The 57,671-nt window shown below is 38.5% G+C and carries 66 protein-coding genes, 1 tRNA gene and 1 riboswitch (2 of these 68 cut by a window edge); of the genes, 7 read left to right on the top strand and 60 right to left on the bottom strand.

The window, feature by feature from the left end; genetic code table 11:
- On the top strand, positions 1–154 hold the final stretch of the coding sequence (locus AC6UD0_RS03615) for a flavodoxin (RefSeq protein ID WP_500693587.1). Its footprint begins 296 nt before the window's first position; only the last 154 of its 450 coding nucleotides appear in the window; its start codon lies off the left edge, out of view; it ends in the stop codon at positions 152–154.
- A 21-nt stretch (positions 155–175) separates the two neighbouring features.
- Here AC6UD0_RS03615 and AC6UD0_RS03610 read toward each other — a convergent pair whose 3' ends face one another.
- On the bottom strand, positions 176–1,099 hold the full coding sequence (locus AC6UD0_RS03610) for a YihY/virulence factor BrkB family protein (RefSeq protein WP_500696552.1): 924 nt from the start codon (positions 1,097–1,099) through the stop codon (positions 176–178).
- A gap of 3 nt (positions 1,100–1,102) precedes the next feature.
- A complete protein-coding gene (gene wecB, locus AC6UD0_RS03605; protein ID WP_500699332.1) occupies positions 1,103–2,206 on the bottom strand; it encodes a non-hydrolyzing UDP-N-acetylglucosamine 2-epimerase in 1,104 nt (367 codons plus the stop codon).
- 192 nt (positions 2,207–2,398) lie between these two features.
- Between wecB and AC6UD0_RS03600 the strand changes: the two genes are divergently transcribed.
- The gene (locus tag AC6UD0_RS03600) at positions 2,399–3,337 is read left to right on the top strand and encodes a glycosyltransferase family 2 protein (protein ID WP_500695212.1); all 939 of its coding nucleotides are present in this window, start codon (positions 2,399–2,401) and stop codon (positions 3,335–3,337) included.
- Between the two features lie 96 nt (positions 3,338–3,433).
- Here AC6UD0_RS03600 and AC6UD0_RS03595 read toward each other — a convergent pair whose 3' ends face one another.
- The 7 genes from AC6UD0_RS03595 to AC6UD0_RS03565 form a co-directional block, all read right to left on the bottom strand.
- Positions 3,434–4,795, bottom strand: a complete 1,362-nt coding sequence (locus AC6UD0_RS03595) for a gluconate:H+ symporter (RefSeq protein ID WP_500693612.1) — start codon at positions 4,793–4,795, stop codon at positions 3,434–3,436.
- A 134-nt stretch (positions 4,796–4,929) separates the two neighbouring features.
- Positions 4,930–5,817 (bottom strand): GRP family sugar transporter, encoded by an 888-nt coding sequence (locus AC6UD0_RS03590; protein WP_500696550.1) that lies wholly within the window; start codon positions 5,815–5,817, stop codon positions 4,930–4,932.
- Between the two features lie 131 nt (positions 5,818–5,948).
- Complete coding sequence (locus AC6UD0_RS03585; protein ID WP_500693583.1) at positions 5,949–6,836, bottom strand: GRP family sugar transporter; 888 nt, start codon at positions 6,834–6,836, stop codon at positions 5,949–5,951.
- A gap of 144 nt (positions 6,837–6,980) precedes the next feature.
- Positions 6,981–7,053: transfer RNA gene (locus AC6UD0_RS03580), tRNA-Arg, on the bottom strand.
- A gap of 50 nt (positions 7,054–7,103) precedes the next feature.
- Positions 7,104–8,372 carry a DEAD/DEAH box helicase gene (locus tag AC6UD0_RS03575; protein WP_500708154.1) on the bottom strand — a complete coding sequence of 423 codons (1,269 nt, stop codon included), beginning with the start codon at positions 8,370–8,372 and terminating at the stop codon, positions 7,104–7,106.
- 1 nt (position 8,373) lies between these two features.
- Entirely contained in the window at positions 8,374–9,369 is a 996-nt protein-coding gene (locus AC6UD0_RS03570; protein WP_500693581.1) for a Gfo/Idh/MocA family protein, read from the bottom strand.
- Positions 9,362–10,174 (bottom strand): GH25 family lysozyme, encoded by an 813-nt coding sequence (locus AC6UD0_RS03565; RefSeq protein ID WP_500693580.1) that lies wholly within the window; start codon positions 10,172–10,174, stop codon positions 9,362–9,364. Before AC6UD0_RS03565 ends, AC6UD0_RS03570 begins: the two co-directional genes overlap by 8 nt.
- Positions 10,175–10,379: 205 nt before the next feature.
- Between AC6UD0_RS03565 and gntK the strand changes: the two genes are divergently transcribed.
- Both gntK and AC6UD0_RS03555 read left to right on the top strand, forming a co-directional pair.
- Positions 10,380–11,945, top strand: a complete 1,566-nt coding sequence (gene gntK, locus AC6UD0_RS03560) for a gluconokinase (protein ID WP_500696546.1) — start codon at positions 10,380–10,382, stop codon at positions 11,943–11,945.
- 107 nt (positions 11,946–12,052) lie between these two features.
- Positions 12,053–13,393, top strand: a complete 1,341-nt coding sequence (locus tag AC6UD0_RS03555) for an APC family permease (protein WP_500708152.1) — start codon at positions 12,053–12,055, stop codon at positions 13,391–13,393.
- Positions 13,394–13,419: 26 nt separating this feature from the next.
- On the opposite strand, the gene rlmD is transcribed toward AC6UD0_RS03555, so the two are convergent.
- From rlmD to AC6UD0_RS03505, 10 genes are all read right to left on the bottom strand, one after another.
- Positions 13,420–14,796, bottom strand: coding sequence for a 23S rRNA (uracil(1939)-C(5))-methyltransferase RlmD (gene rlmD, locus AC6UD0_RS03550; protein WP_500708151.1), 1,377 nt, complete (start codon positions 14,794–14,796; stop codon positions 13,420–13,422).
- Positions 14,797–14,838: 42 nt separating this feature from the next.
- On the bottom strand, positions 14,839–15,858 hold the full coding sequence (locus AC6UD0_RS03545; protein WP_500693576.1) for a diacylglycerol kinase: 1,020 nt from the start codon (positions 15,856–15,858) through the stop codon (positions 14,839–14,841).
- A gap of 12 nt (positions 15,859–15,870) precedes the next feature.
- Positions 15,871–17,292, bottom strand: a complete 1,422-nt coding sequence (gene gatB / locus AC6UD0_RS03540) for an Asp-tRNA(Asn)/Glu-tRNA(Gln) amidotransferase subunit GatB (protein ID WP_500693575.1) — start codon at positions 17,290–17,292, stop codon at positions 15,871–15,873.
- A 2-nt stretch (positions 17,293–17,294) separates the two neighbouring features.
- Positions 17,295–18,749: an Asp-tRNA(Asn)/Glu-tRNA(Gln) amidotransferase subunit GatA gene (gatA, locus tag AC6UD0_RS03535; RefSeq protein WP_500708150.1), complete on the bottom strand. Its 1,455-nt coding sequence runs from the start codon at positions 18,747–18,749 to the stop codon at positions 17,295–17,297.
- Between the two features lie 2 nt (positions 18,750–18,751).
- Positions 18,752–19,060, bottom strand: coding sequence for an Asp-tRNA(Asn)/Glu-tRNA(Gln) amidotransferase subunit GatC (gene gatC, locus AC6UD0_RS03530; protein ID WP_500693573.1), 309 nt, complete (start codon positions 19,058–19,060; stop codon positions 18,752–18,754).
- Positions 19,061–19,091: 31 nt separating this feature from the next.
- Positions 19,092–20,249 (bottom strand): CamS family sex pheromone protein, encoded by a 1,158-nt coding sequence (locus AC6UD0_RS03525; RefSeq protein WP_500699295.1) that lies wholly within the window; start codon positions 20,247–20,249, stop codon positions 19,092–19,094.
- Positions 20,230–22,248: an NAD-dependent DNA ligase LigA gene (ligA, locus tag AC6UD0_RS03520; protein ID WP_500708167.1), complete on the bottom strand. Its 2,019-nt coding sequence runs from the start codon at positions 22,246–22,248 to the stop codon at positions 20,230–20,232. The genes AC6UD0_RS03525 and ligA overlap by 20 nt, the downstream gene beginning before the upstream one ends.
- Before the next feature lie 22 nt (positions 22,249–22,270).
- Positions 22,271–24,535 (bottom strand): DNA helicase PcrA, encoded by a 2,265-nt coding sequence (gene pcrA / locus AC6UD0_RS03515; protein ID WP_500708148.1) that lies wholly within the window; start codon positions 24,533–24,535, stop codon positions 22,271–22,273.
- An 88-nt stretch (positions 24,536–24,623) separates the two neighbouring features.
- Complete coding sequence (locus tag AC6UD0_RS03510; RefSeq protein WP_500693570.1) at positions 24,624–25,757, bottom strand: ATP-grasp domain-containing protein; 1,134 nt, start codon at positions 25,755–25,757, stop codon at positions 24,624–24,626.
- Positions 25,758–25,787: 30 nt separating this feature from the next.
- Positions 25,788–26,399 carry a glycoside hydrolase family 73 protein gene (locus AC6UD0_RS03505; RefSeq protein WP_500693569.1) on the bottom strand — a complete coding sequence of 204 codons (612 nt, stop codon included), beginning with the start codon at positions 26,397–26,399 and terminating at the stop codon, positions 25,788–25,790.
- A gap of 119 nt (positions 26,400–26,518) precedes the next feature.
- Between AC6UD0_RS03505 and AC6UD0_RS03500 the strand changes: the two genes are divergently transcribed.
- Positions 26,519–26,830, top strand: a complete 312-nt coding sequence (locus tag AC6UD0_RS03500) for a DUF2187 family protein (RefSeq protein ID WP_500693568.1) — start codon at positions 26,519–26,521, stop codon at positions 26,828–26,830.
- Positions 26,831–26,858: 28 nt separating this feature from the next.
- On the opposite strand, the gene AC6UD0_RS03495 is transcribed toward AC6UD0_RS03500, so the two are convergent.
- The 39 genes from AC6UD0_RS03495 to rpsL form a co-directional block, all read right to left on the bottom strand.
- Complete coding sequence (locus tag AC6UD0_RS03495; RefSeq protein WP_500699288.1) at positions 26,859–27,440, bottom strand: ECF transporter S component; 582 nt, start codon at positions 27,438–27,440, stop codon at positions 26,859–26,861.
- A 66-nt stretch (positions 27,441–27,506) separates the two neighbouring features.
- Positions 27,507–27,899: a 30S ribosomal protein S9 gene (gene rpsI, locus AC6UD0_RS03490; RefSeq protein WP_010022758.1), complete on the bottom strand. Its 393-nt coding sequence runs from the start codon at positions 27,897–27,899 to the stop codon at positions 27,507–27,509.
- Positions 27,900–27,912: 13 nt separating this feature from the next.
- Positions 27,913–28,356: a 50S ribosomal protein L13 gene (rplM, locus tag AC6UD0_RS03485; RefSeq protein WP_500693566.1), complete on the bottom strand. Its 444-nt coding sequence runs from the start codon at positions 28,354–28,356 to the stop codon at positions 27,913–27,915.
- A 119-nt stretch (positions 28,357–28,475) separates the two neighbouring features.
- Positions 28,476–29,276 carry a tRNA pseudouridine(38-40) synthase TruA gene (gene truA / locus AC6UD0_RS03480; RefSeq protein WP_500699286.1) on the bottom strand — a complete coding sequence of 267 codons (801 nt, stop codon included), beginning with the start codon at positions 29,274–29,276 and terminating at the stop codon, positions 28,476–28,478.
- On the bottom strand, positions 29,277–30,059 hold the full coding sequence (locus AC6UD0_RS03475; protein ID WP_500708147.1) for an energy-coupling factor transporter transmembrane component T family protein: 783 nt from the start codon (positions 30,057–30,059) through the stop codon (positions 29,277–29,279).
- A gap of 13 nt (positions 30,060–30,072) precedes the next feature.
- The gene (locus AC6UD0_RS03470; protein WP_500708146.1) at positions 30,073–30,936 is read right to left on the bottom strand and encodes an energy-coupling factor transporter ATPase; all 864 of its coding nucleotides are present in this window, start codon (positions 30,934–30,936) and stop codon (positions 30,073–30,075) included.
- Complete coding sequence (locus AC6UD0_RS03465) at positions 30,915–31,748, bottom strand: energy-coupling factor transporter ATPase (protein WP_500695228.1); 834 nt, start codon at positions 31,746–31,748, stop codon at positions 30,915–30,917. The genes AC6UD0_RS03470 and AC6UD0_RS03465 overlap by 22 nt, the downstream gene beginning before the upstream one ends.
- Before the next feature lie 175 nt (positions 31,749–31,923).
- Positions 31,924–32,307 (bottom strand): 50S ribosomal protein L17, encoded by a 384-nt coding sequence (gene rplQ / locus AC6UD0_RS03460; protein ID WP_500693561.1) that lies wholly within the window; start codon positions 32,305–32,307, stop codon positions 31,924–31,926.
- An 18-nt stretch (positions 32,308–32,325) separates the two neighbouring features.
- A complete protein-coding gene (locus tag AC6UD0_RS03455; RefSeq protein WP_500693560.1) occupies positions 32,326–33,276 on the bottom strand; it encodes a DNA-directed RNA polymerase subunit alpha in 951 nt (316 codons plus the stop codon).
- Positions 33,277–33,337: 61 nt separating this feature from the next.
- The gene (gene rpsK, locus AC6UD0_RS03450; RefSeq protein ID WP_010022745.1) at positions 33,338–33,727 is read right to left on the bottom strand and encodes a 30S ribosomal protein S11; all 390 of its coding nucleotides are present in this window, start codon (positions 33,725–33,727) and stop codon (positions 33,338–33,340) included.
- A gap of 24 nt (positions 33,728–33,751) precedes the next feature.
- Complete coding sequence (gene rpsM, locus AC6UD0_RS03445; RefSeq protein WP_500693559.1) at positions 33,752–34,114, bottom strand: 30S ribosomal protein S13; 363 nt, start codon at positions 34,112–34,114, stop codon at positions 33,752–33,754.
- A gap of 30 nt (positions 34,115–34,144) precedes the next feature.
- Positions 34,145–34,264: a 50S ribosomal protein L36 gene (gene rpmJ, locus AC6UD0_RS03440; RefSeq protein ID WP_010022743.1), complete on the bottom strand. Its 120-nt coding sequence runs from the start codon at positions 34,262–34,264 to the stop codon at positions 34,145–34,147.
- Positions 34,265–34,290: 26 nt separating this feature from the next.
- Complete coding sequence (gene infA, locus AC6UD0_RS03435) at positions 34,291–34,509, bottom strand: translation initiation factor IF-1 (protein ID WP_010022742.1); 219 nt, start codon at positions 34,507–34,509, stop codon at positions 34,291–34,293.
- 105 nt (positions 34,510–34,614) lie between these two features.
- Positions 34,615–35,274 (bottom strand): adenylate kinase, encoded by a 660-nt coding sequence (locus AC6UD0_RS03430; RefSeq protein WP_500693558.1) that lies wholly within the window; start codon positions 35,272–35,274, stop codon positions 34,615–34,617.
- A 13-nt stretch (positions 35,275–35,287) separates the two neighbouring features.
- A complete protein-coding gene (gene secY, locus AC6UD0_RS03425) occupies positions 35,288–36,604 on the bottom strand; it encodes a preprotein translocase subunit SecY (RefSeq protein WP_500699280.1) in 1,317 nt (438 codons plus the stop codon).
- Positions 36,604–37,035: a 50S ribosomal protein L15 gene (gene rplO, locus AC6UD0_RS03420; protein WP_500699278.1), complete on the bottom strand. Its 432-nt coding sequence runs from the start codon at positions 37,033–37,035 to the stop codon at positions 36,604–36,606. The genes secY and rplO overlap by 1 nt, the downstream gene beginning before the upstream one ends.
- 31 nt (positions 37,036–37,066) lie before the next feature.
- Positions 37,067–37,249 carry a 50S ribosomal protein L30 gene (gene rpmD / locus AC6UD0_RS03415; RefSeq protein WP_500693555.1) on the bottom strand — a complete coding sequence of 61 codons (183 nt, stop codon included), beginning with the start codon at positions 37,247–37,249 and terminating at the stop codon, positions 37,067–37,069.
- Positions 37,250–37,266: 17 nt separating this feature from the next.
- The gene (gene rpsE, locus AC6UD0_RS03410) at positions 37,267–37,770 is read right to left on the bottom strand and encodes a 30S ribosomal protein S5 (RefSeq protein WP_500693554.1); all 504 of its coding nucleotides are present in this window, start codon (positions 37,768–37,770) and stop codon (positions 37,267–37,269) included.
- Positions 37,771–37,791: 21 nt separating this feature from the next.
- Positions 37,792–38,148, bottom strand: coding sequence for a 50S ribosomal protein L18 (gene rplR / locus AC6UD0_RS03405; protein ID WP_500693553.1), 357 nt, complete (start codon positions 38,146–38,148; stop codon positions 37,792–37,794).
- Positions 38,149–38,180: 32 nt separating this feature from the next.
- Entirely contained in the window at positions 38,181–38,720 is a 540-nt protein-coding gene (gene rplF / locus AC6UD0_RS03400; protein WP_500693552.1) for a 50S ribosomal protein L6, read from the bottom strand.
- Positions 38,721–38,748: 28 nt separating this feature from the next.
- Positions 38,749–39,147: a 30S ribosomal protein S8 gene (rpsH, locus tag AC6UD0_RS03395; RefSeq protein WP_010022729.1), complete on the bottom strand. Its 399-nt coding sequence runs from the start codon at positions 39,145–39,147 to the stop codon at positions 38,749–38,751.
- Between the two features lie 32 nt (positions 39,148–39,179).
- Positions 39,180–39,365: a type Z 30S ribosomal protein S14 gene (locus AC6UD0_RS03390; RefSeq protein WP_010022727.1), complete on the bottom strand. Its 186-nt coding sequence runs from the start codon at positions 39,363–39,365 to the stop codon at positions 39,180–39,182.
- 11 nt (positions 39,366–39,376) lie between these two features.
- A complete protein-coding gene (gene rplE, locus AC6UD0_RS03385; protein ID WP_500693551.1) occupies positions 39,377–39,919 on the bottom strand; it encodes a 50S ribosomal protein L5 in 543 nt (180 codons plus the stop codon).
- A 30-nt stretch (positions 39,920–39,949) separates the two neighbouring features.
- Entirely contained in the window at positions 39,950–40,258 is a 309-nt protein-coding gene (gene rplX / locus AC6UD0_RS03380) for a 50S ribosomal protein L24 (protein WP_500693550.1), read from the bottom strand.
- Between the two features lie 31 nt (positions 40,259–40,289).
- Complete coding sequence (rplN, locus tag AC6UD0_RS03375) at positions 40,290–40,658, bottom strand: 50S ribosomal protein L14 (protein WP_039144780.1); 369 nt, start codon at positions 40,656–40,658, stop codon at positions 40,290–40,292.
- Positions 40,659–40,708: 50 nt separating this feature from the next.
- Positions 40,709–40,975 (bottom strand): 30S ribosomal protein S17, encoded by a 267-nt coding sequence (gene rpsQ, locus AC6UD0_RS03370; RefSeq protein ID WP_039144781.1) that lies wholly within the window; start codon positions 40,973–40,975, stop codon positions 40,709–40,711.
- A gap of 29 nt (positions 40,976–41,004) precedes the next feature.
- Positions 41,005–41,199: a 50S ribosomal protein L29 gene (gene rpmC / locus AC6UD0_RS03365; RefSeq protein ID WP_010022719.1), complete on the bottom strand. Its 195-nt coding sequence runs from the start codon at positions 41,197–41,199 to the stop codon at positions 41,005–41,007.
- Positions 41,189–41,623, bottom strand: coding sequence for a 50S ribosomal protein L16 (rplP, locus tag AC6UD0_RS03360; protein ID WP_500693549.1), 435 nt, complete (start codon positions 41,621–41,623; stop codon positions 41,189–41,191). Before rplP ends, rpmC begins: the two co-directional genes overlap by 11 nt.
- Positions 41,624–41,625: 2 nt before the next feature.
- Positions 41,626–42,291, bottom strand: coding sequence for a 30S ribosomal protein S3 (rpsC, locus tag AC6UD0_RS03355; RefSeq protein ID WP_500693548.1), 666 nt, complete (start codon positions 42,289–42,291; stop codon positions 41,626–41,628).
- 11 nt (positions 42,292–42,302) lie between these two features.
- Positions 42,303–42,653 (bottom strand): 50S ribosomal protein L22, encoded by a 351-nt coding sequence (gene rplV / locus AC6UD0_RS03350; RefSeq protein WP_500700798.1) that lies wholly within the window; start codon positions 42,651–42,653, stop codon positions 42,303–42,305.
- A 16-nt stretch (positions 42,654–42,669) separates the two neighbouring features.
- Positions 42,670–42,951 (bottom strand): 30S ribosomal protein S19, encoded by a 282-nt coding sequence (gene rpsS / locus AC6UD0_RS03345; RefSeq protein ID WP_010022714.1) that lies wholly within the window; start codon positions 42,949–42,951, stop codon positions 42,670–42,672.
- A 44-nt stretch (positions 42,952–42,995) separates the two neighbouring features.
- On the bottom strand, positions 42,996–43,835 hold the full coding sequence (rplB, locus tag AC6UD0_RS03340; protein ID WP_500693547.1) for a 50S ribosomal protein L2: 840 nt from the start codon (positions 43,833–43,835) through the stop codon (positions 42,996–42,998).
- 23 nt (positions 43,836–43,858) lie between these two features.
- Positions 43,859–44,146, bottom strand: a complete 288-nt coding sequence (rplW, locus tag AC6UD0_RS03335; protein ID WP_500693546.1) for a 50S ribosomal protein L23 — start codon at positions 44,144–44,146, stop codon at positions 43,859–43,861.
- Positions 44,146–44,769 carry a 50S ribosomal protein L4 gene (gene rplD / locus AC6UD0_RS03330; protein WP_500693545.1) on the bottom strand — a complete coding sequence of 208 codons (624 nt, stop codon included), beginning with the start codon at positions 44,767–44,769 and terminating at the stop codon, positions 44,146–44,148. Before rplD ends, rplW begins: the two co-directional genes overlap by 1 nt.
- Before the next feature lie 17 nt (positions 44,770–44,786).
- Positions 44,787–45,422: a 50S ribosomal protein L3 gene (gene rplC / locus AC6UD0_RS03325; protein WP_500693544.1), complete on the bottom strand. Its 636-nt coding sequence runs from the start codon at positions 45,420–45,422 to the stop codon at positions 44,787–44,789.
- A 27-nt stretch (positions 45,423–45,449) separates the two neighbouring features.
- Positions 45,450–45,758: a 30S ribosomal protein S10 gene (rpsJ, locus tag AC6UD0_RS03320; RefSeq protein WP_500693543.1), complete on the bottom strand. Its 309-nt coding sequence runs from the start codon at positions 45,756–45,758 to the stop codon at positions 45,450–45,452.
- Between the two features lie 263 nt (positions 45,759–46,021).
- Entirely contained in the window at positions 46,022–48,127 is a 2,106-nt protein-coding gene (gene fusA, locus AC6UD0_RS03315) for an elongation factor G (RefSeq protein ID WP_500708145.1), read from the bottom strand.
- A gap of 95 nt (positions 48,128–48,222) precedes the next feature.
- Positions 48,223–48,693, bottom strand: a complete 471-nt coding sequence (gene rpsG, locus AC6UD0_RS03310) for a 30S ribosomal protein S7 (RefSeq protein ID WP_500693541.1) — start codon at positions 48,691–48,693, stop codon at positions 48,223–48,225.
- A gap of 36 nt (positions 48,694–48,729) precedes the next feature.
- Positions 48,730–49,143: a 30S ribosomal protein S12 gene (rpsL, locus tag AC6UD0_RS03305; RefSeq protein ID WP_010022704.1), complete on the bottom strand. Its 414-nt coding sequence runs from the start codon at positions 49,141–49,143 to the stop codon at positions 48,730–48,732.
- A gap of 183 nt (positions 49,144–49,326) precedes the next feature.
- Here rpsL and AC6UD0_RS03300 point away from each other — a divergent pair, with 183 nt between their 5' ends.
- Positions 49,327–49,989: a prepilin peptidase gene (locus AC6UD0_RS03300; RefSeq protein ID WP_500706315.1), complete on the top strand. Its 663-nt coding sequence runs from the start codon at positions 49,327–49,329 to the stop codon at positions 49,987–49,989.
- 21 nt (positions 49,990–50,010) lie between these two features.
- A riboswitch (purine riboswitch) is annotated at positions 50,011–50,106 on the top strand.
- A 37-nt stretch (positions 50,107–50,143) separates the two neighbouring features.
- Complete coding sequence (locus tag AC6UD0_RS03295; protein WP_500693539.1) at positions 50,144–50,719, top strand: xanthine phosphoribosyltransferase; 576 nt, start codon at positions 50,144–50,146, stop codon at positions 50,717–50,719.
- Between the two features lie 57 nt (positions 50,720–50,776).
- Here AC6UD0_RS03295 and rpoC read toward each other — a convergent pair whose 3' ends face one another.
- The gene (gene rpoC, locus AC6UD0_RS03290) at positions 50,777–54,427 is read right to left on the bottom strand and encodes a DNA-directed RNA polymerase subunit beta' (protein WP_500693538.1); all 3,651 of its coding nucleotides are present in this window, start codon (positions 54,425–54,427) and stop codon (positions 50,777–50,779) included.
- Between the two features lie 17 nt (positions 54,428–54,444).
- Positions 54,445–57,671, bottom strand: partial view of a DNA-directed RNA polymerase subunit beta gene (gene rpoB, locus AC6UD0_RS03285; protein WP_500695232.1) — the 3' portion only. The gene runs 412 nt beyond the window's last position; 3,227 of the gene's 3,639 nt are visible here — the last part of the coding sequence; the start codon falls outside the window, past its right edge; it ends in the stop codon at positions 54,445–54,447.

Genomic DNA, 57,671 nt, shown 5'->3' with positions numbered 1-57,671 from the left:
TAACGTTGCCGTCGACGCATTTACCAAAGCTTTAAGGAAAACTAACGCTACTCAAGGAGCTAAAAGCGTCAAAATCAATCTTGAACCTGATGAAGATGACATCAAAGTTCTTGACCAGTTTTCTCGTGAACTGGTGAAATCCACCGAAAAATAATTTAGCAAAAAACATCACCACCTAATCCTGGGTGGTGTTTTTCTTTTTGGAACGAAATTTACGTGCACTAGAAATAATAGACCGAACGGATCCGTTTGTTGATTCAATGTTACCAGTAAAGTACTCTTGGATACTGGCATTAATAACGGCACCAAACATCAGCACGAGTCCAATAAAATATAACCACAACATCACTACTATAAAAGTTCCTAACGTCTTATAAGCGGTAATATTTCTAAAAAAGTACTCAATGATTAGCGAAAAAGCTTGTGACAAAATCATTAAACCAAGCACAGATATCGCTGATCCTAGAATTGTATAACGAATCTTGGTCTTAACACTTGGCACAAAATAGTACAAAAGCATCACAACTATGAAAGACCCAGAAATAATAAATGGAATTCGAATGGATGCCACCACTTGCGTTGCAATGGTTGAAAGATGCAGAATTGGTCTCAAGTACGTGATAATTTCTTGACCAAACCCTTGCAAAATCATTAAAACAATCAATAAGAGTACCAGTAAAAGCATCCACACAAATGAAATTAAACGATTCGTGATGGCATTCTGAGTGTCAGCTACTCCGTAAGTTCGGTTAACCGTTCGTTGAAATGCTGCCATCGCCTGACTAGCTGACCAAATTACCAGCAACAACCCAATCGATAAGCTACCACCACTATTATTATTATCAAAAGCTGACTTAATCATGGGCAAAAGCATCGTATAAATCGATGACGGAACCGCGGTTCTGATATACATTAAGATATCATTAGGATCTCCATGTAAAAGTTTAATGATGCTACCAATCATAATTAAAATTGGAAACAGTGATAAGAGGGAATAATACGCCAAGACGATGGCAGAATCAGAAACGTTTCCCATCTTAAAATGTTTCATAACTAACTTAACAAATGAAATTACTTTTTGATTTGTTTTTAGTTCCACAAGCTAGGACTCTCCTTTAAAAGTTGCCTCAATTGCAGATAAAATTTGCTTAGCTGCCGTTCCATCCCCATAAGGATTATGAGCATCAGCCATCTTTCGGTATTCATCTGGATTATCAAGTAAGTCCTCCATCGCATCTTTAATGGCCTTAGGATCAGTCCCAACTAATCTCAAAGTGCCCGCTTTAACTCCTTCGGGGCGTTCAGTCGATTCTCTAAGAACCAAAACGGGCTTTCCAAGTGAAGGAGCTTCTTCTTGAACCCCACCAGAGTCAGACATAATAAAATAACTCCGAGCAGCCATATTATGAAAATCAACCACATCTAAAGGTGCAATCAAATGGATACGAGAATCACCCTTAAAAATCTGTTGGGCCATCTTTTGAACCACTGGATTAAGATGAACTGGATAAACCACGTCCACATCAGGATGTGAATCAACCACCTGTTTAATTGCCTGAAACGTTCGCCTCATCGGTTCACCTAAATTTTCACGTCGGTGCATTGTAAGTAAGATGATCCGATGATCAGGTTCAATATCATTTAGGATCGAATGATGATAATCATCACTAACCGTTTGATGAAGGGCATCAATTGCTGTATTCCCGGTAACAAAGATGTTTGACCCCAGATGATTCTCTTTTATTAAATTTTGCTTACTTAACTCTGTGGGTGCAAAGTACAAGTCAGCTAAAACATCCGTTAATTGACGATTCATTTCCTCTGGATATGGGGAATATTTATTATGAGTACGCAGCCCTGCTTCAACGTGACCTAACATTTTTTTATGATAAAAAGCAACCACTGAAGCGGCAAACGTACTCGTAGTATCACCATGAACTAGAATAATATCTGGATTAGTTTTAGAAATAATTGGACCTAACTTAGTGATCACAGAAACAGTAATATCTCCAAGTGTTTGATCATTCTTCATAATGTTTAAATTATAATCGGGAGTGATTTTGAAAATATCGAGAACCTGCTGCAGCATTTCACGATGTTGACCCGTGACCACTGTGATTGGTTTAAACTTGTTTCGATTTCGCTTCATCTCTAAAATAATTGGAGCCATCTTAATGGCCTCCGGTCGAGTTCCAAAAACAGTCATAACTTTAATTGGTTTGGTCACATTTAATCCCTCCCATTTGCCTAGTACCTTAAGTATATCAAAAGATTTACCCAATTCCGATGCCAAACCACTTTAAATAATGATAAAATGATATTAAACAATCTGTAAATAATTGGTAATGTATTTTTGAATTTAAAAGTTTAATTGCCAAGTACTAAGGAGTAATTAATTTTGGAAAAAATTAGTCTGATTGTTCCTTGTTATAATGAACAGGAATCAATTGAACTTTTCTACAAAACTGTGGAAAAGGTTTTTGCACAAATGAATAAAGACGGTGAAAAGTATGAGCCTGATTACCTTTTTATAAATGATGGATCAAGTGACAATACCTTTAAGATCATTAAAAATCTTCACGAAAAACATCCTGACACCGTTCACTTCATCTCATTTTCAAGAAACTTCGGGAAAGAAGCTGGAATGGCTGCTGGGCTAAGAAATGCCAAAGGCAATTACATTGCATTAATGGACGTTGATCTCCAAGATCCGCCGGAACTACTTCCTAAAATGCTCAAAATTATTCAGACCCAGGACTATGATTGCGTTGGGTGTGTCCAAACAAGCAGAAAGCAGAATCCAGTTCGAGCTTTCTGTTCTTCGATGTTTTATAAGGTCATCGATAAAATGTCAGACGTTAAAATTAAACCTAACGTTCGAGATTATCGTTTAATGTCTCGACGTTACGTCGATGCAGTAAATGAACTAACAGAATACAATCGATTCTCAAAAGGAATCTTTGCTTGGGTTGGTTTTAACACCAAATATTTAGAGTATCAGGGGGTCCCTCGGGCTGCTGGAGAAACTCATTGGTCTTTCTCACAATTGGTAGAATACTCGATGGAAGGAATTATTGATTTCTCTGATGCTCCACTAACCTTTGCCACTTACGTTGGGATAATCTCATTTTTACTCTCACTCGTTGGGATTGCTTTTGTCGTTATCAGGGCATTATTCTTTGGAGGAGCCGTATCTGGTTGGCCTTCTTTAGTATCAATTATTCTCCTAATCGGTGGAATCCAACTCTTCTGTTTGGGCATTCTAGGAAAATACATTGGAAAAATTTATTTAGAAACGAAACACCGTCCTCAGTACATCATTAAGGACGAAGCATAGTTTAACCGGTAGCCACCTATAAAATTATAGGTGGCTTTTTTATACAAAAAAGACTTCACATCATAAAGTGAAGTCTTTTTGAATTTATTAACTAACTTAGAACATTCCAAGAATTCCATTCAGAATCAAGACCATTATTAGCCCCACAACTGAAATCACGGTTTCTAACACCGTCCAAATTGAGAAAGTTTGTTTCATAGTTAAGTCAAAGTATTCTTTGAACATCCAGAATCCGGCATCATTAACGTGTGATGCGGCAAGTGATCCAGCACCAATGGCTAAGGCCATCATTACTGGGTTAACGTTCAATGAAGACATCAGTGGCATAACAAGTCCGGCAGCAGTCATTCCAGCCACCGTAGCTGAACCTAGCGATACACGAAGAATAACGGCAACTAACCAGCCAAGGATGATTGGAGATAGTGATGAGTGCATCATGATGTTCTTAACGGCATCACCAACACCACCATCAATCAAGACTTGCTTGAAGGCACCACCACCACCAATAACCAATAGAAGCATGGCAATTGATTTAACGGAGGCTTCAATACTCTTAGAAACGTCACTCATTTTCTTACCACGATGGAAGCCCATTGACCAGATAGCAAATACTAAAGCAATTACCATGGCAATCATTGGGTTACCTAACATCGAGATAATAGCATCAAATCCTGATGGCTTAGCAACTGCTTTCCCGCCATGGAAAACTAACTGGTAAATGGTATTAACCGCCATGAAAATAGCTGGTAATAATGAAGTTAAAACCGAAAGACCAAAACTAGGAGTTTCATCTAACTTGTATTCTTTAACTTCACCAAAAGCTGGCAGGCTCTTCTTGACTACGAACGCGCTCGGAACAAACTTCTCAGCAAACTTCGTAAAGACAGGACCAGCAATTAAAACAGCTGGAATTGCAACAATGATACCAAAGAGCAATACCTCACCAATATTAGCGCCCAAGGCTGTGGCAACAGCAGTTGGAGCAGGTTGTGGTGGTAAGAATCCCTGGGTTGCTGACAATGCAGCAGCCATTGGAATTCCTAGATAAACAAATGGTACATCGGCTTCAAGGGCAACCGCGAAGACGATTGGGGTAAGTAATACCAATCCAACTTCGAAGAACAATGACATTCCGATAATGAACGAAGCAATTACGATTGCAATCTGTAATCGCTTCTTTCCAAATTTGTCGATCAGCGTCTTGGCGATTCGATACGAACCACCAGAATCAGAAACCAAACGACCGATCATGGCACCGAATCCGAAGACGATGGCCAATTCACCTAATGTACTACCAATACCAGTCTTAATGGCATCGGCAATTGATGCTGGGTTCATTCCTAATCCAAGCGCAACTAAAATAGCTGTGATGATCAAGGAAACAAAAGTATTTAGCTTAAGTTTGATGATCATGAAAAGGAGAAGTGCGATTCCTAAAATCAACACTATGAAGGGCATGTATGACATTTCTTTTCCTCTTTCCAATTATTAAATTAAAACAACGCTATAAATTAATTGTATACGGTTTCATGCCAGTTTTCAACACCATCTTTTAAAATTAAGCTTCAAAATAGCATCAGCCACCTCTTCTTTTACTTAATAAAACTAGTAATGACTCCTCCAATAATGACGAAAATCATTCCAATGGTAATATATAAAAGTTCTCTTTTAGTTTTGTGTTCGTGTAAAAAGATGATTCCACCAAAGGTTGATATGACAACACACATTTGCGAAATCGTAAATCCAGTTGCTACTCCATTTAATTCGGTTGAAATCAAATAGGTTAAAGCACCAAATCCAAACAAGAAACCACTGATAATATTTTTATAGGTAGCCACTTCTTTAAACGGATTAACCTTGGTTTTAAATATTATAAAGCAGGCAAAGATAGTTCCCATCACGACCATTCCAATGGTTTGAGGGAGAAACGCTGCCCATCCATTCGTATTAGCAACTTTTGGGAATGCCGAATAGCCAACATACCCAAAAGTTCCGATGATTAAAACTAAAACACCCTTTCTAATATTAACCTGTTGCTTTTCTTCCTCAGTTTTTGGTGCTAACGTTCTGTCTTTTTTGGTAGTTAGTAAAACACCCAAAATGATTAAAATAATCGATCCGAATCCAGCTAACTTTGGAATCAAACCCGCCCATTCACCAAAAACAATTACTCCAGTTAATGAATTGCCAATCAACTGAAGACCAGTTGACACTGGCATGGACAACGAAACTCCCATCAGTGAAAATGCAGTGTACTGAGTATATTGTCCAATTGCCCATGCCATCCCAGACAGAAGACAAAGCCAAAAAACTTCTTTTGAAATCACTGGTTGCTTAATGAAATAGACAATAACAGCAATTAAAATGGCTCCATATGTAGAACCCATTAGTTGATTAATTGGCTTTCCACCTAGCAAACCGATTGAAATTGGTAAGATACCCCAAGCAATAGCTGGTAATAATGCAATTAAAATATTCAAACTTAATCTCCCGAATTAAAATAATTTCTAATAATTCTCTTCAAGTTCAATATACTACCTTTTAAATCAAACCGATATTCAAAGTCACAAAAAAGGACACCAAATGTGTCCTTTTTTGAAAAGATAAAATTTTAAATAAAACTTGTAATGACACCACCAAGAATGACACAAATCATTCCAAGTGTGACAAATACTAGTTCTTTCTTTGTCTTGTGTTCGTGAAGAATTATAATTCCACCAAAGGTTGAAATGACAACACACATCTGTGAAATCGTAAATCCAGTGGCCACTCCGTTTAATTCAGTCGAAATTAGATAGAAGAAGGCACCAAATCCGAACAAAAATCCGGTAATAATGTTTTTATATGAAACAGCTTGTTTAAACGGATTAACCTTGGTTTTGTAAGCACTAATAATAACAAAAATCGTTCCCATGATGACCATTCCGATCGTCTGGGGCAGAAAGGCTGACCAACCATTGGTATTAGCAATCCTTGGAAAATCAGAGTAACCGATATATCCAAACATGCCAATTACTAACAGAATTAAACCATTCCGAGTATGCTGAGCGGCATTCTCTTCAGCCGTCTTGGGTTCATTACTGCCATTGTCTTTCAAAGTTGTTAGTAAGACCCCAATGATAATCAAAATAATTGATCCAAAACCAGCTAGCTTGGGAATTAAGCCAGCCCATTCACCAAAGAAGATTACTCCGGTAACTGAAGTACCAACTAACTGCAAACCAGTTGAAATTGGCATCGTTCGTGATACACCAATTTGAGTAAAGGCCATGTACTGAGTCATTTGACCAACTGCCCAAGCCATCCCTGAAAGTAAACACCACCAAAAGTCCTGCATGGTGATCACTGGTTGTTTAAAAATAAACACAAGGATGGCAATGATTAACGCTCCATATGTAGTTCCCATCAACTGATTAACTGGCTTACCACCGATTAACCCAGTTGCAATAGGAAGGAGCCCCCACCCTAACGCTGGGAGTAAAGCAATTAAAATATTCAATATAATTTCCTCCTAAAATGTAAATCCGTGCAGAACTCATTATAATCGCCCATAAGCCCAAAAATCAATTAATTAATTGTCATCACCAACATTTGCCCAAATAAAAAACACCTCATTTAAATGAAGTGTTTTAACGCTTATAGATGACCCCACTCAGACTCGAACTGAGATCGACCGCTTAGGAGGCGGTTGCCCTATCCAGTTGTGCTATGGGGCCAAAAACATTTTCTATTCTCTCACGAATAAAAAATTTAGTAAAGAAACAAACTAATGGTGATTTTTATGACTACTTGGTTTACCCTTATCTTTTTGTTTTCGTTTTCGGTGTTTATTCTTTTTTGGTTTAGCCTGGATAGCTTCGTGCACCTGTCTTTTTTTAGTCAGTGCCTGTTGTTTGATTTCTTTTTGATGCTCTAACTGTGAGTCATCAATGTGATCAACAATCTTGCCGTTGAAATAATAAATCGGTTTTAAATCGTATTCACTATTATCTAAAACGTGCTTTAAATCGCGAAGATCATGGTCATCTCCAAAATTAATTACTAACCCTGGCTCACCCATTCGGCCCGTTCGACCAACACGATGAATGTAGGTATTCGATTCATTTGGCAAATCATAATTAATCACAGCTGGTAACTTGGTAATATCAAGTCCCCTTGCAGCCACGTCTGTCGTTAATAATAATTTGATTCTTCCCAAACGAAAATCATCCAGAGCCTTTTTGCGACTCTGTTTATTTTCACCAGCAGTTAATTTTTGAACTTTAGCATTCCCCTCGTGTTTGAAGAAATTAAAAGCCCGATTAAGCGTATCAGTCTGATTAAAAAATACTAATGCTTTAAATCCTTGCATTTTAGATAACCGGTTTAACATCTCATTTCGTTTGGCACGCGAAATTTGAAAGAGGCCATGGGTTACCTTACCCCTGGTTTGATCAACATCCCTAACGTCAATTATGTCGGCACTTTTACCCATTTTTTCCTTTAGATGATACAAAACATCAGTGTCTGTAGCAGAAAAGTAGGCAGCCTGAGCATCTCTTGGAACTGCAGCAATAATATTTTTAACCTGATCTAAAGAAGTATCGTTGAGCAAATCATCAGCTTCGTCAATGACCACTGTTTCAACGTCATTAACCTTTAATTTTCGTTCATTAATCAAGCTAAGAATTCTTCCGGGAGTTCCCACAACAATCTCTGGATGTTTTTTTAACTGTTCTTGTTGCCGTTTAACGTTTGCTCCACCAATCAATGGCAAAATTTTCACTTTAAAAGAAACCGCCCAATCTCTAATCACACCTGCCACTTGCATCGCCAGTTCTTGAGTAGGTTCGATCACAATGACCTGTGTGCCAACCCCTGGCATCGAATTAGCCAAAATCGGCATTGTAAACGCCACGGTCTTGCCAGAACCAGTTGGTGATAGTGCGACAATGTCATTTTCACCCTCAATCATCGGTGCATAGACTGCTTTTTGGATTGGGGTCTGTTTTTCATATCCTAATTTTTCAAAACGCTTAACAAATTGTTCGAGCACACTATTCTCCTATTTGTAAATAATGAATTCCAGCACTATCAGCAAGACGTCCCATTAAAGCATTAACTTTCTGCATTAAATTCAGTCCTCCAACGTATCGATTTTCGTAAACAGGATTCCCTGGATGATTTATGACTTCAGCAAAATCATTTGCTTCTGGAATCATCGGATTGTCGGTATAAAGAGGAGAAATCTCACTTTCTTTACCCTCATTCATTAATTTAGCTGCCGTAAACTCACCAGCATTATCAATTAAGACCGTTTGCTTTCCACAGTAGATCTCTGATTGTTGATACGAAGTAGTCACCTTACTAAAGTTTAAAGTAACATCAAATGTACCATAGTTTAAAACTGCAACCCCTCCACCATCTGCTCCGGTTTCAATGAATTTAGGATAGTACATCTGTGTTCTTGGTAATCCAAATAGAGCAACGGCATCATACACAGGATAAACTCCGAGGTCTTCCAAGGCTCCGCCACCAAATTGAAGGTTAAAGACATTCGGAACTTCACCCTTAAGAACCTTATCGTAGCGAGAAGAATATTTGCTAAAAGTAAATTCTGCCCCATCAATTTTAATATCATCAATTTGATCTTGAACCGCTTTAAAAGCGGGCATGTGAATGTTCCGTGCTGCTTCCATTAAGCGAGCTTTGGGATGTTGCTTTAACGTGTCGATGGCAGATTGGAATTGATATGGTCCAATAAAAGCAGGCTTTTCAACAATGACATTCTTGTCATGCTTAAGTGCTTCAATGACTTGTTGATAGTGAATGGCATTTGGTGAAGCAATATAAACGGTGTCGAATTTGTCAGATTCAAAGAAAACCTGTAAATCATCAAAAATGTTGTCACAATCATTTGGCTGAGCAAATTTCCGCGCCGTATCTAATTTTCTTGAATAAACAGCGTTCAACTTATACTTGCCAGTACTAACAGCAGCATCAACAAACTTTTGTGTGATCCAGTTAGTTCCAATTATTCCTAATTTAATCATTATAATTCTCCCATTGTACTTCTTCATTATTCACAATATTTACCTGACCTAGATACTGATTCCACTGCTTCTGGTTCCCATTAAAAGCTACGGAATCAAAGCTTCCCTTCTGTCCATCAATGTTTAAATGATCGGAAGAATTCATGTTGATAAAGCGCACGTGCGGTTTCTTTGCATCGCTTTCACTATTTAACCAAAAAGCGGCATGTGGAATTGATCTAAATTCTCGGTACATCTTCTCGTTAGTATTAATAATAACAGGTCGATCGTATCTCTGGTACAAAAACTGAACGAATTCATTAATCCGTTTCTTTTGTTGCTTTAAATTCACGTTGTTTTCATCATACGGATAGTAATATTGAACTTGAATGACGATTGGAAGCGTCCCGGTATTATCTTTGACTTGAGTTATAAAATTACTCTCTTGGTCCTCAATACTACTCTTAAATCCATAGGTATGATAAACCCCAATCTTTAAACCAGATCCCTGACTGCGATTGTAATTATTGTCAAAATTATCGTCAGCAAAGCTTGCTCCTTGAGTAGAACGAATGTACACGAACTTTTGGCCTTTCTGTTTAAGTGCCGTAAAATCGATGTACCCATCGTCTTGATTTACCGTCACACCCTGAACTGGATACTTTTTCAAAAGTAATTCGCGATCACGATTTTTATGAGCAAAGTACATCCAAATGGAAATAACGATAACTAGTAGCAGTACACTAACCAGTCCAATTAATGCCCACCTAGTTAATTTTTCTTTTCTTGCTTTTTTTCGAAGGTTGGACCGGTTAATCTCAGTCATTTGGACCTCCTCAATCATTTCTTATAATTAGTATAATTATAAATCAATATTATCACTATTTATTGATATTCGCTTGAATTCAAACGTTGATTTCAATATAATGAAAGCGTTATAAGTAGTATAATTTTTTTACTCGATCACTTAATAAAGTTGGCATGAAATCTGTCATAGAGTGCATCAACTAGCATGGAAGGGAAAGATTATAATGGAAAACGTAATTGGGGTCGACATCGGAACTACAAGTGTCAAAACCGTTTTATACGATGACAAAGGTGAAGTTAAAGGTTATTCAAACGATGGATATACTTTGTATCAAGACACTGCCGACATGGCAGAAGAAGATCCAGAGGAGATTTTCTCAGCGATGATTCAAGGTCTACAAAATGTTCTTAAAAAAGTAGACCCTAAAAAAGACACCATCAAGGGAGTTTCATATTCGTGTGCGATGCACAGTTTGATCCTCTTGGATGAGAACCACAAGCCGCTCACCCGCGCAATCACTTGGGCAGATAATCGTGCCGTTGAATACGCAGATAAATTAAAAGAAAACGGCATTGGAATGGAACTTTACAAAAAGACTGGTGTTCCAACTCATCCAATGACACCACTTGTAAAGGCCATGTGGCTCAGAAATGAAAAACCTGAATTGTTTAAAAAAGCCCGTTATTTTGTTGGTGTTAAAGAATACATCAACTATAAATTATTTGGGGTTCTAAAAGAAGACTATTCGATCGCTAATGCAACTGGCCTATTCAATATTTTTGACATGGACTGGGACGATGAAGCATTAAAAGTTGCTGGCATCAAGCGTGATCAACTGCCTGAATTAGTAGACACCACTTATCAATTAAAGGGCTTAAACGAAGAATACGCCAATAAAATTGGAATTGATAAAGATACACCATTTATCATTGGTGCTTCTGACGGTCCTCTGGCTAACTTAGGGGTAGACGCCATTAAACCAGGTGTAGTAGCTGTCACAATTGGAACTTCTGGTGCCGTTCGTGTCGTTAACGACAAGCCAACGATTGATCCTAAGGGTCGTGTATTCTGTTACTACCTAGCTAAGAATATGTGGGTTGTCGGTGGACCCGTTAATAACGGTGGAATTGTCTTCCGTTGGGTTCGTGATCAACTTTGCTTGCCAGAAAAAGTCACTGCCGAACAGATGAATATTGATGCTTACGATCTTCTAACTGAAATTGCTTCTAAGATTCCAGCAGGATCCGAAGGGTTAATCTTCTTACCGTTCTTGGGTGGTGAAAGAGCTCCAATCTGGGATGCCGACGCTCGTGGAACATACTTCGGTCTGACCAGAAAACACACTCGTGCTCACATGATTCGATCTGCTCTTGAAGGAATCGTGTATAACCTCTACACCGTTATGTTAGCTCTTGAAGAAGTTGTTGGCGAACCAAAGAGTATTCAAGCAACTGGTGGTTTTGCTCGTTCAGAACTTTGGCGCCAAATGTTAGCCGACATCTTTGAACAAGACGTCAACATTCCAGAAAGCTTCGAAGGTACGGCTCTTGGAGCTGCTACCCTTGGAATGTACAGTTTAGGCATGATTGACAGCCTTTACGACGTCAGCAAGTTTGTTGGGGTTACCAATACTCATAAACCAAATCCAAAGAATTACCAAGCTTATCGTGAATTGATCCCAATTTACATTCGTTTAAGTCGTCATCTTCAACCAGAATACAAAAACATTGCCAATTACCAACGTGAACATGAAAATGATTGGAAAACCGGTCCAAAAGACGAAGACTAAATCAATATCACTAAAAAGCATCCAATTGGATGCTTTTTTATTTTATGTACTGACTTCGATTTGGCCCCATGCTATAATTAACCATTACGCAAAAAGGAGTGGATCAAATGCCTCAAAGCAACTTAAAGAAAAACATTGGAATCGGTGCTGCCCTGTCAACTGTCATGGGAACCGTGATCGGTGCTGGAGTCTTTTTCAAAACTGCCAGTGTCGTATCTAATACTCATTCTGTTACTCTCACCATCCTAGCATGGATCATTGGTGGTCTTTTAACAATTTGTGGTGGACTAACGGTTTCAGAATTGGCTGCGGCCATTCCTAAAACTGGAGGAACCATTCAATACTTAAAATATACTTATGGACCGCTAACTGGATTCCTACTGGGATGGGCCGAAATTCTTGTGTATTTTCCGGCCAACTTAGCGGCTCTCTCAATTGTTTTCTCCACTCAACTAATTAATTTGTTTCACTTATCAACATCACTCTCAATTACCATTGCAATTATTTGTGCATTAAGTGTTACGTTAATTAACCTTTTAGGATCAAAAGTAGCCGGAAGAGTCCAATCTTTGACACTAATTGTCAAATTAATTCCTATCTTTATCATTGTAATTGCTGGACTATTACTCCCGGGTCACGTCGACGTATCTTTTTGGCCTCCAATCCAAAACCATGGCTCCACTAACCTATTAACTGCTTTTGGTGGCGGATTACTGGCCACAATGTTTGCCTACGATGGATGGATCAACATCGGAAGCATCGCCGGCGAAATGAAAAATCCCCAAAAGGACCTTCCTAAGGCCATTATTTTGGGTTTAACTTTTATTATGATCATCTACGTTTTGGTAAACTGGGTTTTCTTAAAAAATATGCCACTTGACCAAATTGCAGGAAATCAAAACACCGCCTATGAAGTTGCCATGAAACTATTTGGTGGCATTGGCGGAAAACTAGTGACCATTGGCATCTTAATTTCCGTTTATGGCGCTATGAATGGTTACATCTTAACCGGGATCAGAGTTCCGTATGCAATGGGTAAAGACGATCAATTACCATTTAGTAAATACTTTGCAAAACTTTCTAAACACACTGCTACTCCCTATATTTCGGGATTATTTATGTTTATGATTGCTGTCATTATGATTTTCATGGGTAGTTTTGATATGCTAACTGACATGTTAGTTTTCGTGATGTGGATATTTAACTGCCTTTTGTTCGTTGCTTTATTCATTTTAAGAAAACGTGAACCGGAGTTGGTTCGCCCATATAAAGTACTTTGGTATCCAATTGTCCCAATTCTCGCACTAGTCGGGGGAATCTTTATCTTAATTTCAACGATCCTAACCCAAACCGTTTTGGCTATCATTGGTATCATAGCCACTTTAATAGGAATTCCAGTTTATTACTGGCATAAAATGATGAAAAACAAAACTTCAACTGAAAAATAAAAAGAATCTAGCGAGCTAGATTCTTTTTATTTACTCTTTTCCAATACCGTTACACTTTCAACATGCGGTGTTTGCGGAAATTGATCCACTGGTTGAACAGGTTGTTTAATTTCATAGCCACCATCAATTAAAGCCTGACAATCCCGTACAAGAGTAGCAGGATTACATGAAACATATACTAATCGTTCTGGCTTCATCTCTAAGACACTAGCAATAAAGGTTGGATCAAGGCCCTTCCTTGGCGGATCAACTACTACCACATCTGGTCGAATGCCCTGATCTGCCCATTTTTTCATTTGATCTTCAGCCTTTGCAACCACAAAGCTAACATTATCAATATGATTTAATTTAGCGTTCTTTCGGGCATCTTCAATTGCCTCAGCAACCACATCAACTCCGTACACATGCTTAACTTTTGGTGCCATTGCCAGTGAAATTGTCCCAATCCCGCAATACGCATCAACCACCACATCATTTTTCGATAATTGCGCCTTATCGATGGCCAAAGAATAAAGTTTTTCAGTCTGAACCGGATTAACCTGGTAAAACGACATTGGTGAAATCAAAAACTTGGTGTTTAAGAGTTCATCCTTGATGTAAGCTTTACCTGATAACAGGATGTTCGTGTCCCCCATCAGTCGATTCCCGTGAGAATCATTAACATTTTGAATTAAACTATCTAAATCAGGCAACTGATCATTAATGGATTTAATAATTTCATCTTTATGTGGCAAGTTTTTACCATTGGTAACCAAAACTACCATCATCTCGCCTGTTGCTTTTCCATAACGGACCATAATATTCCTGATACAACCCTTGTGAGTTGCCTCATTGTAAGCACTAACATGATAAGCTCGTAAAACATCCCGAACCTTAATAATAGCTTCATCGATGTGAGGATCTTGAATGTAAAAGTCTTCAATTGGAATTAAATCATGACTGTGGCGCCGATAAAAACCCGTTTCCAATTGACCATTCATCTTCCTAACCGGAATCTGAGCCTTATTTCGGTATTTTGATGGATTATCCATTCCAATTGTTTGAGCAACAGCAACGTTTAAATGAGCCTTCTTAAACAATTCCTCAATCTGATGTTGTTTAAACTCTAATTGTTTTGGATATGCAAGGTGTTGTAATGGAGCAATCCCAGACTGCGTATACCGTCGATCAATTGCTTGAACTCGATTGGGACTTGGTTCGATAATCTTTTCTAATTTTCCAAAGGCGAAGTTCTTTTTAACTTTAATCACCCTGATCTGGACTTTCTCACCTGGAAGAGCATCCTCAATGAAAATCGGAAAATCGGAAACCTTACCAACCCCCATTCCCTGGTAAGTCAAATCAATCACGTTTACCGTGAGGTCTTGGTTTTTCTGTACTGGAGCTTCTTTTTTAGCGCTCATTTGTTCTCCTTACTAAAAAGTTTTGCCGTTACACGGCAAAACTTATTTTTTACTATCAGATGGAAGTTCATCGACTTTTCTGACAAACTTCTTTTCAACATTTTTGACCTGAGGAGCGACACTAGCCGACTCACTGATATCATCAGTCTTAAGGTTGGAATAAATACTAATTCGCTGCTTTAGATCGACAAACTTCATCGGAGCATCACCACCGTATTCGCCATCAAGATTAATCTGTAAGCGACTATCATCCCCAGGAAAAGCCTCAAATGTATTGGTCTTTTTGTATATAATCCTAGGATCATCAATGTGCCGACCGCCATTAAACGCTTTAGCAATTAATTGCAACATTTCAACTAAATTACCGGTTTTAACAATAATCATGGTAAATTTACCATCATCCATGGTTGCGTTTGGAACAATTTGTTCAAAACCACCCACTGAATTAGTCATGGCTAAAAAAAACATTGAAGCCTTCCCACGATATTCTCCACCATCATACTTTAATAACATCGGAACTGGCTTCACATTTGGCAACATTTCTGCTCCCTTTACCAGGTATGCAAGATACCCAAAAATAGTCTTTAAATCAGAAGGAACATTGTAAGTTAATTCTGTCATAAACCCACCAGCCGCAATATTAATGAAATAATTAGTCACTTCATCATTGTATGCTTTACCAACGTCCATCTTTGAAACATTGCCCTTAGTGATCACTTTAGCAGCTTCAACGTAATCATCTCGAGGAATGTGCAATGCACGCGCAAAATCATTGGTAGTTCCAGCGGGAATGATTCCTAATTGTGGTCGATAATCACGTGGAGCAATGCCATTAATTACTTCATTGATGGTCCCATCTCCACCTGCCGCAATGATGAGATCAAATCCCTCTTCAGATGCACGGGCGGCTTCATCACGTGCTGAATGTGGTTTGGGGGTGGTCGCAAAAGCACTGGCTTCATATCCACCATTCTCCAAAACATCCAAAATATTAACCAACTGCGGTTTTAACATTTCACGTCCAGACGTTGGATTGTAAATTACTCGTGCTTTTTTGACCATTCTTACATCACCCTATTTATCTAAAGAACCTTTCAATAATTTGTTTACAACTTGCGGATTAGCTTGTCCATGAGTTTGTTTCATAATTTGTCCAACCAAATACCCAACAGCTCGATCTTTACCATTATGATAATCATCAACTGACTGTTGATTATCTTTTAAGACCCCATCAATAATTGGTTGCAGTTTTTTAGGATCAGATAATTGGACCAGTCCTTTTTCTTCAACGAATTTCTTTGGATCTTGCCCCTTAGTAACTGCCTTAAATACTTTTTTAGCCATTTTACTTGAGATGGTATCGTCCATAATCATTTTAATCATGGTAGCCATCGCTTCAGGAGTGATTTTGGTGTCTTCCAAGTTAGCTTGATTATCGTTCAAGTATGCATTGACGTTATCTTGAAGGTAGTTAGCGGCTAATTTAGGATCAGCACCTAATTTAACCATTTTATCATAAAAATCAGACATTTCTTTGGTCTGAGTGATAACCATTGCATCATAATCAGTGATCCCTAATTCATTAACGTAACGATTACGACGTTTGATAGGCATCTCAGGCATGGATTCTTTTAATTCATTAATCCATTCATCAGAAATACTCAAAGTTGGAAGATCTGGTTCTGGGAAGTAACGATAATCATCTTTTCCCTCTTTGACACGCATTAACTCAGTTTTACCAGTAGATTCATCAAAACGACGACTCTCAGAATTAATCTGACCGCCGGACATCAACACCTGTTGTTGACGTTGTTCTTCGTACTCAAGTGATTTTCTGACATGATTAAATGAATTCAAGTTCTTTAATTCAATCTTTTGACCCAATTCTTTACTACCAATGGGTCGAACTGAGATATTAACATCAACCCGCATTGACCCTTCTTCCATCTTGACATCAGAAATTCCGGTAAATTGAATCCGTTGTCTTAATCCTTCCAGATAATCATATGCCTGTTGCGGAGTTGTCATCTCAGGCTTAGAGACAATTTCAATAAGCGGAGTCCCCTGACGGTTTAAGTCAACGTAAGAATATTTTTGTTCATGGGTATTCTTACCAGCGTCTTCTTCAATATGCATCTCTTCGATTCCAATTTTTTTCTTACCATTTTCGGTCTCGACTTCAATCCATCCGTTTCTAGCAGTGGGTCTCTCGTTTTGAGTAATCTGATACCCCTTCGGATTATCCGGGTAGAAATAATTTTTACGATCAAAATGAGGGTGCTTTTCAATATGAGCATGTAAAGCTAGAGCCGCAGTGATACCATCCGCAACGACCTGTTTGTTAACAACTGGGAGCGTTCCAGGATAGCCCCAGTCAATCACGTTAGTATTACTATTGGGCTTGTCTCCAAACTGTGCAGCAGATGGACTATAAATTTTTGAATTAGTTTTAAGCTCAACGTGGACTTCTAGACCAATGGTCGTTTCAAAATTCATGACTATTTACCTCCCATCTTTGGTGTTTGCTTGTGAAAATCAGTATTCTGTTCAAAAGCGTATCCTGCTTTATAAACGGTACTCTCATCAAACGGTTTCCCCATTAATTGCATTCCGATTGGCAAACCATTACTGGATCCAGCAATTTGAGACATAGCAGGAACTCCAGCCATATTGGCTGGGATCGTCAAAATATCATTCATATACATTTCAATGGGATCTTGATCTTCTACTCCAATTGTAAAGGCAGTAACTCGAGATGTTGGACTCAAAATTAAATCATGGTCAGCAAAAACCTTTTTAAAATCATTGATGATTAAAGTCCGAATTTTAGCAGCCTGTTTGTAATATTTATCAACATTATCGTAAGAAAGCGATAAGGTACCTAGCATAATCCGTCGCTTAACCTCATCCCCAAACCCTTCTGATCGTGATTTAACGTACAATTCATCAAGTGTTTGAGCATCTGATGCTCGATATCCATAACGAATCCCATCGAATCTTTCTAGGTTAGAAGATGCTTCAGCGGTTTGAAGCGCATTATAAGCAATAACGCCATATTTAGAATTAGGCATCGAAACCCAGTCAACCTTTGCACCTAATTTTTTAAACGTTTCTGCGGCATTTTTGATTGCTTTTGAAACATCAGGAGATAACTTATTAACGTATTCCTTGGGAATGCCAATTCTCATCCCCTCGACCCCATCTTTAATGTGTTCGGTGAAATCAGGAACTTCCTGTTTTGAACTAGTTGAATCGTGTTCGTCATGACCTGAAATTGCGTTTAAAACCAGAGCATTGTCAAAGACACTTCTAGTAAGAGGTCCAATTTGATCAAAACTTGAAGCCATCGCAATAAGTCCAAAACGTGATACTCGACCATAGGTTGGCTTCATTCCAACAATTCCCGTGAATGAAGCTGGTTGTCTAATTGAACCTCCGGTATCTGATCCAAGTGCAACTGGAACTTCACCGGAAGCAACTGCGGCAGCCGAACCACCGGACGAACCGCCAGGAACTTTGCTATAATCCCATGGATTGTGAGTGGTTTCAAGGGCTGAATTTTCAGTTGAACTTCCCATTGCAAATTCATCCATGTTGGTTTTACCAACGTTAATGGTACCAGCATTAGAAAGTTTCTTGGCCACCGTTGCATCATAAATTGAGGTGAAATTTTCTAGCATTTTTGAAGATGCAGTAGTTGGTAATTCTTTAGTAACGATGTTATCTTTCAAAGCTAACGGAATCCCATCTAAAATATTATTAGGATCGATCCCACGTTCATCAATGGCTTTAGCATTTTCAAGCGCTTTATCATTTAGATTATTAAAAGCATCAATGTTTTGGTCAGTAGTTTTGATGTTGTCCATGGTCTCTTTTACTAAGTCAACGGCCGAAATTTCCTTATTTACCAACATCTGGTGAAGTGAACGCAAATCCTTATCTAAATAGTTCATTATTATTCATCCTCACTTTCGTCAATAATTACTGGAACTTTAATTAAGTCATCTTGAATATCAGGAGCATTCTTTAACAAAGCATCTTGTTCGTGCCAATCTTCTGCCACGTCTTTTCTAGTAACGTCAATTCGATCCGTTACCGTATAAGTGGGCTCAACACCCGATGTATCAACTTTTTCAAGTGTATCCAACATTTTCAACAAATCATTTAATTGTTGGGTGAATTCAGGTAATTCATCTTTTTTTAATTCAAGCTTAGCTAACCCAGCAATATGTTGGGTTTGTTCTTCCGTAATCTTATCAGCCATTTTATCCCCTCTTTTACTAAATCACTAAATCTTAATAGCTATTAAACACATGCGAACTGAAGGACTTTCCTCCCGCATTTCGGTTCAAATAACTTTGAATTCCATCAGTTGATTTTACGGTAATATCAATTGGTACACTGCCAGGAAGATATTTTTGAGCAGCATTCTGTAGGTATTGAGTAAAACTGATGATTTCAGTTTGACTATAAAATTGAGTTGTAATGTTAATGTGCATTCCTTGAAGTTGCTTACCCTTGTATTGAGCCTGTGCAGTAATCCCACTCAAGTTAGGGAAGAAATTTTGAACCTGTGACTTAAATTGATTAAACGCAGATAAATCATTCGTATTAGGTCCCTTAGAACCATTGGCAATCGGGAACACATATGATTTTTCATTAATTGGTTTCCATGAGTTTACAGACGTCGTGCCCGGATTGTTAACCGATGAGGCAAAGAAATTACCACCAGTCAAACTATCGTTTGGAGCTTGCTTGTACAATGCAATCACGATTGGAATATTCTTTAATTCTTTATTCTGTCTCAATCGTTTAAGGATTGTGTTAGCCATCTCCTTACCTTGTTTCTCAACCACATCATCGGGGATCTTCTGTTGGTACTGGCTCCCGTACTTCTGCTTAGTGTAGTAGTACACTGAATTGATCCCAAGGCCAATGGTCATACCCTTCATGGTCATTTTATTACCATTTGGAACTAAGAAATCTTGTTCATCCATCTGTTGTAAGTACATCGGGGTTACTTTTCCCTTTTGTTGCGATGGATTTAGTCCCTCCGGGTTTTGCTTTGACTTACGATCAAGCCACTTCTCGGCAGTGTCAGTAGAGATGTATTGTCCCTCCTGAAAAACATACTTATCAGTCGAAAAATTCTGCTTGGAAATTCCAAGCAAACCGTTCTGAAATCCTTTCAAGTTAAACTGATTATCATTTTGTTGAATGTCAACCCCACGCGATTTACTAGTTTGATAATGTCCATCCTTAATAACACTCTGATAATTCTTACCACCAGTTTCCCCGGTTAATTGTGTATTCTTATTATTTGTATTAGTGGTACTCTTGTTAGTACTCCCACAAGCTACTAACATTAATGCGCTAGCCGCCACCATTAAAATTACTTTTAAGCGTCTCAACTTAAATTCCTCCGACTTCTTATCATTCTTTTTGCATTTCATTTTTAAAATGATCTTCATCCCAAACCGGAACCGAAAGAGATTGAGCTTTGGTTAGCTTACTACCTGCATCCTCTCCCGCAATTACTAGGTCGGTATTTTTAGAAACACTACTTGTGACATCCGCTCCATGGTTTTCAAGCCATTCACTGGCTTGACCCCTAGTTAAATCAACCAACTTTCCGGTCAATACAACTCGTTTACCATTGAAAAAGTTATCTGGTTGTACTATCTCTTCATTATTTACATAGTCCATATTAACACCAACATCAACGAGTTCGCCAATTAATTCTCTACTATCAGCGTTTTCAAAATAAGTATGAACACTATCAGCAATAACTTGACCAATGGTGTCAATTGAGGCGATTTCTTCGACACTTGATTTCATGAGAGCATCCATGGTTTTAAAGTGGGCAGCAATTAATCGCGCTGCTTTAGCACCGACGTGTCTGATGCCTAATCCAAAAAGCAATCTTTCAAGTGAATTGCTCCGACTACTATCAATGGCAGAAAGTAAATTGTTAGCAGACTTGTCACCAAACTTATCAAGAGTGAGTAGTTCATCATAACTAAGGTGATACAAGCTGGCCACATCCGAGACCATTTTTTTATCAAACAACTGCTTCACAATCTTAGGACCCAAACCATCAATATCCATTGCATTTCTAGAAGCAAAATGATTAATTTGTTCCACCAGCTGTGCTGGACACTTCGGATTAATACAACGTAAGGCAACTTCACCATCTAAGTGGACTAATTTAGCACCACATGAAGGACATCGATCTGGGATAACATATGGCTTAGAATCTTTTAGCCTTAGATCAGGAAGATACCTTTCAACCTCCGGAATAATGTCGCCAGCTTTATACAAAACCACTGTATCGCCGACACGGATATCTTTTTTCTCAATATAGTCAGGATTATGAAGTGACGCTCTTGAAACGGTAGTACCGGCCAGTTGAACCGGATCCATGATTGCGGTAGGAGTTACCACTCCCGTTCTTCCAACGGTCCACTCAATCTTTTTAATTTTAGTATGAACTTCTTCTGGCGGAAACTTGTAAGCAATCGCCCACTTCGGGACTTTAACCGTATGCCCAATTTCCATTTGTAAAGGAAGCGAATTGGTCTTAATCACAATGCCATCGATACCAAAGGTGAGATTATCTCTTGCTGCTGAATACTTTTTAATGTAAGCATCAATCTGATCCATATTGTCAGCCACTTGATAATGCTCATTGATGGTAAAGCCTAATTCTTTTAGTTCCTCTAAAAGTCCACTTTGAGTGGTAGCCTTTAAATCGTCATAATTAGCAACGTTATACATAAAAGTACTTAAGTGGCGATCCTTAGTAACTTTTGGATCCAATTGTCGAAGACTCCCGGCAGCAGCATTTCTCGGATTAGCAAACGTTGGTTTTCCGTCATTTTGTCGTCGTTCATTTAACTTTAAAAAGGCTTCTTTTCCCATATAACATTCGCCACGTACTTCAATATCAATGGGTCGACTTAATCTTTTAGGGATTGATGGGATGGTTTTTAAATTTTCAGTGATATCCTCACCAATTTGTCCATTTCCCCTAGTCGATCCCTGCACGAACACCCCATGCTCATAACGAAGTGAAATAGCTAGTCCATCAATTTTCAACTCACAATTATACTCAGTATCTTGAGGATAATTGTGCTTGAGTCGAATCACAAAATCCTTAAGCTCTTGGGGTGAAAATACGTCACCTAGTGAAAGCATTGGAATCTCGTGATTGACCTTTGTAAATTCATTCGAAGTTGCCCCACCAACGTGCTGAGTCGGTGAATCAGGAGTGATAATTGCTGGAAACTTAGCTTCCAGATCCTGCAAGCGAGCATAGTTTCGATCATATTCCGCATCTTCTACGGTTGGCTGATCCTGTTCATAGTACTGTTTTCCCCACTTAATTAACTTTGGTCTTAGTTCTGAGGCCTCTTTTTTTGCTTCACTTTCATTAACCTGATCCATTGGAATCTTAAACAATCTTACCACTCCCTTACTTAATCGATTGAATTTTTGTTATGGGTGCAAATGCAGCTAATAGACGTTTAATTCCTTTTTCTGGAAAGGCAATGTCAAGTTCCATATCTTCACCGGTTCCATTAATTTTAACAACCGTTCCAGTTCCCCACGCCTTGTGTTTGACTTTATCACCAATATTCCATGCCTTCTTGTCAGCACCAGTTCCTTGGGGTTTTTCGACTCGTTTGTTAGGTCGATGATATGGTTCACTAAAGGCTCGATTGGTTCGTTTATTATACTCACTACTGGTGTCAAATGGAGTCTTAGGTCCCGTTGGAATTGAACTCTCATTATCCAATACATCCGAATTAATTTCATCCATAAATCGTGACTCGGGATTATTTTGCATTCTCCCATATAACATTCGTGAATATGCATTTGTCATATAGAGTTTGGTCTGAGCCCGCGTAATTCCCACATAGGCTAACCGTCGTTCTTCTTCTAACTCACTTTCCTTTTCAGTAGCTCGACTAAGAGGAAAAATTCCTTCTTCCATCCCAACCATAAAGACGACTGGAAATTCAAGTCCCTTAGCAGCATGCAAAGTCATTAAAGTCACCTGTTTAGCCGATTCATCAACATCGTCTTGAGCCGATACAAGGGCCAGATCAGCCAAAAAATCTGTCAAACGACTATCACTACTACCAGTCTGTTCATCATACTTTAAATCAGAATCTTTTGTGACAGAAAGAAATTCTTCAATATTCTCAATCCGTGTCTGTGACTCCAGTGAATTGGTTTTCTTTAGATCAGCCATATATCCAGATTGATCCAAAAGTGCTTCGGTAATTTCCGTAACGGTCATATCCTTTTGCTTTTTTTGAACGTTTGATATGACATTAGCAAAATTAGCAATGGCATTTCGAGCACGACTGGAGATATTATTGGCCAAGTCAACATTTTGAGCTGCTTCTAGTAGATTCCATCCATTATCTGCTGCAAACATTCTCAACTTTTCCACACTTGAACTACCAATTCCGCGCTTAGGAACGTTAACAACCCGTTCAAAACCTAATGAATCACTAGGATTAGCAATGAGGGTTAAATACGAAAGAATGTCCCGGATTTCCTTACGGTCGTAAAATTTATGCCCACCAACCATTGTGTATGGAATATTCGATTTCAGGAAGGTCTCTTCGATTACACGCGACTGGGCATTCGTCCGGTACAAGACCGCAAAATCGTTATAAGAATAATGATGTTTACTGACTTCATCTTTAATCTTAGACACCACGTAATGGGCCTCACTAGCCTCACTTTGAGCACGATAGTACGTTATTTTTTCGCCAGTATCATTTTCCGTCCACAAATTCTTATCTTTTCTCTCGGCATTGTTTTGAATAACGTCGTTTGCGGCACTTAAAATATTCTTAGTTGAACGATAATTCTGTTCCAGTTTCACAACGTGTGCATTTTTATAGTCATTTTCAAAATCCAAGATATTATTCATGTTAGCACCACGCCAACCATAAATGCTCTGATCAGCGTCACCCACTACACACAAATTTTGATACTTTTTGGCAAGCATTGATACTAATTTATACTGTGCTTCATTGGTATCTTGATATTCATCGACATGGATGTAATGAAACTTATCTTGATAATAATTCAAAACCTCTGGATACTGTTTAAACAATCTAATCGTAAGCATAATCAAATCATCAAAATCGACAGCTTGATTTTCTTGAAGTCGCTTTTGATATTCGAAATATACCTGTGAAACCACTTCTTCAAATGGACTGTTAGCTGAATGTGACTTTTGATAATCTCGTGGAGTCTGTAAATTATTCTTAGCGTTTGAAATGGCACTTAAAATAGCCCTTGGATCATTCTTTTTCGGGTCTAGATCTAAGTCTTTTAAAATTCGTTTTACAAGGGTCTTTTGTTCTCCTGAATCAGTGATAGAAAAAGCACGATTATAACCTAATTTATCAATGTCACGTCTCAAGATTCTCACGCCAAGTGCGTGAAAAGTTGATACCCAAACATCGTCACCACCGACGCCAAGTAATTTACTAACACGTTCCTTCATTTCGCGAGCAGCTTTGTTGGTAAATGTAATCGCCAAAATATTCCATGGCATCACACCTTTTTTCTCAATTAGATAAGCAATTCGATGAGTGAGCACCCTGGTCTTACCACTTCCAGCACCAGCCATAATCAAAAGTGGACCTTCAGTTTGTTCTACCGCCTCTTGTTGCTTATCGTTCATTGTCTTTAGTAGGTCTGTCTTTGACACGTTAACCAATCCTCTCGCTTTGTAAATCCATCATTAATTATAGCAAAATAGAGCCGACAAATTGCCGACTCTTCAATTTTAATAACATTTAATTTTTGGTCCAAATTCCTGTATTCACAATTCGATTAAACGTCTCTTCGACCGAATTGGTTGGAATTAAAATCACTCCAACCACATCATCATCACGTGCATTACTGTGATAATTAAAATAAAATTGCCAGTTTGGTTGAAGGATTCGTTGTCTAAGAACCTGTTCATATTGCTTTTTCGTAAACAAGCGAGCAACCACATCACTAATCTTATTAATCTTAGCTAATGGCAACCCTGAAATGGCCCGAAGATGTTGATCATACTCGCTGATATCAGTAGCTAAATTAAACAAAAAACCGGCATTATTAACGGTTGGATCAATGTTTGTAACGTAAATGTTTTGATCAGCCGTTACACCGAACGATACCTCAAATGAACCAACGTATTTAACATTTTTGCCGATTTGATTAACAATTCTAATCATTTCGTTAATAACGTTAGAATCTGTTTTGGAAGTATCAGTACTTACCGTTTGGAGCATGTTCCCTAAATAACTGGTTTTAACGGCGGGAAATTGTTGTAAATCTTCTTTTACTGATTTAGTAGCAATAATTGCGTATTCGAAACGGTAAGGAACGTAAGATTCCAGTATATATGGACCCCTTTTTAACATATCAGAAGCAAGTGCAATATCATTTGATTCGTTAATAACTAACTGTTGGTTATTAGTCATGTGTCGCTGAATTGGCTTTAAAATTGCAGGATATCCAATTGAATCAATTGCCTGATAGATATCTTCCAAGTTAATAATAGTGACGTATGGTGACGTATTGACGTTAATTTGATCAAAAAAGGCCCTTTCCATCACACGGTCCTGACTAATCTCTAAAAGGGATTCGCCTTGAGGAACATAAGTATACTTTTCGATTTCACTAATAACCTGAGGATCAATGTCATTTGAAACGTATGTAACTAAATCACACTTCTCAGAAAATTCCCTTAAAGTATCAACATCATTAACGTCACCTGTAAATGCGTAATCAGATTGTCTAGCGATCTCGCTATCTGAATTAGAACTATAGGTGGCAATTTTCAATCCCGCGTCGCGGGCCACGTTAACTAGTTGCGTACTACTAAAATAGTCACCAATAATTCCAATTGTGCTTCCTGGGTAGAGTAATACTGAATCCATAGTTTAACCTCCAATAAATCTTTTGCTACATCATTGTTTATCGTATTGATTAAGATGATACTTTTTAATGATTTTAATTATTTTGTCTGCATAAGCCGGGTCTGTTGCATATCCATCGGTACTGAGAGCCTTGGCAGAATCAACGTAATTGTCCGCCGACACAACTTCTTTATATTGCATGGGGTTCCAGTCTGTTCCATGAGCTAGTAAAACAGCATGATCTTCAATTGACTCATCCCAATTATCGTAAACGCGAAAACTTCCGTGAACCATTGCGGGTGATCCACTCGTATATTCAGTCGTGTCCAAAGTAACACTCTTTTGTCCAGCACCCGCTTTAACACCAAAAAGATTATTATACTTTGAAGCCAAAGTACTCTGGCCCCAATCTGATTCTAAAATAGCCTGAGCAAGGGTAATGCTAGTCAAAATTTTATACTTCCGTTGCATCTCAACTGACTTCGGTAAAATCTTGTTGATAAATTCCTTATGTTGAACACTAACATTATTTTGTTCATACTGCGGGTTAAAATGAGAATTGCCTAAAATCATCACAGCACCAACGAACATGACTAACAGGATTAGCACGGTCAGGACATAAGCAACTAACTTATTTTGCTTTTGCTTCTTTTTCCTAGCCACACTAACCCTCCTTACAAATAAATTTACTGTTTAAATTGTACTACAAAAATGTTAAAAATTGACAAATGTTAATTATTCGTTTATATTTCATTAGTTGAATACAATTGGAGGTGGTCAGTTTGGCAAAGAAACACGATGAACAAACGGAGACCGAAAAATCACCCTTTGAAGTTGGCGATGAAGTATCGTTTAAACTTGAAAAGAATGATTTTACCGGTTATATCGATAAAGCTTACAATAATGCCTTTTTGATTACATTTGAATCTGATGATCCAGAAATAATTGATAAGTATCATAACAAGACCGTTATTAATCACAAAGATCTTAAGATGATTAAGCAAGCTCCACGAATTCAAAAAGATCCTGATGAGGGACCAGATGACGATTCAAAACAAGATGGTGACAAAAAATCATCGGACGCATCAAAGTAACAAAAAGCAGATCGTAATGATCTGCTTTTTATTTTTGGATTACTTTATCTAACGAAATAATGATAATTGGACAAACAATTGCTGTAATAATCATTTCTATCAGACCATTGGTTCCAACTACCCCTAATAAGGCATAGATAATTTTGTCAACACTCACATGGTATAGGATTGGGGCTTGCTTTCGATTAAAAATATAAATAAATAACAGCACTAAAATTGTATTGGTCATGGAACCCAAAGCGCATGCAATCACAAGCGAAAGCTTATTATTAAGTAATTTTTTTAACCATTTGTAGGAAAAGCAAGCAACTACCGGGATTAGGGCCCGCGGTAAAATGGCCGTAATCGGATTCTCAAAGACAAGTGGAGCAATTGGACTAGTAGGCCACGTAAAGGCCCTGACAAACACAATTACACCCCAGAGTGTGCCAAGAATAAAGCCATCCTTTAAACCAAGCACTAAAGTCGCTACAATCACGGTAATGGGAATTAACGTAATGCTTAGTGGACCAACCGGAATATATCCTAAAATAGGAACAAAGTTTTGAATCAAAATAATGGCAATAAAAACTGACAAAATTGCAATATGATAATTTCGTGTCTTTTTCATTTTAAATTCACCCATTTAATAAAAAAGCGCTCATGCGGACATGAGCGACAAAATATAATCTTCTGATTAACGTTTTGAGAATTGACCAGCCTTACGAGCTTTCTTAAGGCCGGGTTTCTTACGTTCCTTCATACGAGGGTCACGTGTTAATAAACCAGCCTTCTTGAGGGATTCTCTAAAGTCTGGATCAACTTCAAGTAAAGCACGTGCAATTCCTAAACGAACAGCACCAGCTTGTCCTGAATATCCACCACCATTAACGTTAGCTAATGTGTCATAGTTACCAAGTGTCTCAGTAACATTGTATGGTTGTAAAATGATTTCTCTTAAATTAGGAAATGGAATGTAATCTTCAACATCTTTGTCATTGATTACAACTTTTCCAGTACCTGGTACTAAGCGTACACGAGCAACTGAATCTTTACGGCGACCTGTGCCGGTATATTGTACTTTAGCCAATTGTGTTTCCTCCTTAAATTAGGTTCTTAATATCAAGAACTTCTGGTTTTTGAGCTTCATGAGTGTGATCTTCACCTGCATAAACGTGAAGTTTCTTAGCGATTTGACGACCTAATGTACCGTGAGGAAGCATACCTTTAACTGAAGTTTCGATAAGTCGATCAGGCTTCTCTGCTCTCATTTGACCAGCAGTAATTGACTTAAGTCCACCAATGTAAGATGTGTGGTGATAATAAATCTTGCCACTAGCTTTCTTACCAGACAATGCAACTTTAGATGCATTGATTACAATAACATTGTCACCTGTATCTACGTTTGGCGTAAATGTAGGTTTGTTTTTTCCGCGTAAAATAGAAGCAACGACACTTGAGAGACGACCTAATTCAACGCCATCTGCGTCAATAACGTACCACTTGCGATCTACTTCGCCGGGTTTAGCCATATATGTTGTATGCACTTTTAATTCCTCCATGTTTCCGTGTTTGTTCGACACCTAATAAGTTTCCGGGGCTTATCGTGGGGCAAACAATACCAGTTACAATAGTACTAACATTTCTTCTGAAAGTCAAATTCATTTTAATCATCTGGATGATGTTTTCGTTTCGAATGTTTTGGATCATCTCCTGGATAATAAACCCTTTTTAAGTACAAGCCATTAGCTGGCATTGTTAAACGTGCTTCGTTTCGATCCTTCACTTTGAACAATCGTTGGATATCATGAACTGGCCGCTTTCCCCGTCCAATCTCCATCAGCACCCCAACCATAATCCGAATTTGATTATACATAAAACCATCACCATAAAACTCGAACTGCATCTCATTAGTAACTTTATCCAAGTTAGCATCAACCGAGAAAATTGTACGAACCCGACTTCCTTCCTTTGCACCAGAAGCAACAAAAGACGAAAAGTCATGTTTGCCAACGTAATCATGAATGGCCTCTTCGATCCAATTGAAATTAACGGGAAAACGCCAATGAGCAGTATAATTTCTTTTAAATGGATTGGTAAAGCGCCCCAAATCCAACCGATACAAGTACTTTTTCCCCGTTACATCATAACGAGCATGAAAGTCAGCATTAACCTTTTGCACACTTATTATTTCAATATCCAGGGGACACATACTGTTTAACCCCTTTAACATACTTTCCTCACCTAAATCATAGGGAAAATCAAAATGGGCAACCTGACCTAGGGCATGAACACCTGCGTCAGTTCTGCCAGATCCATAAAGTAAAACATGCTTGCCACTTTTTTGGGCCATTTTGTTAATAATATTAGTTAAAGTTCCTTCCACCGTTCGCTGCTTTGGCTGCATTTGAAAGCCAGCAAATTTAGTCCCATCATATGCAAATGTAATTTTATACCGAGTTTTCATCTAATTCCTCACTAAAATAATTACAACCGCTAAAACCATCATGACCCCTAAAGCAACCCAATCAAGGACCGTCCAAGAGACGAGCTGATAATGAGTTCGCTTGACCTCATCAGAATATCCACGAGCTTCCATGGCATCTGCAAGGTGTTCAGCATGACGAAAAGAAGAAACAAACAAGGGAATAATCAGCGACACTAGGCTTTTAGCTCGTTTCATTAATTTGCCTTTACCAAAATCAACACCCCGTGCCCTTTGAGCATTCATAATGTCATTTAACTCATCGATTAGAGTCGGAATAAATTGCAGTGCAATTGAAACCATCATCCCAATCGTTTCAGTGGGAACCTTAACCCACTTAAGCGGTCTCAGAATCGTCTCAACTCCAAGTGCAATCATCGATGGACTGGTTGTGATGGTCAAAATAGTAGCAATCGTGATAATGAGGACCAATCGAATAAATATCATGACCGCATTAATAATTCCTGACGAAGTGATGGAAATAAACCATAAATGAAAATAAACCGTTCCGCCATGACCAAAAAACACTTGAATCAAGACCGTAAAAATAATTAGCCACAGAATGGGTTTGATCCCCTTTAGAAGCATCTTAATTCGAGAATGAGATAAGTATATCAGTACCAATGTAAAAAGCGTCATACATCCATAACTTACCCAATTATTGCACATCAAAATAAGCGTAATAATGATAACGGAGCCTAAAATCTTAAAAGCTGGATTTAAACGATGAATGAATGAATTTCCAGGAAAGTATTTTCCAAACACAAATTGATCGATTCTACTTCACTCCACTTCGTTTTTGCGTAATTTCGTTAACAACTTCATCCGCTGTTAACGGAATCTTTTTTAATCTGATGCCTCGATTAATTAAATCATAGTATATCTGAACAGAATCAGGAAGCGCTAATGAATTTTGATCGATTAACTTGTAATTGCTGAATAATTCCCTAGGAGTTGAATCAGAACACACTTTTCCATCATTCATAACCACAACACGGGTAGCATTTTGTGCCACCACATCCATATCGTGAGTAACCATGATGATGGTTACTCCATTTTTGTTTAGTTGCTTGATAATCTTTAATATCTCAGTCTTGCCACTAGGATCCAATCCCACCGTTGGTTCATCTAAAATGAGAACGGTTGGATCACATGCAATCGTTCCAGCAATTGCGACCCGACGCATTTGACCGCCAGACAACTCAAAGGGTGAACGAGAATACAGTTCTTTATTAATGCCAACAATCGAAAGCGCCTGAATGGCTCTCTTTTTTGCAACTGTTTCATTTTCGCCAAAATTAAGTGGACCAAAAGATACATCTTTTAGAACATTATCTTCAAACAGTTGTTTTTCCGGAAACTGGAAAATCATCCCGACTTTTTTTCTGAGCTCACTTAGGTTATGGTTGTTAGTTTCACTGTTAATTTTGATTTTGCCAACGGTAACACTCCCCGAAGTCGGTTTCAATAATCCGTTAATCATCTGAACTAACGTTGACTTTCCGCTACCAGTTTTTCCAACAACACCCAAAAATTCACCCTTATTAATCTTTAAACTGACATTACTTAAAGCCTGTCTTTCTGATGGCAGACCGGGTTGATAGACAAAATCAACGTTACTTAAAATAATGTGCTTATCCATTGGCTCATCCCCTCATCATCCATGTACTTATCAGTAATGTCATATCCTGCATCAAGGAATTTCTGCCTTAACTTCTCACTAAAAGGAAGATCTAGATCCATATCAGCAATTAATTGATGCTTCTGAAAGAAAGCACTTGGTTTTCCGTCAAATACAATTTTATTATTATTAAGTGCTAATATCCGATCGGATTTAGCCGTCACATTGATATCATGCGTAATGGAGAGAATTGTCATATTTTGTTTTTGATTTAATTTGTTGACAACTTGATGAATTTGTCTAGTAGCTAAAGGATCTAGCATACTTGTCGCTTCATCTAGAATTAAAATTTTAGGATCAAGCACAATTGCTCCTGCAATTGCGACCCGTTGCTTCTGTCCACCAGAAAGACTACTAGGAATCTCGTCTCGATATTCCCACATTCCTACCTTTTCTAACGCCGATTTAACTTTTGGCTTCATCGCTTCTCTTGGAACCGCCCTATTTTCAAGTCCAAACGCAACGTCACTTGCTACCGTGGCACCAACAAATTGATCATCTGGATTTTGAAAAACTAAGCCAATTGCTTTTCTTGTTTCGCGGTCATTACCATGAGAGTCCAACCTGATCCCATCTACCACAATTTCTCCCTCACTAGGAGTTAGAAGACCATCAACCAGTTTGGCAATGGTACTTTTACCACTCCCATTGCGACCGATTAATGAAATATATTCACCTCGTTCGCACTGAAAAGAGACATCATCTAATACCTTATGATCATCTTCATTATTATACCTAAAAGAAAGATTGGAAACATTAATGATTGGATTCATGGAATCAGCTCTCCTATTATTAAAATTATGTATAAAAAAATCACTAAAAGATTAAGGCGCATGGAGTTAACCACATTCAAGCTAGACTTGGAAAATCCATCATCGTAACACTTTATACCTTTAACCTTAGTGATTCCTATAGTGAAATATTTATTATTCTTAACAAATATCGAAATTATTCGACAAATTGCAAGATTACCATTGGTGCACCGTCACCACGACGAGGCATTGTTTTAAGAATACGTGTGTAACCACCGTTTCGGTCCGTATACTTTGGTGCTACTTCGTCAAATAACTTTTGTAATGCACTAGTTACTTTGATACTATCTCCGTCTTCTTTTACATCAGCAATGGTGTTTTGCAAGTAAGCTGCAGCTTGACGACGAGCATTCAAGTCACCCTTCTTGCCCAAGGTAACCATCTTGTCGGCTAATGATCTAACATCCTTAGCGCGAGCTTCTGTTGTTTTGATTTGACCGTTAACAATTAAGTCAGTAGTCAAATTACGAAGCAAAGCACGACGTTGAGCACTCGTACGTTGTAATTTGCGATAACTCATAACCGGATATCCTCCTTTTTAGTCTTCTTTACGTAAAGATAGTCCTAATGCTGCTAATTTTTCTTTAACTTCATCGAGTGACTTACGGCCAAGATTTCTAACCTTCATCATGTCAGCTTCAGACTTATCAGTTAATTCTTGAACAGTATTAATTCCAGCACGTTTCAAACAATTGTAAGAACGAACTGAAAGATCCAATTCTTCAATTGACATTTCAAGCATTTTTTCTTTATGGCTTTCTTCCTTCTCAACCATAACATTGGCATTCTTTGCTCTGTCAGTTAAATCAATAAATAATTGGAAATGTTGATTTAAGATCTTAGCTGCCAAACTAATTGCATCAGAAGGTGTAATTGAACCATTAGTCCAAACGTCTAACGTCAATTTGTCGTAATCATCACGTTGACCAACACGTGCATCTTCTACTTGATAATTAACACGTTCGATTGGGGTATAAATAGAATCAACTGGTAGAACACCAATTGGCATACCATCGTTTTTGGCTTTGTTTTCTTCAGCAGAAACGTAGCCGCGACCTTTGTTGGCAGTCATGTTCATGTGGAATGTAGTTCCGTCAGCAACCGTTGCAATGTGCAAATCCGGATTTAAAATTTCAACATCACTATCAGTTACGATATCACCTGCGGTTACATCGGCTGGTCCAGTTACATTAATACTCATTGACTTTGTTTCATTGTCATCTGAGTTAATTTTCAAATTAATCTTTTTAACGTTTAAGATAATTTGAGTAACATCTTCAACTACACCCTTTACAGTTGAAAATTCGTGTAGAACACCATCAATTTGGATGCTAGTAACCGCAGCTCCTGGTAATGAAGCCAACAAGACACGTCTAAGTGAATTGCCTAAAGTGGTACCATATCCTCTTTCGAGTGGTTCTACAACTATTTCACCATAGTTGTCTGTTTCTTCAATTTTGTGAATGTTTGGCTTTTCAAATTCAATCATTGTAGTCTCTACCCCTTTCAAAACGCATTGAGTAATTTAAAACTTTAACGTTCATTAAATATTAAACTCTACGACGTTTTGGAGGACGAGAACCATTGTGTGGAACTGGAGTTACATCACGAATTGCAGCAACTTCCAAACCAGTACTTTGTAAAGCACGAATAGCTGACTCACGACCAGATCCAGGACCTTTAACAGCAACTTCTACTGATTTCATTCCATGTTCCATTGCAGTCTTAGCAGCTGCTTCAGCAGCCATTTGAGCAGCAAATGGGGTAGACTTACGACTTCCACGGAATCCCAATGCACCAGCTGATGACCAAGCAATAGCATTCCCTTGAACATCGGTAATCATAACCAAAGTGTTATTAAAGGTTGAGTGAATGTGTGCTACACCAGACTCAACGTTTTTTCTTGCTTTACGCTTACGAGTATTTTTAGTTTTAGCCATAGAAACTGATAGCCTCCTTCTTTATTATTTTTTACCAGCGATTGTGGTTTTCTTACCTTTTCTTGTACGTGCGTTATTTTTCGTGTGTTGACCTCTAACAGGTAAACCGCGACGATGACGCATCCCACGATATGAACCGATTTCTTGAAGAGTCTTGATACTCATAGTAACTTCTCTACGTAAGTCACCTTCGATTGTGTAACCATCAAGAGCTTCTCTGATCTTATCTTCTTGATCAGGTGTTAAATCACGTACACGAACGTCTTCTGATACCCCAGCTTTTTTCAAAACTTGCTGAGCAGTTGTGTTTCCAACACCATAAATGTATGTTAACGCAATAACAATTCGCTTATCACGTGGTAAATCAACTCCGGCAATACGAGCCATTAAAGTCCACCTCCTATAATTTTAATTTATTTATTTTCCTTGTCTTTGCTTGTGCTTAGGGTTTACAGGGCAAACCACCATCACACGGCCTTTTCTCTTAATAATCTTACAATGTTCACACATTTTTTTTACTGATGGACGTACTTTCATTTTTTATAACCTCCTATATGAAGGGTTTACTTAAATCGATAAGTAATTCGACCCTTTGTTAAATCATACGGTGACATTTCAACGGTTACACGATCTCCTGGTAGGATCCGAATGTAATGCATTCTGATCTTGCCAGAAACGTGTGCCAAAATTTCATGACCATTTTCAAGCTCGACCTTAAACATTGCATTAGGTAAAGTCTCTGAAACCTTACCCTCAACTTCAATTACATTATTTTTAGACACGAATAATCCTCCAAAATTACTAAACTCGTAAGTATCACTTACAAATAGACATACAAACTATAATATACCACATCACTGACATTCCAGCAATCAAACGACAATTTACTAATTTAAATTGCTTAGAATTTTCTCAATGTCGTTACTAACGTCTGCAATATCTCGATCACCCTTAACTGAATGCAAAATGCCGCGATCCTTGTAAAAGTCAATTAAAGGAGCATTACTCTTTTCATTGATTTTCAGACGATTCTTGACAGTTTCAGGTTTATCATCACTTCTTTGATAGAAGACGTGAGCACCGCAAACATCACAAGTACCATCAACTATAGGTTTTTTATATAATTTATGATAAGTTGCGCCACAGTTTTTGCAGATGAAACGACCCGACAAACGTTTGATTAAAACACTTGGATCGACTTCAATATTAATAACTGCATTCAACTCTTTGCTCATTTTCCTAGTCATTTCCTCAAGGCTTTTAGCCTGATCAATGTTTCTAGGAAAACCATCTAACAAATAACCTTTGTCAGTATCAGGTTGTTTAAGACGATCCTCAACAATCCCACAGGTAACATCATTAGGAACTAATTCACCCTTATCGATGTATTGTTGAGCCTTAATTCCCATGGGAGTTTTGTTTTTCATTGCTGCCCTAAATATGTCTCCAGTTGAAATATGTGGAATCCCATATTTTTCAACAATGAATTCAGCTTGAGTACCTTTTCCAGCTCCTGGAAGACCCATTAGTAATAAATTCATTGACATTTAAATTCCTCCACTACTTGTTATCATCCGGAGTACTTTGAATAAATCCAACGTACTCTTTTCTCATCATTAATCCTCTAATTTGTTGAATGGTTTCAATAGCAACTCCAACGATAATCAAGAGGTTAGTACCACCTAGTCCAATTGATTCGTTTAAGTTCCAAACATTTTGTGCAATCAATGGAATTAGAGAAACAACACCCAAGAACAAAGCACCAACGGTACTAAGTCTCATCAACAATCGAGAAATATATAACTGAGTTTCACGACCAGGCCATACTCCCGGAATGTAGCTACCTTGTTTTTGTAAGTTTTCCGACAATTTCTGTGGATTAACTTGAACAAACGCATAGAAGAAAGTAAATACAACAATTAAGAGGGTGTAAAACGCAGCTCCAAGTGGGGTCTGCATGTTAAACAACTTACTTAAAAATTCATACCATCCGGATCCTTGAAAGTTTTTGGTGAAAAACATCAAAATCGTTTGAGGAGTGGAAATAAATGCACTTGCGAAAATAACTGGAATAACTCCAGCGACGTTAACCTTCAAGGGAAGGTAACTGCTGTCTGGTGAACCTGATGTTCTTCTAGTATATTGAATTGGAATTCTACGTTCGGCTTGTTGTACCCAAGTAACAAAGGTAACAATAATCAAAATTACAATAATCAAGGCAATAATGAAAAGAGCTGGCTTCCAAATTTCATTCATTGGTGTACCTTCAACGTATTGACGATAAACACTCATAATTCCACTTGGCATTTCAGCAACAATTCCAGCAAAGATGATCATTGAAACTCCCTGACCAATTCCTTTGTCAGTAATCATGTCGCCCATCCACGTAGTGAGCATTGTACCAGCAGTCAAAATTAAACCAATACTAATGTACGTTCCCATTCCAGGGTTCTTAACTAAATGAAGACTACTCAAAGCATTAAATCCAGCAGTAATACCAATTGATTGGACAAATGCCAAAACAATCGTTAACCATCTTGTTACCTGATCCAGTTTTTGCCTTCCGACTTCACCTTGTTTTCCCCATTCAACGAATCGAGGAACGATATCCATCTGAAGTAACTGAACAACAATTTGTGCAGTAATGTATGGTGAAACTCCCATTGCAAATAATGAGTAATTAGTTAATCCACCACCACTAAACATATTCAATACATTAACTAAACCTGAGGATGCAACACTTTGCAAAGCTTCCGCATTGATTCCAGGCACAGTAATGTAAGCACCTAAACGGAAAACTGCCAATATAAAAAGGGTAAATAAAATCCTTTTTCTAATATCTTTTTCTTCAAAGGCATTCTTTAAGGTAGTGAACATTAAATCACCTCAGCTTTACCGCCGGCATCTTCAATTGCTTTTTCAGCACTCTTTGAGAATTTGTTAGCTTTAACAGTGAGCTTCTTAGTTAACTTGCCATCTGCAAGAACTTTAACGCCATCATTTGAGCCCTTAATCATTCCAGCTTGAATCAATACATCTGGAGTTACTTCTGAGCCATCATCAAAATTATCTAAATCAGCTAAGTTAACGATCGCTAAAACTTTTCTGTTGAAGTTGGTAAATCCACGTTTTGGAATTTGACGGTATAAAGGCATTTGGCCACCTTCAAAACCAACACGAGTTTTGCCACGAGCCTTTTGACCTTTTTGGCCACGACCTGAAGTCTTACCTTTACTACCAAGACCACGACCTAAACGAGTTCTTGATGAACGTGAACCGTCAGCAGCTTTTAATTCATTTAACTTCATTAAATTGCACCTCCCTATCTTTTAAAGAATATTAATCAACTTGTTCAACCTTAATTAAATGAGCAATCTTGAATAGAGCTCCACGAGTTGCTTCATTATCAGGTTTAATAACACTACTATTTACTCGTCCCAATCCAAGGGCCTTAACAATCTTACGTTGTTTAGGGAGACGGTGAGCAGCACTATGAACTAAAGTAATCTTTAATTGAGCCATCTTCTAACCCCTCCTTATTATTCGGTTAAGTGATCTGATGAGACACCACGTAATGATGAAATTTCTTCAGCATTCTTAAGTTCCTTAAGACCTTCAAAAGTTGCACGAATTACGTTTACAGGTGTATCAGAGCCTAAACGCTTACTAGTAACATCGTTTACACCAGCTAATTCCATAACTGAGCGAACGGCACCACCGGCAGCAACTCCGGAACCTTCTTCAGCAGGCTTCAACATAATCTTTCCACCGCCGAAACGACCGATAACTTCGTGAGGGATAGTAGTTCCAACGATTGGAACTTCAATTAAGTTCTTTTGGGCACTATCAACGGCTTTTCTGATCGCTTCAGGAACTTCTTGAGCTTTACCAGTACCAAAGCCAACGTGGCCATTCTTGTCACCAACAACAACTAATGCAGCAAAACGTAGTCGACGACCACCCTTAACAACCTTAGTAATTCGGTTGATAGCAACAACGTTATCTTCTAAGTCCAGTTTGTCTGGATTAATAAACTTTGCCATGTGCGTTATATTCCTCCTTTTTTAAAATTCAAGTCCATTTTCACGTGCTGCATCTGCAAGGGCTTGTACACGTCCGTGATATAAGTATCCACCACGATCAAAAACAACATTCTTAACATTCTTTTCAACTGCACGCTTAGCAACTAAAGCACCAACGCTTGCGGCTTGTTCTGATTTGTTGTCTCCGGAAACTTCCTTGTCAACAGTTGAGGCACTAGCTAGCGTTACACCCTTTACGTCATCAATAACTTGAGCGTAAATGTTTTTATTAGAACGGAAAACGTTCAAACGTGGGCACTCAGCAGTACCAGAAATTTTACTTCTAACACGATTATGACGAACTTTACGTGTTTTATTCTTGTCTGGTTTGGAAATCAAAATAGTCACCTCTTATTTTTTATATTGTTAAATTACTTACCAGTCTTACCTTCCTTGAGGGTAATATGTTCATTTTCATATCTAATTCCTTTACCCTTGTAAGGTTCTGGTGAACGGTATGAACGAACTTCGGCAGCAAAATCACCAACATGTTGCTTGTTGATCCCACTAATGTTAATAGTAGTGTTATCTGGAACAGCTACGGTAAGATCTTCTGGAACTTGAACTTCAACGGGGTTTGAGTAACCAACGTTTAGAGTCAAAGTACTACCTTTTAATTGAGCACGATATCCAACTCCAACTAGCTTAAGTGTCTTGTGGAATCCATTTGTAACACCTTCAACCATGTTATTGAAGTTAGCACGTGTTGTACCGTGTAGGGCACGTTCTTTGTTGTCATACTTACCAGTTGGAGTGAAGTTCACTTCGTTACCTTTAACTTGCATTTTAATTTCTGGTGAAATTGTAGCATTTAAAGTACCCTTTGGTCCTTTAACAGTTACGTTAGTACCTCTATGATTTACTTCAACACCGTCTGGAAGATCAACAGTTTTATAACCAATTCTACTCATATTAACACCTCCAATTCTTTTTTAATTTTTACCAAACGTATGCTAATACTTCGCCACCGACTTTTTTGTCTCTAGCTTCTTTATCAGTAATAACACCATCTGAAGTTGAAATGATAGCAATTCCTAAACCGTTTAAAACTTTAGGAACATCATCTGATTTAACATATGAACGTAATCCTGGCTTTGAAATTCGCTTCAAACCAGTGATTACACGTTGATTATCTTTTCCATACTTAAGGTATACACGGATAACACCTTGTTTATCGTCATCGATGTATTCCACATCGCGTACAAAGCCTTCACGCTTCAAAATTTCAGCAATGTTTCTTTTGATTTTTGATGCAGGAACGTCAACTGAATCGTGTCTAGCCATATTGGCATTACGAATTCGAGTTAAAAAGTCTGCAATTGGATCTGTCATGGACATAAACGTGAAACCTCCTTTTCAGTTTTATTATTTTACCAACTAGCTTTTTTCATGCCAGGAATTTGACCCTTATGGGCAAGTTGTCTTAAACAAATTCGGCATAAGTGAAACTTTTGGTAAACCGCACGAGGTCGACCACAACGTTCACAACGAGTGTAATTCTGTGTTGAGAACTTAGCTGGACGTTCACTTTTTTTAATTAATGATTTTTTAGCCAATATTAAACCTCCTATTTAGCGAATGGCATTCCGAATTGAGCTAATAATTCATGTGATTCTTCATCCGTATTAGCGGTTGTTACAAGTACGATATCTAAACCTCTAACACGGTTAACATCATCGTAATTAATTTCTGGGAAAATTAGTTGTTCTTTGATACCCAATGTGTAATTTCCACGACCATCAAATGATTTGTTGCTTACACCGTGGAAATCTCGAACACGTGGCAATGAAACATTAACTAACTTATCCAAGAAGTCATACATTCTTTCTCCTCTTAATGTAACTTTGGCACCAATTGGCATTCCTTCTCTAAGACGGAAACCGGCAATTGATTTTTTAGCCTTAGTTACGATAGGCTTTTGTCCAGAAATTAAACTTAATTCATGAACCGCCTCATCAAGGTTTTTAGAATTTGTTACAGCATCACCAACACCCATGTTTAAAACGATCTTGTCAAGTTTTGGGGCTTCCATAACTGATGAGTAATCAAATTTCTTAACGAGCGTTGGGAGAATATCTTCTTTGTATCTTTCTTCTAAGCGAGCTGCCATGCGATTAATTTCCTCCTTTCAATTCCAATCCTAATCGATTGGTTTTTGTGATTTTTTTGAAATACGAACTTTTTTACCATCTTTAACCACGAAGCTTACTTTTGTAGGTTCGTTAGTAGATGGATCAATTAACATTACATTTGAAGCATCAATTGGAGCATCAACGTCAGCAATTCCACCTTGGGGATTGTCTTGTGAAGCTTTTTGATGTTTCTTGATCTTGTTGATTCCTTCAACAACTACACGGTTCTTAGCAGCAATGGTTTTAACGACTTTGCCGTCTTTACCCTTGTCTTTACCACTAATAACACGAACTTTGTCACCAGTTTTCAAGAACATAATCCTGGCACCTCCTTGTTTTCCAATAGTATTAAAGTACTTCAGGCGCTAATGAAACGATCTTCATAAAATTATTACTACGTAATTCACGAGCTACCGGACCGAAAATACGGGTACCTTTAGGACTCTTATCATCGTTAATCAAAACAGCGGCATTTTCGTCGAAACGAATATATGAACCGTCAGTTCTATGTGCAGCAGACTTAGTTCTGACTACAACGGCCTTAACGACGTCTCCTTTTTTGACAACGCCACCTGGTGTTGCTTGTTTAACAGTAGCAACAATCACATCACCGATACCTGCATATCTAACTCTTGAACCACCTAGGACTTTGATAGTCAAAAGTTCACGTGCTCCAGAGTTGTCAGCAACCTTTAAACGACTCTCTTGTTGGATCATGGTTAGTGTCCTCCCTTCAACTTAAAATCAGAATACGATAGATAAAAAAGCTAGATAATAACTGCCTTTTCAACAACGTCTACTAGACGGAAGCGCTTAGTCTTAGACAATGGACGAGTTTCCATGATGTCAACAATATCGTTAACTTTTGCTTCGTTATTTTCATCTTGAACTTTATATTTCTTAGAATATTTAATACGTTTCCCGTAAGTTGGATGAGTCTTGTAAGTTTCAACGACAACAGTAATGGTTTTGTCCATCTTATCTGAAACCACACGACCTCTGTAACTTTTACGTTCGTTACGTTCTTCGCTCATAAAGTATTAACCTTCCTTTCTATCGTATTCTATTTCTTCAGTTCTTGTTGTCTAAGTGCTGTCTTGATTCTAGCGATTGTCTTTCTGACAGTCTTCAATCTAGCAGTATTTTCCAATTGACCAGTGGCTAATTGAAAACGAAGATTAAACAATTCTTTCTTGTAATCTTGTTCCTTAGCCCGCATTTCATCAGTGGTTAATTCATTAATTTCTTTAGCCTTCATTTGATTCGCCACCTACTTCCTCACGTTTAATAACTCGGGTTCTAACAGGCAACTTCATTGAAGCTAAACGTAAAGCTTCTTCAGCAGTTTCTTTGGAAACACCACCAACTTCGAAAAGAACCTTTCCGCGCTTGACAGTTGAAACCCAACCAGCTGGGGTACCTTTACCTTTACCCATTCGAACACCGATACCTTTTTCAGTATATGATTTTTGAGGGAAAATTTTGATCCAAACTTTTCCACCACGTTTCATATAACGAGTCATGGCAACACGGCAAGCTTCGATTTGTCGGTTACTGATCCAATGTGAATCAAGTGCTTGCAAACCATAATCACCAAAAGTAACAGTGTTTCCACCCTTTGAGTGACCACGCAACTTACCTCTGTGCTGTCTTCTGAACTTAACACGTTTAGGTACTAGCATGCTTATTTCCCTCCTTTTTCAGTTTTTTCCTCCGGTTTATCGGGCAAAACTTCACCACGGTTGATCCAAGTCTTAACACCGATTTTACCGTAAGTAGTATCTGCTTCATTCCATGAATAGTCAATATCAGCTCTAAGTGTATGAAGTGGAACACTTCCGTCTGAATATCTTTCAATTCGTGTCATATCAGCACCATTTAAACGACCTGAAGATTGAACTTTAACACCCTTAGCTCCAGAACGCATAACTCTTTGCATTGCCTGACGCATTGCACGACGGAATGCTACCCGACCTTCAAGCTGACTTGCAACGTTTTCACCAACAAGATCAGCTTCTAAATCAGGTTTTTTAACTTCAACAATATTGACATGAACCCGACGTCCCGTCAATTTGTTTAATTCTTTACGAAGACTTTCAACTTCTGCTCCACCTTTACCGATAACCATTCCTGGCTTGGCAGTATGGATAGAAACATTAACACGTTTTGCAGCACGCTCAATGTCAACACTTGATACAGAAGCATCAGCGAGTCTCTTTGCTAGATAGTTACGAATTTTTAAATCTTCGTTTAAGTATGAAGCGAATTTATCGTCGTTAGCATACCATTTAGCTTGCCAACCACGGTTAACGCCAATTCGTAAACCATTTGGATTAATTTTTTGACCCACGTTTATCCCTCCTACTTTTCTGACACTACAATTGTAATGTGACTAGTTCTTTTGTTGATTGGTGAAGCAGAACCTTTAGCACGGGGACGGAAACGTTTTAAAGTTGGTCCTTCGTTAACATATGCTTCACTAACAACTAGATCTTGACGATCTAAATCAAAATTATTTTCTGCATTTGCTACAGCTGACATCAAAACCTTTTCTACAATTGGTGAAGCACCTCTAGGGGTGAATTTCAAAATTGCAGTAGCTTCTGATACGCTTTTACCTCTAATAAGATCTACAACAAGGCGAACCTTACGAGCGGCGATACGAACAGTCTTTGCAGTAGCTTTTGCTGATGTAACTTGTTGTTCAGCCATTGGTTATCCTCCTTGCTTAAACTGTTTTTTTATCTGCGTCGCCATTTCCATGTCCATGGAAAGTACGCGTAGGTACGAATTCTCCGAGCTTGTGGCCCACCATGTCTTCTTGAATGTAAACTGGGACATGTTTTCTACCATTGTAAACAGCAATGGTGTATCCAATAAAACTTGGGAAAATGGTTGAACGACGTGACCATGTTTTAATTACCGATTTTTTATCTTGATCTTTTTGTGCATCGATCTTTTTTAATAATGATTGATCGGCAAAAGGTCCCTTTTTTAAACTTCGACTCATTATGAAACCTCCTCTGCGATTACTCAATAAATAAATAATTCAGACTACATCTTTGAACCTTTACGGTGTCTAACAATAAACTTGTTTGAACGTGCTTTCTTTGATCTAGTCTTCTTACCAGTTGTCTTCTTATGCCATGGAGACAATGGACTTGGGTAACCAACTGGAGCTTTACCTTCACCACCACCATGTGGGTGATCGTTAGGGTTCATAACAGATCCACGTACGTGAGGTCTTTGACCACGGTAACGAGTTCTACCAGCTTTACCCCATACAACTAATCCATGTTCATCATTACCAACGCTACCAATAGTAGCTCGGCAAACTGAAAGTACCATTCTAACTTCACCAGATGGTAATTTAACTAATGCATACTTGCCTTCGTTACCAAGTAACTGTGCTGAAGCTCCAGCAGAACGAACAAGTTGTCCACCCTTGCCAGGTTTCAATTCAATGTTGAAGATGGTTGAACCAACAGGAATATCAGCTAATTGAAGGGTGTTACCAGCCTTAATATCAGCATCCTTACCAGATTCAACAACGTCTCCGACTTTTAATCCTTTAGGTGCAATGATGTATGATTTAATTCCGTCTTCATAAACGATTAAAGCAATATTTGCAGTTCTATTTGGATCATATTCGATGGTTTTAACGGTTGCAGGAACACCATCATGATCACGTTTGAAATCAATAAGACGGTATCGATGCTTGTTTCCACCACCACGATGTCTAACAGTCATCTTACCTTGGCTATTACGACCACCGCTATGAGCATTTGACTCAACTAAACTTTTTTCTGGCACGTTAGTAGTAATTTCACTATAGTCAATACTAGTCATATTACGACGGCCATTAGTAGTTGGTTTGTACTTTTTTAGAGCCACGTTATTTCCCTCCTATTCAAAGATTATTCTTCTGAGAAAATCTTGATTTCATCAGAATCGTTGGACAAAGTAACAATAGCCTTACGACGTTTCTTAGTACGTCCAACATATTGACCTTGTCTCTTTTTCTTACCTTTTACATTCATAATATTAACTTTAACAACTTTAACGTTAAAAATCTCTTCAACAGCATTCTTAACTTGAGTCTTAGTTGCTCGTACATCAACATCAAAAGTATATTTTTTGTCGTCCATTACATCGGTTGAAGCTTCAGTAACTACCGGACGTAAAATGATATCTCGTGCTTCCATTATGCGAGCACCTCCTCTACTTGAGAAAGAGCAGCCTTTGTAATAACAACCTTGTTGTTGTTTAATACATCAAGTGTGTTAACACCTTTAGCATTAATAACTTGCACATTTTCGATATTTCTTGCAGAACGTGCAGCATTTTCATTGTTATCTTCCAAAACTACTAATGTTTTAGTTGATGCGTCAAGTTTCTTCAAAAGATCTGATAAATCTTTAGTTTTTGGAGCCTTGTAGTCTAATGAATCTACTACTACTAAATCACCATTAGCAACTTTTTCAGAAAGAACTGACTTAACAGCTAATCTAGTAACCTTCTTTGGAAGGTGATATGCATATGAACGAGTAGTTGGGCCGAAGACAACTCCACCGCCAACCCATTGTGGGGCACGGATAGAACCTTGACGAGCACGACCAGTACCCTTTTGACGCCATGGTTTCTTACCACCACCACGTACTTTACCTCTAGATTTAACACCATTAGTACCTTGGCGTTGTGATGCTCTTTGCATTACGACAGTGTCATAAACAACGTTTTCATTTGGTTCAACGGCAAAAACAGCATCGTTTAAATCAACTGTTCCTTGTTTACTACCATCTTGTTTGTATAATGTTACGCTTGCCATCTACGGTTCCTCCTTTCTTATTTTCTTGATTCAATAACAGATGTTTTAACTGTTACTAATGATTTGTTTGCACCAGGAACGTTACCCTTGATTAATAGTACGTTGTTATCAACGTCAGCATTAACGATTTCAAGGTCTTGAATGGTAACGCGATTGTTACCCATTCGTCCTGGTAATTTCATTCCTTTAACAACTCGGTTAATAATGACACCTAATGAACCGGGACGACGGTGATATCTTGATCCGTGGGTTTCAGGTCCACGACGTTGTCCATTTTTGTGGATGTTACCTTGGTAACCATGACCTTTAGTAGTACCCGTTACGTCAACGACGTCACCTGGTTGAAATACGTCAGCTTTAACTTCGTCTCCAACTTTGTAATCTCCCAAGTCAACATCTCTGATTTCACGAATGAAGCGCTTAGGAGTAGTTTTTGCTTTTTTAACATGACCTTGTTCAGGTTTGTTGCTTAATACTGGACGCTTGTCATCGAATCCAAGTTGAATTGCATCGTAACCATCTGATTTGCTGTTCTTAACCTGTAAGACAACATTAGGAGTTACATCAACAACAGTAACTGGAACGAGTTCTCCGTTATCAGTAAAAACTTGAGTCATTCCGACTTTTTTACCTAAGATTCCTTTTTTAGCCATGAGTACACCTCCGATATTCTGTAATTATTATAGTTTGATCTCGATGTCAACACCACTTGGCAAGTCTAACTTCATTAATGAATCAACAGTTTTAGGTGTTGGATTCAAAATATCAATCAAACGCTTGTGAGTTAACATTTCAAATTGTTCTTGAGCTTTACTGTACTTAAATGGTGATGCCAATACGGTATATAGAGTTCTGTCCGTTGGTAATGGAATTGGACCAGAAATAGTAGCACCAGTACGTTGTGCGGTTGCCACAATCTTGTCAGCAGCTTGATCTAAAATACGGTGTTCATAAGCTTTCAAACGAATACGAATCTTCTCTTTTGCCATGTTTTTCCCTCCTTCGTCTATTTTCAAAATAAGACTAGCTCCGTGGAAATTACCGGCACATCCTCGCATGGCAAAGCGGCCGGGTGTGTCGCAACCTCCCACATCAAAGCTAAATGTTGTACTAATTTTGGACAGTCTATCCCCCCAAAACCGAGTACTTAACTATCATACCCGATATTCTCTTATTTTTCAAGGCTTCTCATCACATTAAGTATAAAAAAAGTTCCAGAAACTTTTTCAATTTCTAGAACTTTTACAAAAAATTACTTTTCTTCTTTACTATTTCCACCATTTTTCTTAATGATGTCTTCTTGGATGCTCTTAGGAACAGCACTGTAATGATCAAAACTCATAACAAATGTTCCACGTCCCTGAGAAGCAGAACGTAAATCGGTAGCATAACCAAACATTTCTGATAGTGGAACCATTGCATGAATGTTTTGTGCCTTGTCTTGAGCTTCCATACCTTCAACGTTTCCACGTCGTGCGGTAACTTGTCCCATGACGTCACCCATGTATTCTTCTGGAACACGAATATCAACTTTCATGATTGGTTCAAGAATAACTGGATCAGCCTTCTTAGCAGCTTCCCTCAAAGCAATGGAAGCAGCGATCTTAAAGGCAGCTTCACTTGAATCGACTTCATGATAACTACCATCATATAATTTAGCTTTCAAATCAATCAATGGATATCCGGCTAATACACCATTTTCCATGGCTTCTTTTAGACCTTGTTCAACTGAAGGAATGAATTCTCTTGGAACAACTCCACCAACGATGGCGTCTTCAAATTCGAATCCTTTTCCTTCGTCATTTGGTGTAAATTCAATCCAAACATCACCATATTGACCTTTACCACCAGACTGACGAATAAACTTACCTTCGGCCTTAACTGGTTTAGTAAATGCTTCACGGTAGGCAACTTGGGGAGCACCAATGTTAGCTTCAACATTAAATTCACGTCTCATCCGTTCAATCAAAATGTTTAACTGAAGTTCACCCATTCCGGCAATCAAAGTTTGGCCAGTTTCTGGATTAGTTTCAGCTCTAAAAGTTGGATCTTCTTCAGATAACTTTTGCAAAGCATCATTCATCTTATCCTGATCAGCCTTAGTCTTAGGTTCAACGGCAACTTGGATAACTGGTTCTGGGAATTCCATTGATTCAAGACGTAATGGATGGTCTGGATCGGTTAAAGAATCACCAGTAGTGGTATTCTTCAAACCAATTGCAGCTGCAATATCACCTGAGAATACTTCTGGGATTTCTTGACGATTATTGGAGTGCATTTGTAGTAAACGACCAACACGTTCACGTTTGCCATTCGTAGCATTCAAAACGTATGAACCAGCCTTTAAGGTACCACGATAGACACGGATATAAGTTAAACGACCAACGTATGGATCGGTAGCAATCTTAAATGCTAATGAAGCAAATGGTTCCTTATCGTTAGCACGGATGTCAACTTGTTTGTCGTCATCATCTGGGTCAGTAGCAGTGTAAGGACGAACATCAAGTGGTGATGGTAAGTAGTCAACCACTCCATCCATCAACATCTGAACACCCTTGTTCTTGAAAGCTGAACCAGCAAAGACTGGGTAGAAATCAAGATTTAAAGTGGCACGACGAATTCCAGCTTTAAGATCTTCTTGTGAAATTTCTTTACCATCAAGGAATTTCTCCATTACGGGGTCATCAACGTCTGCAACGGCTTCAATCAAAGCATCATGACGCTTTTGAGCTTCCTCTTGCATGTCAGCTGGAATCTCATCAACATCCCATTCTGAACCTTCTTTATCTTCATCATAAACATAGGCTTGCATGGTAATTAAATCAATTACACCAGCAAAGTCAGCTTCAGCACCAATTGGCATCTGAACGGCCTGGGCGTTAGCACCTAAACGGTCATGCAAACTTTTAACTGACATATCAAAGTCAGCACCAACTTTATCCATCTTATTAATGAAGACAATTCGTGGAACAGCAAAGTCTGATGACTGGCGCCATACGGTTTCAGTCTGTGGTTCAACACCGGCTTGACCATCCAAAACAACAATACCACCATCTAGCACACGTAATGAACGTTCAACTTCGGCAGTAAAATCAACGTGTCCTGGGGTATCAATGATGTTAACACGGTAACCCTTCCATTCAGCAGTGGTAGCAGCTGAAGTAATAGTAATTCCACGTTCTTTTTCTTCTTCCATCCAGTCCATTTGTGAATCCCCTTCATGGGTTTCACCAATTTTGTGGATACGACCGGTATAGTACAAGATACGTTCAGTAGTAGTAGTTTTACCGGCATCAATATGGGCAACAATACCAATATTACGAGTTTTGTCTAACGGAAATTCTCGCTTGTTAGCCATTATTTAACTCCTCTCAATCATTCACAATTTCATTATTTTAAAAAAGTGGCTAAATCGCTTTAGCCACCCACTTACAGTTAAAAACTAAAAGCTGATTACCAACGATAATGCGCAAAGGCACGGTTAGCTTCGGCCATTTTGTGAGTATCCTCACGCTTCTTAACTGCTGCACCGGTGTTATTTGAAGCATCGATGATTTCTTTTGCAAGACGTTCAGTCATGGTGTGTTCACCACGAAGTCTTGCATAGTTAACAATCCAACGTAAGCCTAAAGTAGTTCTTCGATCAGGACGAACTTCAATTGGAACTTGGTAGTTAGATCCACCAACACGACGGGCCTTAACTTCAAGAACTGGCATAACATTTTTCATTGCTTCTTCAAATACATCAACTGGATCGTTACCAGTTTGTTCTTTGATCATGTCAAATGCACCATATAAAATTTCTGATGCAGTCCCTCTTTTACCATCTAACATCAAATGGTTAATTAATTTAGAAACCAATTTTGAGTTGTAGATTGGATCAGGAAGGATTTCTCTTTTTTGCACTTTTCCTTTTCTAGGCATGTAAAAGTCCTCCTCAATAATAACTTAATTAATTGTCTATTCCTTAGGTTTCTTAGTACCGTATTTAGAACGACCTTGGCGACGATCACTTACACCCGCAGTATCTAATGCACCACGAACAACATGATATCTAACACCAGGCAAATCCTTAACACGTCCACCACGAATTAAAACAACACTATGTTCTTGCAAGTTATGTCCAATTCCGGGAATGTATGCAGTAACTTCAATCAAGTTAGAAAGTCTAACACGAGCATACTTACGTAAAGCAGAGTTAGGCTTTTTAGGAGTCATAGTACCAACACGGGTTGCAACTCCACGTTTCTGAGGTGCAGGGTTCTGTGTGTTTTTCTTTTTGTAACTGTTATATCCGAAGCCTAAAGCTGGGGATTTTGATTTAGAAGTTCTAGATTTACGACCTTTACGAACCAATTGGTTAATTGTAGGCATCTAAAAAGTCCTCCCTTTCCTAATATAATATATTTTTTAAGTCCACACATCCAGGCGGTTCTTTTTTGAAGTTAAAAAAATCGCTTAGTTGTTTATAAGCACAATAAGTAGAATACCACGTAGAAAAAGACGTGTCAATAAGACTTCAATTAATTTCCGTACTTTTTAGTGGAGGTTTTGTTAATGAAAATTTATTGGTTTATTGTAGGGAGCATCGTTGGATCTTTTATAAACGTTATGGTTGATCGAACCATTACGCACGAAAACTTTATCTTCGGTCATTCTAAATGTAGTAACTGTGGCAAGTTTCTAAAGTGGTACGAACTCATCCCGATCGTGAGTTACATGATTCAATTCGGAAGGTGTCGGACATGTTCAACTCGATTACCACTTTATTTACTGTATTTTGAAGTAACCGGAGCCACCGCTTTTACTATATTTCCACCTGTTTGTTTAGATAACCTCGAAAATTTATCGCTACTTTTACTCATGCAGGTTATGGCAACTTTTGATTTATTAACCTACCATTTCCCTACGGCATATTCACTGATTGCAGTAATGATAGCTCTTATAATTTCTAATCCTCTAACAAAGACAACTGGAATTTATATTATTGGATATTTAATATTGATAATAATAAATCATTACTTCCATTTCATTGGCAACGGGGATTTGGATCTCTTCTTAATCCTTTTAATTGCATACGGAATTACGGTTACCAATCTAGTCGTTTTAACCGGGTCAATCATAGCGATCATTTATGCCATCTTATTTAAAAAACGTGCGATTGCTTTTATTCCATTCATTTACATTGCCACTCTAATTATATTAATTTGGTTTGCTTAAAGTTAGAAATTAAATTATGATTAACGTAATAAGTGAAGCTCTAATATATAGTCGTAATGGGTCGACAGTCTCTACTTGGAACCATAATTCCAAACTATTAGGAAAAAAGACCCTAAACTTCTATATTAGGGTCTTTTTAAATGGGAGAGTAATCATGAAAGAATTAGAAGAAGCAATCAAAAATAAAGGCCAAGTCCTTCCTGGAAATATTTTAAAGGTCAACTCGTTTTTAAATCATCAAATTGATCCTAATTTGATGTACGAAGTTGGCAAAGAATTCGTCAAACGCTTCTCAAACGATAATATTACTAAAGTCATCACGGTTGAATCATCGGGAATTGCTCCAGCCGTTATGACTGGCTTAGTATTGGGTGTTCCCGTCGTTTTTGCGCGAAAGAAAAAGCCATCAACTTTAAACGATGCAGCCTATTCGGCTGACGTATATTCATACACCAAACAAAAAACTAACCGCATTTTTATTGAGAAAAAATTCCTTTCACCTGACGATAACGTCTTAATCATTGATGATTTCTTAGCAAATGGCGAAGCCACTAAAGGGATGATTAAGATCGTTGAAGCAGCTCAAGCCAATCTAGTTGGAGTCGGCATTGTAATTGAAAAATCATTTCAACCGGGCGCTAAGTGGATCAAGGATCATGGCATTCACTTAGAATCGCTTGCTCGTATTTCATCCCTTGATAATAATGAAGTAAGTTTTAAAAAAGATTGATTAATATGTATCAAAAAGGGAGTTCATCAATGATGAACTCCCTTTTTAGTTTAATAACTAGTTTTTACTTGAATCTTTTTGTTGCATTTCTTTTTCGACATCACTTAATGAAGTAACACCCTTGGTATCAGTCTTACCCTCTTCTTCTGGTTCAATGTTTTCATATTTCCCAACACCAGTACCAGCAGGTAATAACTTACCAATGATAACATTTTCCTTCAAACCAACTAATGGATCAACTTTACCACGAATTGCGGCATCAGTAAGAACACGAGTGGTTTCCTGGAATGATGCAGCAGACAAGAAACTGTTAGTCTCAAGTGCAGCCTTAGTAATTCCAAGTAATACCGGACGGGCCGTTGCAGGTGTTTTACCACTAATCACAGCATCCTTATTACGATCCTTGAAATCATCAATATCCATCAAAGTACCAGGGAGGATGTCAGTGTCACCTGGGTCCATAACACGAACCTTACGCAACATCTGTCTTACCATGATCTCGGCATGCTTATCGTTAACTTCAACACCCTGTCTTCTATAAACTTCTTGAACCGCAGTTAACAAGTAAGTTTCAGTTGACAAAACATCTCGAACTTTAAGCAATTCCTTAGGATCAATTGAACCTTCGTTCAAAGCATCACCACGACGAACCTGATCGCCTTCTGAAACCTTCATTCGGGCCTTAATTGGAACCTTATATTTACGAGTATCGGACTTCCCTTTAATGGTAACTTCCTTGATACCTTCAGCAGGATCTTCTTCAATTAATTCAACCGTACCAGTAACTTCACTGATGATTGCCTTACCTTTAGGATTACGTGCTTCCATAATTTCCTGAACACGAGGAAGTCCTTGGGTAATATCTGAACTACTTGCAACACCACCGGTATGGAAAGTACGAAGAGTTAACTGAGTACCTGGTTCACCAATTGATTGGGCCGCAATGGTACCAACAGCTTCACCAACCTCAACTTCGTCACCAGTAGCAAGGTTTCGACCATAACACTTCTCACAAACACCATGAGCAGTATTACATGTGAAGGCGGAACGAATTTCAACTGAATCAATTCCAGCGTCCACAATTTCTTGAGCAACGTCTTCATCGATCATTTCATTCTTTTTAACAATCACTTTACCAGTCTTAGGGTTCTTAACGGTCTTCATTGCGTTACGACCAAGGATTCGGTCATACAATGGTTCGATCATTTCGTCCCCTTCGGTAATGGCACGAACAACAAGACCACGGTCAGTTCCACAGTCTTCTTCTCTAACAATGACATCTTGGGCAACATCAACAAGTCGACGAGTCAAGTAACCAGAGTTAGCAGTCTTAAGTGCCGTATCGGTCATACCCTTACGAGCACCGTGGGTTGAAATGAACATTTCCAAGACTGAAAGTCCTTCTTTAAAGTTAGAGGTAATTGGAAGTTCCATGATTTCACCATTAGGTGAAGCCATCAAACCACGCATCCCAGCTAACTGAGTAAAGTTCGAAATGTTACCACGAGCACCAGAGTCACTCATCATAAAGATTGGGTTCTGGGGATCGAAGTTTTTCATTAATTTGTTTTGAATTTCGTCTTTGGCATCATTCCAAACACTAACAACTCGTTCATAACGTTCTTGGTTAGTAATTAAACCACGACGGAATTGTTTAGTGATGGTATCAACTTTCTTATGGGCGTTAGCAACAATTTCTGGCTTTTCCTTTAAATCAGTAATGTCAGAAATACCAACCGTCAAACCAGACTTAGTTGATTTATCATTACCTAAATCTTTGATTCGATCAAGAAGTTCTGAAGTTTCAGTAACTTGGTATTGACTGTAAACTTCAGCAATGATGTCACTTAAAAAGCCCTTCTTAAACGGTTTAACCAATTCAGCGTTCTTCAAGTGTTCATGAATGTCTTCACCAGGCTTCAAGAAATACTTGTCAGGAACGTATCCGTGCAAGTTAGTTGAAGTTGGTTCGTTCAAATAGGTAAATTTCTTTGGAAGAATCCCATTGAAAATAACCTTTCCAACCGTCGTTACTAAAATCTTATCTTTTTGATCGTCAGTAAACGGTTTGTCTGGGAAGGCGCTCGCTGGAATACCAATTCTGGTATGCCAATGAACCTTTCCATCACGGTAAGCTAATTCAACTTCATCAGGATCGTTGAATACCATTCCTTCACCTTCAGCCCCTGCTTCTTCAAGGGTTAAATAGTAGTTACCAATAACCATATCCTGTGAAGGAGTAACAACTGGTTTACCATCTTTAGGAGCCAAAATGTGTCCAGCAGCAGCCATCAATAATCTTGATTCAGCTTGAGCCTCATCAGATAGTGGAACGTGAATGGCCATTTGGTCACCATCAAAGTCAGCATTATACGCAGCACAAACTAATGGATGCAAACGCATTGATTTCCCACTAACCAAAACTGGTTCAAAAGCCTGAATTCCAAGTCGATGCAAAGTAGGAGCACGGTTCAAAAGAACTGGATGTTCCTTAATGACATCAGGGAGAACTTCAAAGACAGCGTCGTCTTGACGTTCGATCTGACGTTTAGCGTTTTTAATGTTAGAAGCTAGACCACGTTTAACTAGCGCATGCATAATGAAGGGTTTAAATAATTCCAATGCCATTGATACTGGAAGACCCATCTGACTTAGTTTTAAATTAGGACCAACGTCAATAACTGAACGACCAGAATAATCAACACGCTTACCTAACAAATTCTGTCTGAATCGACCTTGTTTACCCTTTAATAGGTGAGAAAGTGATTTAAGGGGACGGTTACCAGGTCCTGCAACAGGACGACCACGACGACCATTATCAATCAAAGCGTCGACAGCTTCCTGGAGCATTCTCTTTTCGTTTTGAACAATAATGCCAGGAGCGTTCAGGTCTAACAATCGTTTTAATCGGTTATTTCGGTTAATAACCCGACGATATAAATCATTTAAATCAGAAGTAGCAAAACGACCACCTTCAAGTTGAACCATTGGTCGCAAGTCAGGCGGCATAACTGGAATTGCATCCATTACCATCCATGACAACTGATTGCCAGAAGTAGCAAAGGCCTCAAGAATATCTAGACGACGAACTGCACGAGTTCGCTTTTGTCCCGTTGCTTTCTTAAGCGTATCTTTTAACTCTTTGACTTCTTTATCGATGTCAACGTCGTTTAATAAAGTTCTGATAGCTTCCGCACCAATTTCAGCGTGGAAACGATTGCCGTATTCACGCTTTTTGTCACGGTATTCTTGTTCTGAAAGCAACTGCTTCTTCTCCATTGGTGTGTTACCTGGATCGGTAACAACGTATGAAGCAAAGTAGATGATTTCTTCAAGAGCCCGTGGACTCATGTCAAGAACTAGTCCCATTCGACTAGGGATTCCCTTGAAATACCAAATGTGGGTTACAGGAGCTGCTAATTCGATGTGTCCCATTCGTTCACGTCTAACTTTTGAACGAGTGACTTCAACACCACAGCGATCACAAACGATGCCCTTATATCTGACACCCTTGTATTTTCCACAGGCACATTTCCAGTCCTTAGTTGGACCAAAAATTCTTTCATCAAACAATCCATCCTTTTCAGGCTTTAAAGTTCGATAGTTAATCGTTTCTGGTTTTTTAACTTCTCCATATGACCAACTACGAATGGTCTCAGGTGAAGCTAAACCAATTTGCATACTTTTGAATTTATTAACATCAACCATTGGCGTACCCTCCTTTATTATTTATTGTCGTCATTTGTATCATTTTTTGAGTCGGCATCAGATGAAGTTGGAGTTTGTTTCTCATTTTCATCTTTCTTTTCTTTATCCTTCTCATTTTTATCATCTTGTTTTTGAGCAAACTTACTCAATGCGTTCACGTTAACAACGTCTTCGTCATCGTCCATGTCACGCAAATCAATTTGTTTGTTTTCGGCATCGAGAACCTTCATGTCCAGTCCCAATGCTTGTAATTCTTTAACTAATACTCGGAATGACTCAGGAACACCTGGTTTAGGAATTGGATCACCTTTGACAATTGCTTCGTAGGTCTTAACCCGTCCGACAACATCATCTGACTTGTAAGTCAAGATTTCTTGGAGGGTGTGTGCGGCACCATAAGCTTCAAGAGCCCAAACTTCCATTTCACCAAAACGCTGTCCACCAAACTGAGCTTTACCACCAAGTGGTTGTTGCGTAACTAGTGAGTAAGGTCCAATGGCTCTTGCATGAATCTTGTCTTCAGCCATATGGTTAAGTTTCAAGTAACCCATAACTCCAACAGCAATTCGTTTGTCAAATGGTTCACCGGTTCTACCATCATACAGAACCGTCTTACCATCAGCTGGCATACCAGCTTCCTTTAAAGCGTCGGTAATATCTTCACTACGAGCACCATCAAAGACTGGGGTGGCAACGTGAATTCCAAGCTTCTTAGCAGCCATTCCAAGATGCAATTCAAGCACCTGTCCAATGTTCATCCGTGATGGAACACCCATGGGGCTCAATAAGATGTCGATTGGGGTACCATCTGGCATATATGGCATGTCTTCTTCAGGAATAATGACGGAAACAGTACCTTTATTACCATGTTTTCCAGCCATCTTATCTCCAACTTGAAGTTTACGTTTCTGGGCAATGTAAACTCGAACCATCTTGTTTACACCGGGCTTTAATTCATCGCCGTTTTCCCTAGTAAAGACTTTAACGTCTTGAACAATTCCACCGGCACCATGAGGTACTCGAAGTGACGTGTCACGAACTTCTCGAGCCTTTTCACCAAAGATAGCGTGAAGTAGTCGCTCTTCAGAAGATAATTCAGTAACACCCTTAGGGGTTACCTTACCAACCAAAATATCGTTGTCATGAACTTCGGCACCGACTCTAATAATTCCATCTTCGTCAAGATCCTTTAGTGCATCTTCACCAACGTTAGGAATTTCTCTAGTCATTTCTTCAGGTCCCAGTTTGGTATCTCTAGTTTCTGACTCATACTCTTCAATATGAATTGAAGTGTAAGCATCATCTTTAACTAGTCGTTCGGAAATGGCAATGGCATCTTCAAAGTTATAACCCTGCCATGTCATAAAGGCAACGGTTGGGTTTTGACCTAAGGCCAATTCACCATTTTCCATTGCTGGGCCATCAGCGATAATTTCATCGGCATCAACATGATCTCCAATTTTTACAATTGGAGTTTGGTTATAGTTTTTACCACCGTTAGAACGCATAAATTTCATCAATTTGTACGTATCTAAAGTGCCATTATCACGTCTTACCCGAATTTCTCTTGCATCAACATATTCAACGGTTCCAGGATACTTAGCAATCTTAGCAACTCCAGAATCATGAGCAGCTTGATATTCCATCCCAGTTCCCACAAGTGGTGCGTGTGGTCTGATCAAAGGAACAGCCTGACGCTGCATGTTAGCACCCATTAGGGCCCGGTTTGAGTCATCATTTTCTAGGAACGGAATACATGCCGTTGCCACCGCAACAACTTGCTTTGGTGAAACGTCCATGTAGTCAACGTTCTTTGAATTAGTTTCAACGTATTGGGACTTATCACGTGCCATAACTTGATCGTCTTGAAAGGTTGCGTCTTCATTTAATGGAGAGTTCGCCTGCGCAATCACGTATTTATCTTCATCATTAGCAGTTAGGTAATCAATCTTGTCGGTAACCTTATGAGTAGTCCAATCAACACGACGGTATGGGGTTTCGATAAATCCATACTTGTTAACCCGAGCATAACTTGAAAGTGAGTTAATCAATCCAATGTTAGGACCTTCGGGAGTTTCAATTGGACAAATTCGACCATAGTGAGTGTAGTTAACATCACGAACTTCATATCCAGCACGGTCTCTAGTAATACCACCAGGTCCTAAAGCAGATAATCGACGTTTATGGGTCAATTCACCTAACGGGTTCGTTTGATCCATGAATTGTGAAAGCTGTGATGAACCAAAGAATTCTTTAACAGAGGCCACCACTGGTCTAATATTAATTAGTTGTTGTGGCGTTACCGTTGAAGCATCCTGAATGGACATTCTTTCTCTAACAACTCGTTCCATCCGTGAAAGACCAATTCGGAATTGGTTTTGAAGTAATTCACCAACTGATCGAACACGACGGTTCCCCAAGTGGTCAATATCATCAACAGATCCAATTCCCTCTTGAAGATCCAAGAAGTAATTGATTTCAGCCAAGATGTCCGCTGGGGTAATGTGTTTATAGTCCAGATCAATATTGTCATTACCAATTACAGGAACGACTTTGTCTGGATCTGTATTTGAATATACTTTAATTACTTGAACAGTAACTGGATCAGTTACGACAGCTTGATCGGAAGGATTAAAGGTGTAAGCCTTAAAATCTTTGTTAGCCAAGTACGGCTTCAACTTTTCCATCAATTCTTTGTCAATCACATCACCTTTGTTAGCGATGATTTCACCAGTATCTGGGTCAGCAAGGGTTTCGGCCAAAGCTAATCCCATTAAACGAGTCTTCATGCTCAGTTTTTGGTTTGTCTTGTAACGACCAACTGGTGCCATGTCGTAACGTTTTGGATCAAAGAATCTTTGGGTTAACAAGTTTCTTGCTGACTCAGCTGTCTTTGGTTCACCCGGACGCAAGCGTTCGTAAATATCCTTTAATGATTCCTCAACACGAGAATCATCGGCATCTTTATGAACGTCTTTTTCAAGGGTAAGTGAGAGACTATCATTAGTATTTCCAAAAATCTCAGTAATTTCATCATCTGATCCAAAACCAAGGGCACGAACTAATTCAGTCAAAGGAATCTTTCTAGTACGATCAATTCGAACGTATGAAATATTCTTCGCATCAGTTTCAAATTCCATCCAAGCACCACGGTTGGGGATCACAGTTGAACTGTAAATTTCACGACCATTTTTGTCGAGATCTTTATGGTAATAAACACCTGGTGATCGCACTAATTGAGAAA

Source organism: Fructilactobacillus sp. X7R9C1 (genome assembly GCF_059901005.1).
This window is presented reverse-complemented; position numbering and strand designations above follow the sequence as displayed.

Coding starts and splice junctions, on each gene's coding strand:
- AC6UD0_RS03455 (WP_500693560.1), bottom strand. CDS start 33,276: ATGATTGAATTTGAAAAGCCAAACATTCACAAAATTGAAGAAACAGAC.
- rplV (WP_500700798.1), bottom strand. CDS start 42,653: ATGGCTGAACAACAAGTTACATCAGCAAAAGCTACTGCAAAGACTGTT.
- wecB (WP_500699332.1), bottom strand. CDS start 2,206: ATGACTGTTTTTGGAACTCGACCGGAGGCCATTAAGATGGCTCCAATT.
- gatC (WP_500693573.1), bottom strand. CDS start 19,060: ATGGCTGATAAGATTACGGAAGAACAAACCCAACATATTGCTGGGTTA.
- rpsH (WP_010022729.1), bottom strand. CDS start 39,147: ATGTCCATGACAGATCCAATTGCAGACTTTTTAACTCGAATTCGTAAT.
- rplQ (WP_500693561.1), bottom strand. CDS start 32,307: ATGAGTTATCGCAAATTACAACGTACGAGTGCTCAACGTCGTGCTTTG.
- rpsE (WP_500693554.1), bottom strand. CDS start 37,770: ATGGCAAAGTTTATTAATCCAGACAAACTGGACTTAGAAGATAACGTT.
- rlmD (WP_500708151.1), bottom strand. CDS start 14,796: ATGAGCGCTAAAAAAGAAGCTCCAGTACAGAAAAACCAAGACCTCACG.
- rpmD (WP_500693555.1), bottom strand. CDS start 37,249: ATGGCTCAATTAAAGATTACTTTAGTTCATAGTGCTGCTCACCGTCTC.
- rplF (WP_500693552.1), bottom strand. CDS start 38,720: ATGAGTAGAATTGGTTATAAAACTGTTGATCTTCCAGACGGTGTTGAA.
- AC6UD0_RS03430 (WP_500693558.1), bottom strand. CDS start 35,274: ATGTCAATGAATTTATTACTAATGGGTCTTCCAGGAGCTGGAAAAGGT.
- rplD (WP_500693545.1), bottom strand. CDS start 44,769: ATGGCAAGCGTAACATTATACAAACAAGATGGTAGTAAACAAGGAACA.
- rpmC (WP_010022719.1), bottom strand. CDS start 41,199: ATGAAGGCTAAAGAAATTAATGAATTAACCACTGATGAAATGCGGGCT.
- rpsS (WP_010022714.1), bottom strand. CDS start 42,951: ATGAGTCGAAGTTTAAAAAAGGGACCTTTTGCCGATCAATCATTATTA.
- rplN (WP_039144780.1), bottom strand. CDS start 40,658: ATGATCCAACAAGAGAGTCGTTTAAAGGTTGCTGACAACTCTGGAGCA.
- rplE (WP_500693551.1), bottom strand. CDS start 39,919: ATGGCAGCTCGCTTAGAAGAAAGATACAAAGAAGATATTCTCCCAACG.
- rpsJ (WP_500693543.1), bottom strand. CDS start 45,758: ATGGCAAAAGAGAAGATTCGTATTCGTTTGAAAGCTTATGAACACCGT.
- fusA (WP_500708145.1), bottom strand. CDS start 48,127: ATGGCTAACAAGCGAGAATTTCCGTTAGACAAAACTCGTAATATTGGT.
- secY (WP_500699280.1), bottom strand. CDS start 36,604: ATGTTCACTACCTTAAAGAATGCCTTTGAAGAAAAAGATATTAGAAAA.
- AC6UD0_RS03300 (WP_500706315.1), top strand. CDS start 49,327: ATGAAAATTTATTGGTTTATTGTAGGGAGCATCGTTGGATCTTTTATA.
- AC6UD0_RS03525 (WP_500699295.1), bottom strand. CDS start 20,249: ATGAAATGCAAAAAGAATGATAAGAAGTCGGAGGAATTTAAGTTGAGA.
- rpmJ (WP_010022743.1), bottom strand. CDS start 34,264: ATGAAAGTACGTCCATCAGTAAAAAAAATGTGTGAACATTGTAAGATT.
- AC6UD0_RS03295 (WP_500693539.1), top strand. CDS start 50,144: ATGAAAGAATTAGAAGAAGCAATCAAAAATAAAGGCCAAGTCCTTCCT.
- rpsM (WP_500693559.1), bottom strand. CDS start 34,114: ATGGCTCGTATTGCCGGAGTTGATTTACCACGTGATAAGCGAATTGTT.
- rpsK (WP_010022745.1), bottom strand. CDS start 33,727: ATGGCTAAAACTAAAAATACTCGTAAGCGTAAAGCAAGAAAAAACGTT.
- rplW (WP_500693546.1), bottom strand. CDS start 44,146: ATGGAAGCACGAGATATCATTTTACGTCCGGTAGTTACTGAAGCTTCA.
- truA (WP_500699286.1), bottom strand. CDS start 29,276: ATGAAAACTCGGTATAAAATTACATTTGCATATGATGGGACTAAATTT.
- AC6UD0_RS03510 (WP_500693570.1), bottom strand. CDS start 25,757: ATGGATTCAGTATTACTCTACCCAGGAAGCACAATTGGAATTATTGGT.
- rpsL (WP_010022704.1), bottom strand. CDS start 49,143: ATGCCTACAATTAACCAATTGGTTCGTAAAGGTCGTAAATCTAGAACT.
- gatA (WP_500708150.1), bottom strand. CDS start 18,749: ATGAACTATTTAGATAAGGATTTGCGTTCACTTCACCAGATGTTGGTA.
- AC6UD0_RS03545 (WP_500693576.1), bottom strand. CDS start 15,858: ATGGTCAAAAAAGCACGAGTAATTTACAATCCAACGTCTGGACGTGAA.
- AC6UD0_RS03570 (WP_500693581.1), bottom strand. CDS start 9,369: ATGATTAAATTAGGAATAATTGGAACTAACTGGATCACACAAAAGTTT.
- rpsQ (WP_039144781.1), bottom strand. CDS start 40,975: ATGAGCGAAGAACGTAACGAACGTAAAAGTTACAGAGGTCGTGTGGTT.
- rpoC (WP_500693538.1), bottom strand. CDS start 54,427: ATGGTTGATGTTAATAAATTCAAAAGTATGCAAATTGGTTTAGCTTCA.
- rplO (WP_500699278.1), bottom strand. CDS start 37,035: ATGAAGTTAAATGAATTAAAAGCTGCTGACGGTTCACGTTCATCAAGA.
- AC6UD0_RS03465 (WP_500695228.1), bottom strand. CDS start 31,748: ATGAATCCAATCATTAATGTTTCCAATCTTTCTTTTAGGTATAATAAT.
- AC6UD0_RS03555 (WP_500708152.1), top strand. CDS start 12,053: ATGCCTCAAAGCAACTTAAAGAAAAACATTGGAATCGGTGCTGCCCTG.
- rplC (WP_500693544.1), bottom strand. CDS start 45,422: ATGGCTAAAAAAGGAATCTTAGGTAAAAAAGTCGGAATGACTCAAGTT.
- gntK (WP_500696546.1), top strand. CDS start 10,380: ATGGAAAACGTAATTGGGGTCGACATCGGAACTACAAGTGTCAAAACC.
- AC6UD0_RS03495 (WP_500699288.1), bottom strand. CDS start 27,440: ATGAAAAAGACACGAAATTATCATATTGCAATTTTGTCAGTTTTTATT.
- rplP (WP_500693549.1), bottom strand. CDS start 41,623: ATGCTAGTACCTAAACGTGTTAAGTTCAGAAGACAGCACAGAGGTAAG.
- gatB (WP_500693575.1), bottom strand. CDS start 17,292: ATGAATTTTGAAACGACCATTGGTCTAGAAGTCCACGTTGAGCTTAAA.
- rpsG (WP_500693541.1), bottom strand. CDS start 48,693: ATGCCTAGAAAAGGAAAAGTGCAAAAAAGAGAAATCCTTCCTGATCCA.
- rplX (WP_500693550.1), bottom strand. CDS start 40,258: ATGTTCTTGAAAACTGGTGACAAAGTTCGTGTTATTAGTGGTAAAGAC.
- AC6UD0_RS03470 (WP_500708146.1), bottom strand. CDS start 30,936: ATGGATAAGCACATTATTTTAAGTAACGTTGATTTTGTCTATCAACCC.
- AC6UD0_RS03565 (WP_500693580.1), bottom strand. CDS start 10,174: ATGACTGAGATTAACCGGTCCAACCTTCGAAAAAAAGCAAGAAAAGAA.
- AC6UD0_RS03595 (WP_500693612.1), bottom strand. CDS start 4,795: ATGCCCTTCATAGTGTTGATTTTAGGAATCGCACTTCTCCTTTTCATG.